This is a genomic window from Candidatus Flexicrinis affinis (assembly GCA_016716525.1).
Lineage (GTDB): Bacteria > Chloroflexota > Anaerolineae > Aggregatilineales > Phototrophicaceae > Flexicrinis > Flexicrinis affinis.
The window spans coordinates 461,374-518,136 of sequence record JADJWE010000004.1 but is presented as its reverse complement, the minus strand read 5'-3'; the positions used below and the strand labels follow the sequence as shown (position 1 = coordinate 518,136).

The following is a 56,763-nucleotide window of genomic DNA, read 5'->3' as shown; positions in this document are numbered from 1 at the left end:
TCGCTGTCTTGACGGCGTGTTCGCCGCGTCCGGCACCGGATGCCGGCACCGGCGTGCGGTTGCTGACCGACGTGACCCTTGCCCCGACCACGCCGCCGCCCACAGTGACGGCGAGCCATACCCCGCCGCCCGATGCGACCGCCGCCCCCACCGAAACGCCGACTCAGAACGTGGAACGCGTGTCGCCGCTGCAGATCGTGACTCAGCCCGCCGACGCCGTGCTAGTCACACCGACCCTGCCCCCCAGCAAAACCCCGTCGCAAACCCCGACCTCGACGACCACGCCGACCGTCAGCCCGACGCCGACGGTGACCGTCACCGCCACGGCGACCACCTTGCTTTTCCCGACGGTCGTGTTTACACCGATTCCCGCGGTCGTCATTCAGCCGGTCGACGAGCTGTGCCTGAATCAGTGGGCGTTCATTCAGCCGCCGCCGTCGGGTTGCCCGCTGGCGCCCGCGACAGTCGGACAAGGCGTCTATCAGACCTTCGAACGCGGCCACATGATCTGGGTCGGACAGCAGGATGCGATCTACGTCATGTTCTCGGACGGTCTTCAGCCGTACTGGCGGCGCTATGTCGACACGTTCGACGAGAACATTCACCCGTGGGACGACCCGGCCCGCAACAGCGATCCGGCGCGCCCGCCTAACACGTGGCAGCCGTGGCGCGGCTTCGGCAAACTGTGGCGCGAGGCTCCGCCGGAAGAAATCCTGAACCGGGTCGGATGGGCCACAATGGAGTGGGAAGAGCCGTACAGCGTCAAGATCGTGACGCGCAGCGACGGCACGATCTTCGTCAACGACAGCCTCGGCCGCGTGTTCATGCTGACGCCCGGCGCAGGCTGGACGTACTACGCCGGATTTGCGAACTAAAGCACCTCTAATCCACGGCGCCACAGTTTACATTCAATTTACAGGTTGCCAAAAAACAATCAAAACTGCGCGACTAGTGTAGTGGCAGTGCAAACGTGTAAAGGAGAGCACTACAGCCATGAAACGTATTCGCGTTCTACTGATTGTGGGGGCGATCGCCGCGGCCGCCCTCGGTGTGGCCGGCTTGGCCGCCGCTCAGGATGAAGAAGCGGCACCGACGCCATTCTTCGGCATCACCTTCGACGCGGCGGATGAGGGTGCCGTCGTGATCGACGTCGTATCCGACAGCCCGGCGGAAGCCGCTGGCATCCAATCGGGCGACATCATCACCGCGATCGGCGAGACAGCCATCACCGCCGAAACGCTGCGCGACACCGTCTTGGGCTACGCCGTGGGCGACACCGCCAGCGTCACCCTGCTGCGTGACGGCGAGGAACAGACCGTCGAAGTCACCTTCGCCGAGACTCCGGCCGACATCACCATCCGGCGCGGCCCGGGCTTCCAGTTCCGTGACGACCGCGGCGGACGTGGCCAGGGCGACCAGCCCCGCTTCGAATTCCGCTATGGCCCGGGCGACGGCCCGATGTTCGAGCTGTTCTCGGCGCAGCGCCCCATTCTGGGCGTGACTGTAACGGACGGCGAGGGCGGTGCGCTGGTGGCGGACGTCCTCGAAGGCAGCGCGGCTGAGGCCGCTGGCCTGCAGGCTGACGACGTCATCACTGCAATCAACGGTGAAGAGACGGCAGACGCCCGCGCAGTCATCGAAGCCGTGCGCAGCGCATGGCAGGATGCCGAAGTCGGCACCGTCGAAATCGCAGTCACGGTCACCCGTGCCGGCGAAACGGTCGAACTGACCGCCAGTGTCGAGAAGACCGAGGCTGTCATGGTCCCGAATCTGGAAGAACTGATGCCGATGATGCCCGAGATGTTCGGCCGGCGCGGGTTCGGGTTCGGCCACGGCATGATGATCGTCCCGAACGAAGCGGGTGACGGGTTCGAGTTCCGCGTGCCGTTCACCCCGGCCGACCCCGCCGCCCTGACCCCTGAGGCGACCGCAGCGCTCGAGGCGCTGGGCCTGCGCTTGGTCGAGCGCGAGGACGAACCGGGAGTATACGACCTGTTCGTCCCGACCGACGCCATCCAGCTTGACGGGTTCGACTTCACGATCCCCGGTATGGAAGGTACGCTGCCGGTTCCCGCCGAGCCAGCCACCGAGGACGCTTCGGCTTAGTTCCGGCCTGCGTCACGAATCAAAAGAGGGCGGCCCGATGGGTCGCCCTCTTTGCGTCTTTCGCACGTCGCTACGCGGGGTGCGCTTCGCTGTCCGTCTGCTTGACCGCGACCGTGCCGGACGTGTCGCGCGAGTAGAACCCGATCCGATCCTTGATCATCTCGAACCCGGGCTTGGGATTGTTGTACACCCACGCGATGTTCTGCGCCTTCGCTTCCGGGGTGTCGAGGTCGATCCAGAAGCACACGCCCTTGTAGGGGCAGGTGTACGTACGCTCGGTGACCTTGAGATGCGTCATATCGACCACAGACGGGTCGAAGTACCAATTGCCTTCGAACACTTGGGCGGTCTGATCGGCCGGGCTGCCCTCGGCGATTACGGCATCGCTGTTCTTCTCGCGGATGATAAGCGGCATTACGTTCAACTCTCCACACCAGATGGGTCAACAAACGGACACGCGTCCATCTCCCCTGACGGAGGGCCGAAACATCGTCTTACGGCTCAGCCGGTGAGTGCGTGCTGAGCGTTCGCGAACGGCGTTCTCAGAATATCTAGGTCCTTGTTCGTAAGTCGAGAGATTCAGCCTCTCATTTTGCTCAGCTAAACGAGCGATAGGGCATGGCGTCCTCTCAGCACTCAGCACTTTCAACTTCTCGCTTAGTCGGGGGCTGCGGTCTTGGCCGACTGGATTCGAAGTTGTTCGAGCAGGCGCTGGTACGTCTCGTGCTCCGGCACCCGCTCGACCAGCGTTTCGGTCAGCGCGATCGCGTCGTCATACTGGGTCAAGCAGGCGTGGCAAATCGCCAAGTTGTAGAGAGTCTCCGGCGCGTCGCCGTGAGTCTCGCGCGAGCGGTGGAAATACGGCAGCGCGTCCTCGTAGAAACCGGCGCCGCTCAGGAGCGACGCACACGCGAACGCCATGTCGTACGGTTCGCCGATTTCGTAGTAGTTCTCGTACGCCTTGTGCGCAATGATGCGCAGTTCGTCGCGCTGAACGTGCGTAGTCGACTCGAGCTGCGCGAACAACTCGGCGAAATGGTGCAGCATGACGTGCGGGTCGTAGCCGGAGAAGCGAATATGCGCGATGATCTCGTCCGGCTTGACACGCTCGGTCTGTCCCGGTCGAGCGTACACCTTCAGGTGGTAGAAGTCGTCAGGGCTGAGTTCCTCGGCGTATTCAACATACGCCTGCCGGGTCTCGACGTAGTCGTCGGGCGATACCGGACCGGTCAGCGCGCAGATGTCGATGGCGATGGTCGTGTGCGAATTTGTGATGATGTCACCGCCCCATCGGCGCATCATTTCGCCGAGCGCGTGGTAGTTCACCATCAACGAAAAGCTGCCGTGCAGGTTGAAGAACGGCTGATGGCGCTGCGACGCGTCTTCCCACCGGTGATACCCCTTGTCAGCGGTTAGCAGCAACAGCCTGCCGCCGGACAACGCGTTGAGGTGCCGCAGCACCTCGAAACCCGTAATCGGGAACAACACCCACGTGTCGTCGCCGATCTCGGCGTACGGCTTGAGAACGGCGTTGTAGTCCGGGTCGGAATAGTACGTATCGACATCGGCAGGGGCGAGTTCAAATCCGAGCTTGAGGTTGTCCAGCCCGGTTGACTGCTCGCCTTCCTTCACCACCCGGTTGACCTTGACACGCCCCTCGTAGAACGTGCCGCCCTTGAGCGCAAACGTATCCTGCGGCAGGGAGTCAAAGAAGTAGTTGGCGAGCACGACCAGCGGATTCGCCAGTTCTCCCGGGTTCAGCGTCTTGCCCGACGCGCGCAGGTGAATCGGCCCCGGCTGTGTCGCGTCGAATGTCGCGAAGTCGAGCTGTCCGGCGTCCACATACGGCTTTAACGTCGGGTGCTGCTGCCAGAAGCGGACGTTCTCCTCGGCGAAGTCGGTGATCACGTACGTGAGTTTGATGTCCCGCAGCGCCGACTGCGGGAAGAAGGTCAGCCACTTTCGCAAGAATCCGAACGCCAGCCGGCCCGTACCCGCGCCCAATTCGACGACATACACCGGCTCGGACCGGTCGATCTGGTGCTGCCAGTCGCGCAGGAAGCCGTATACGATTCGTGCGTACGCTTTTGCCAAGAACGCGTTGTTGGTGACGACGTGGGGAACGCGGTCGGTCTTCCACGCTTTGATTCCCTCCCCCGCGTAGTAGTCGCGCTGAAGCTGCCACAGGATCGACTCCGACAGTCGCCGAGCATCCTCGACCAAGATACGCTGTTCGCTCATTCCCCACCCCAAGTACTGCCGCGAATTTGCCGGCGCACAGTGTAGCGCATTTGGAGTGTTCAGGAGTCGGGGGCCAGATGTCAGGAATCAGGGGTCAGAAGGCAGCGGTCGCTTCGCCATCTATCACGCATCACAATAGAAAATGGGCGACCCGTGTCGAGCCGCCCGTCCGTGCGATTGAAGCTGAATGCGCGTGCTACTCGCTTAGGTGCGCCTCGAGGAACCACAGGCGCTTGTCGAGATCGCGGCTGACCTCGGTGAACAGGTCTGCCGTGTTCATGTCGCCGGCCTCGTCGGCAACGTCGATCGCCTTACGGACGAGGTTGGCGGCGGTGCCGTAACGGTCGGCTAACGCCTCCGTAAACGCCTTGGCACCGCTCAGGTTGAGCGGGAACTCGGCGAGGCGGCTGTTGGCAGCAGCCAAACGGGCAGTGCCGAGCGCCGTGCCACCCAGCGCGGTTACGCGTTCGGCGACCGTGTCGATGTGGCCGTCCAGCTCTTCGGCAAGTTCGTCGAACAGCTCGTGCAGCGCGATGAACTCCATGCCGCGGATGTTCCAGTGGGCCTGCTTCGCGTGGCTGTGCAGATCGCTCAGGTCGGCCAGTGTCTGGTTCAAGAGATCGATCATTGCTTCCCGCGTCGACTGAGCCAAGTCATTGCGGGTCTGATGAAGACGAACGTCATTTGCGATAGCCATGTTGTCCTCCAAATAGGTGGAACCCAATACTCATACTCTATAGACGCTTAGGGGCGGCAAGGACTTACACGGTGTGCCCTAGAGCATGACGAGGCCGAGCCTGCTGCCACGCACGACCGCTTCGGTACGGCTTTGCGCGCCCAGTTTGGACAGAATCGTGTTGACGTGATACTTCACCGTGTTGGCGCTGATCTCGAGCCGGAGGCCGATCGCCTTGTTGGTCAGGCCTGCGGCCATCAGCTGCAGCACTTCGACCTCGCGCGGGGTCAGCTTCTCGACCGGCGTATCGTCGTCTGCGCCGCTGGGCAGCAGCGTGTCGGCGAGGATCGGGTCGAGGATCGTCAGGCCGGCGCCAAGCGCGGACAGGGCGTGGGCGAGGCGGCGCGGGTCGCCGTCGCGCAGCAGAAGGGCGAGCGGAAGGCCGATCGGTACCGCCGCGGTGACGCTGTATGCGCTGGCGGTATCCGGCAGCAGAAGCAGCGCGGGCGCGGTCAACGTGGTAAGTGCCAGCGTCCAGCGCGCCGGATCGTAGCCGAGGTCGAACACCACGGCGTCGGGGTGATACAGGTCCAGATCGTCGATCAGGCTCTCGGCAGGCGAGGTCTGCCCTGCCACGTCAACATCGACGACGTCGGAAAGCAGGGCAGCAAGCCCCGCGCGGGCGAGGACGCCCTCAGCGATCACAAGTATGCGCATCGGCCGTTAGTGTCGCACACCTGTGTTAGAGGCGCGTTGGCAGCCTTGGTCAGGCGCGCCGTTCGACGATCAACTCGTCAGTCTCCGCCTTGCGGGCGTTGGCGAAGTTGCGCTCCTCCCCGATGATCTGGAACCCGCACTTTTCGAGGACGCGCCTCGAGCCGAGATTGTCCTTAGCGACACGGGCATAGATCGGGCGCGTCCTCTGTATGTCCAGAAAGGCAGTAAGGCCGGCGGTCGCTATGCCCTTGCCCCAAAACTCGCGGCCGAGCCAATAGGCAACCGAAAGACGGCCGAACAGCGTAAAGCTGAGGACGTATCCAGCCAGTTGCCCGCGCCATTCGATCGCGCGCAGCACGATGTCCTTATTCGTAAGGAGCGAGTTCCAGTGGGTCATGTAACCGGCCCGATCGGACGGATCCTCGAAGGTGAACGCCGACATCCAGTTCGCTTCGGCGTCCAACTGCTGCTCAAACAAGATCGGGAGATCATCGGCTGTCACGGGGCGAAGCACCACATCCGGCAGGTTCGACATCGTTCGTCTCCAAAATGCGAGCGATTGCCGCAAGTATATCGGACGGTCAGCGGCGCTCAGCCGGAGATGCTGCAAAATCCTTGCTTGTCTGCTACACTTGAAAGATTGTTCTATAAAGGAGGTTGATTGGCACGTCGTCGCAGCCGCAGTCAGAGCCGCAGCGCGCAGGGCAGCTACCCTCGCCGGAAGAGCCAAGCTGAGGCGCGCGTCGAACACATTACGTGGGCGCTGCTCGTCGTCGTATTCGCCATTCTCAGCCTGCTTCCCGACGGTCTCGATCTGCCCAACTGGGTAGCGCCGCTCGCTGGCGCGATCATCTTGTTTGGATCGGGAATCTACCAGTACACGCGGCGTTGGCGAGTATCACCGATCGTATGGGTCGGCGGCGCGTTGATGGCAGCGACCGTGTTCTATGGCTTGCAGATCAACCCCGAGCGTGATTTGATTGGATTTTCGTTGTTGGTGTTCGCGGCCGTGATCGCGTTCGGCGTGTTCACCGGCGAAGGCTGACATCGAGACCGCGGTGTTTATGGATAAACAACGAACTCCTTCCGATAGTTCAGACATCTTGGATACCGCAAACGACTCCAACCGTGTGTCCATCGAGGAATGCCGCAAGCTGGCGCTCCCGTTAGAAACGCGCGTGCTTGCCGGCGAGGGCTTGCTGAACCGGCCGGTGGTGTGGGCATCGGTGATCTACCCGCCCGACGACCCCGTACACAAACAGGTGCAGAACGGCGAACTCGTATTCGTCGCGCCGCTGGAAAGCAACACGATCCGCAAGACCACCGACATCGAACTGGTGCGCTGGGCGTCCGAGGCGAAAGTCTCGGCGCTCGTATTTCATGAGGCGGTGTCGCCGTCGGCGCTGGCCGAAGCCAAAGCCTACAGCATGCCGGTGCTGCTGCTGCCACCCAACAGCCGGCCCCGCATCGTCGAGAAGTCGGTCATTTCGCTGCTGGTCGACCGCAAGGGCCAACTCGAGCGGCGCGGGCAGCAGATCTTCCGCCAGCTCACCGAGATCACCGCGCGCAACGAGGGCTTGTCCGAGCTGATCGAGGCCATCGCGCGGCTGACCAACAAGGCGGTCGTTCTGCAAGACAAACGCCTGCAGACACTCGTCAGCAAGCCGCACCCGCAGTTGGTCGGCACGTGGGACTCGATCGAGAGCTTCATCTCCGAGCCAAAGCACGTCCCGGTCGAACTGCAGGATCGGCACCGCGTGACCGAGATCGACACGCCGACCGTCATGCAGGCGATGAGCCTGCCCGGCCTCGCCCGCCTCGTCGCGCCGGTGATTACCAATGACATCGGCCGCGGCTACTTGTCGATCATCGGCATCGAGACCGACCTCGACGAGATCGACGCGCTGGTGGTCGAGCATGGCGCGGCCGCCTGCGGCCTCGAAATGGCGAAGGCCAAGGCAATCAACGACACCGAAAAGCGCCTGCGCGGGACGTTCCTGGAACGCCTGCTCAACGGTGACGTCAGCCAGCAGGAAGCGGTCAAGCAGGGCGAACGCTTCGACCACGACATGCAGCTCCCGCACATCGCGATACTGCTGGCGTGGCAGGGCGACAAGGCGCCGTCTGCGCGCCGACTCGAAACGCTCGTCAACAGCGTGATCTCGGCCCAACGCTCCCCGGCGCTGGTGTGGCTGCGCGAGCCGGAGAATCAGGTGCTGGTGTTCCACGCGGTCAACGGCGATCATCCGATCGACTCCAGCCTCAAGTTGGCGCGGCAAGTGATCGACGAGATCCACCGCCAGTTCCCGCACAACAAGGTCGCGACCGGTCTCGGCCAGCTTGCCCGCGACGTCGGCTCGTGGCGCGTCAGCCACCGCGACGCGTCGCAGGCGCTCGAACTCGCCCGCCGCTTGCAGACCGAGACGCCGCTGTTCATCGGCGACCTCGGCGTGTATCAGCTCATCCTCAACCTGAGCGACCGCGAGATGCTGGCGCAGTTCTGCCAGACGACACTGGGCGCACTGCTCGACTACGATCAGCGCCAGAACGCCGACCTGATCAAGACGCTGGAGGCGTTCTTCAACTGCCACGGCAACCTGAGCCAGACGGCCGAGCAGTTGATCGTGCATCGCAACACGCTGCTGTACCGCATGAACCGCATCAACGAGATCGCCAGCATCGACCTCGACCGGCCCGAGACGCGGCTGGCCCTGCACCTCGCCCTCACGATCCGGCGGCTGTTGAGCCTGAGCTAGTTGCCAGGTAGCAGTCATCAGTATTCAGGATTCGGGCCTCAGTTGTCAGGTATCAGACGTTAGTCAGCGTTGAATCGGTTCCGACAACACGATTATCCCGCCGTGTGGTAGGGACGCGATACATCGCGTCCGCCGGTCCGCCCCGACGTCGTACAATGGACAGGACATATCCTGTAACGACACCTGGCGACTGCCCACAACCCAACCGCGAAATCGTACCGGTCGGCTGAATCGGCTAGAATGGCGCACGTGGCGTCGATTGTGGAAGTGAGGATGTATGCCGACGGATTACGAGGCGCTGTATCGAGCGCAGCGACACGCGTTGGGCCAACCGACCAAGGCGTTCGTCGAGTTCTTCAGGCGCTACGACAAGACCAGGGCCGACGTGCTGGATGTCGGCTGCGGTCAGGGGCGTGACGCGCTGTTCATCGGCCGCCTGGGCCATCACGTCGTGGGTGTCGATCTATCCGAAACGGGAGTCGCGCAGCTCCTCGAAGATGCCCGCGCTGAGGGACTGAATATCGAAGGGTTCGTCGCCGACCTCCGCGACTTCGCGCCGTCCGGAACCTTCGACGTGGCGGTCGTTGATCGCACGCTGCACATGCTTGAGGAATCGAGCCGTCTCAAGGTACTGGCCCGCGTCTGTAGCGCGGTGCGCAGCGGTGGTTACGTCCTGATCGCCGATGAGAAAATGAACATACCGTCTATGGTGCAGCTTCTCGAGTCCGATTCCGTACCGTGGTCTGTCGTGAAGCGGACGGGCGGCATCCTTTTCGCCCGGAAGAACGATCACCCGGAGCCGTAGCATGCGCCGACTGCTCATCCCCGCCTACCTCATCGCCTTGATGGCGTACACGCTGCTAGGCGCGCCGTCCGTGCCGTTCCATGGCGACGAGTCGACGCTGATCTTCACCACCCGTGACTACTTCGACCAGTTTGTCCGGCGCGACCTGTCGACCGAAGACCCGATGGTCGAGCGCCTGCGCCTGCTCGACGGGCGCGTGCAGAAGTACTTGGGCGGGTTCGCGCATCACCTGACCGGCGGCAGCGCCGAATCGCTCAACACGCCGTGGCTGTGGGGCGCGGACTACACGTACAACCGCGACAACGGCCACATCCCGGACGAGCGCCTGCTCACCACCCAGCGCATCGCCATCGCGCTCTTGCTCGCGCTCAGCGTCCCGGCGGCATACGGAGTCGGCGCGCAGGTCGGCGGACTGTGGGGCGGCGCGCTGATGGCCGCGCTGATCGCGTTCAGCCCGAATCTGCTGATCAACGGGCGGCGCGCCATGATGGAAGCGCCGCTGCTGTTGTTCTCCCTGCTGTCGGTGCTGGCCGGCCTGCGCTGGATCGCCGCGGAACGCCGCCGCTGGCTGTGGCTGATCCCGCTCGGCATCGGGGCCGGGATGGCGCTCGCCAGCAAGCACAGCGCCGTGCTGACGCTCGGCCCGCTGTTCGCCGGGCTGGGGCTGGCCGTCACGCTGCAAGGGCGTCAGCGCCGGCTGATCAGCCTCGCGGCCGGGGGCGTGATCGCACTGGCCGTGTTCTTCGCGTTCAATCCGGCGTGGTGGAGCGACCCGCTGGGCACGTTCGACGAGGTTATGCGCCTGCGCTCGGATTTGCTAGCCGAGCAAGTCGTCGCGTTCGGCGACTACGGCGATTTCGGCCTGCAAGTCAACGGCTATGTGACGTACGGGCTGCTCGATCAGCCTCAGTATTTCGAGGTCGCGGAATGGGGCACGTGGCCGCAGATCGTCGAGCAGATCGCGGCGTACGAGTCGTCGCCGTGGTCGCCACCGGCGTGGTTCAATGCAGTGCGCGCCGTGCTGACACTCGGGCTCGCGCTGGTCGGCGTCTTCGCGCTGATCCGCCGGCGGGATGGCATCTCGGTCACGGTCGGCGTGTGGGCTGCCGGGGCGATGCTCGCCGCGCTGATGATTACGCCGCTGGCGTGGGCGCGCTATTATCTGCCCGCGCTGCCGCCCTTGTTCGCACTGGCTGCGGCAGGGATCGGCTTGTTAGCCCGGAGGCGCACATTGACATGAACGACGACACGATCACGCGGCGCATCGCCGAGGGGCGCGCACTTGAGCAGGACGGCACCGAGCAGCAGGCGATCGACTACTTCCTTGCGCTGGCGGCCGAGTATCCCGACGACGCCATGGTGCAGTTCGAGACCGGCGGCGCGTACGACTTCGCGGGCTACGAGGCCGAGGCCGTGCCGTACTACCGGCGCGCGATCGCGCTCAGCCTGCCGGACGCCGTGCTGCCTCAGGTCGCCGTGCAGTTGGGCAGTTCGCTGCGCAACCTCGGCCAGCATGAGGCGGCGGTACAGACCTTGCGCGAAGGCGTCGAACGCTTCCCCGATCACCGCGCGCTTAAGGCGTTTCTGGCGCTGGCGCTGCACTCCGCCGGCAAGCCCGCCGAGGCGCTCGCGCTGATGATCCACATGACCGTCGATGCGCCAGAGTTCTACGAACGGTATCAACGCTCGCTGCGCCACTACGCGGACGCGCTGCTGGATTGAGCCACGAAAGGATCGCCTGCGCATTCCAATTCCCCCTCGATACGCCGAACGTCATTCGAAATTGATGACTGAAACCTGACGTCTGCCGGGTTCAATTGGCGGTTAACTCCGGGTAAACAGTACTTAAAGCCTTGGTGCCCCCGGTTGCGCTGAGGCGGAGGCTCTGCTACAATGCAAAAATCGTTTATGTAGCGGGCCTCATTTGCCTGAGGCCAATCATGTCGAGCCAACCGCCCGAACCCCTCCCCCGACGACGCTTAACTAGCGCCCTGCCTCCCCGCAGTCGCAAATCGTCATTCGCACGCCGCGCATCTCGCGGCTTTTTGCGTTTGGCGCCCGTCGCCGGCTAGCCAAGGATAATCCATTTGGACAGTGGCAGTACCATCCTACTCCTCATCCTCGCCCTGATGCTCCACGCCACCATCGTGCTGGCTAAGGGCGCGATTGCCAACGCAAGGCATAAGCGGATGCAGGAGCTTGCCGAAAACGGCAATTTGCGTGCTAAACGCGTGCTTCAACTCAACGCCCACCCCGAGCGCTTGCACCTGACGATGATGCTCAGCACCACCACGCTGCAGGTGATCATCGCCGGCCTCGCGTTGTCGCTGGTGGTCGGTCAGCCCGCCTCGATGCCGGAATGGCTTGCGCTTCTGCTGACCGGTGTCATCACCGTGCTGCTGACGCTCGCACTCGGCGATCTTGTGCCGGAAGCAGTCGCCACGCTGCACGCCGACCGCTTCGCGCTGTGGTTGGTAAACCCGCTTCGCGCACTGGTGATTGTGCTGGCGCCGGTAACCGGCGTCCTCGAGGCGCTCGGCACCGCGGTCTCCGGCTTGTTCGGCAGCGCCGAACTGGTCAACCGCGTAACCGAGGAAGAGATCATGACGCTGGTCGACGCCGGTCAGGCCGGCGGCGCGATTGGCGAGGGCGAAAAGGAGATGATCTACTCCGTCTTGACGCTGGACGAGACCAAGGCCAGCGAATTGATGGTGCCGCGCATCGACATCGCCGCGGTCGAAGCCAAGACGCCGGTGAGCGAACTGGGCCGCCGCTTCTATGAGTCGGGCTATTCGCGCATGCCGGTCTATGAAGAGAGCATCGACAACATCAAGGGTGTGATCATCGCCAAAGACCTGCTGATGGCGAGCCACAACGGCAACCGCGAGAAGTTCAAGGTTGCCGGCGATCTGCTGCGCCCGGCGGTGTTCGTCCCTGAGACGAAGGCCGCCAACGAACTGCTCAAAGACCTGCGCGCCAAACGCGTCCACATGGCGATCGTCGTGGACGAATACGGTGGCACGGCGGGGCTGGTCACGATCGAGGACCTACTCGAACAGATCGTGGGCGAGATTCACGACGAATACGACGAGGACGAAGAGGCCGAGGCGGTCCCGTTGGGCGAGAACGCTTGGCGCATGACCGCGACGATCGACGTCGACGACGTCAACGCGCTGCTCGATGTGCGCCTCGACACCGACGAAAGCGACACGCTCGGTGGCTTGATCTATTCGAACCTCGGCCGGGTTCCGCTGCTTGGCGAGTCGGTCGAGTTGACCAAGCACGTCTCGGTGATCGTCGACAAGGTGGACGGGCGGCGCATCCGATCCGTCATCGTGCGCCGGCTGTTCCCCGATGAGGAAGACACCGAATCCCGTGACGAGCTACCGGTCGACCGGCGAGACGGCACAACACCGCAGGCCGCCGTGGAAAGCTGACCCGCGCGCTAAAGGACAATCGTATGACCGACCCAGACCTCTCCGCGATGATCGAGCACGCGATCACCGTGGCCCAGAAGGCGTATGTTCCCTACTCTCACTACCACGTCGGCGCAGCGCTGCGCACCAACGACGGCACGGTATTTACCGGCTGTAATGTCGAGAACGCCGCGTATCCGTCCGGCATCTGCGCCGAACGCACCGCGCTGGTCAAGGCCGTCAGCGAAGGGTATCGCCTGTTCGACACCGTCGTCGTGGCGTCGGTCGCCGGCGGCAGCCCATGTGGGCAGTGCCGCCAGATGCTCTACGAGTTCGCGCCTGACCTGCGCGTCGTGCTGGTCGACTTCGACGGGACGATTCACCACGACCTGACGCTGAGTGCGCTGCTGCCGCTTGGATTCGGCCCCGACTCTCTGCCACGGCCCTGATCTCGCCTGCCGGTTCCCCCGCCAAGTCCGGTATAATGGAGTGATGCGGGGCGCTGCCCCGCACCCCGGCAGGAGACAGTGTCTCCTGCACCTCCACCATTGCGTTTTGATCCCGTCGACGGAATGAAAACGCAGATTCGGGAATCCAGAGGGCATCAGCCCTTGGGTGGTGGTATGGAGGCAAAGCCTCCGCGGTCGAGGTCCACAGCCGATCACAGTTACGGCAGGGAAGCACGATGGCACGCCCTGAACGTTCGTTTCGCACCCCAGCTCTGATTCTGCGTCGGCGTGATTTTGGCGAGGCGGATCGGCTCTTAACGGTGTTGACCCCCGGCCACGGCCGGCGCGACGTGATCGCCAAGGGCGCGCGACGGCCCGCCGGCAAGCGTACCGGCCACGTCGAGCTGTACACCGAGGCCGACATGCTGATTAACGTCGGGCGCGATCTGGACATCGCCGCACAGTCGACGTTGACTCAGCCGTGGCTCCCGCTGCGTGAGGACTTGCAGCGCGGCGCCTACGCGAGCTACGTGGCCGAGCTGGTGATCCGCTTCACCGGCGACAGCGGCGACGAGCCGCCCGCGCTGTTCCGGCTGTTGGGGCAAACCTTCGGCGCTCTCTCGAGCAGCCCCGACCCGCGCCTGCCAGTACGCTATTTCGAAGTGCATTTGCTCGACCTGTCGGGGTTCAAGCCGGAGTTGTCGACCTGTGTGATTAGCCGCGCAGCGATCACCCCGCGCGACCAGTATTTCAGCTACGCCGACGGCGGCGTGGTCAGCCCGGAGGCGGCGCAGCGCGGCGCGGGCGCGCTCGTCCCGCTGTCGCTCAACGCGCTCAAAGTGCTGCGCCATATGCAGCGCAGTTCCTACGACGACGTCGGCCAGCTCAAGCTGGCGACATCGCTCCATGCCGAACTTGAGCGCATTATGCAGGGATACATCATCTATCTGCTCGAACGACGCTTACAAAGCGTCGACTTCATCCGGCGCGTGCGAGAGTAGGTCACGGCCGCGCTCGCGCGTCGGAAAGGAGGCCACCGCCATGAAATACAGCGATCGACTTCACGAGAAGGCACTGGAACGCTACGCCAACGGCCTGAACAGCCGAGCACGCGCCGCAGGGTCGCCGGGTGCTGTCACGGCCGACGAACTGCGCGGCATTGTGCTCGACAGCGGCGGCAAGTGCAGTTGGTGCAGCGCGTCCGTCGTAGATGCCGAGTTCGAGATCGACCACATCCTCGGTGTGGTGCGCGGCGGGCCGAATGTACCGGCAAACCTCGCGCTGGCCTGCCCCGATTGCAACAAGCGCAAGGCGTTCAAGCATCCGGCGCGTTTTGCGGCCGAAGTGCTCGCACGCGGCGCGCCGCGCACGCCGTTTATCGACAGCGTGTTGGAGCGCTACGGCGGCGACGATCCGGGCATTCAGGGTGACATGTTTGTCGACGAACCACCCACAGATCGGATGATACGCGCCGACGACGACTCCGATGAAAGCCCGGCCCCGTACGTGTGGTAGCTGGTCGGCTCGAAATTCGCTCGCACGTTAGGAACTGCTCATGCCCACACTCTCCCGCTACTTCATCAAGACCGGGATGCTGTATCTGCTCGCCGGGCTGGCGATGACCGCCGCAATGCTTGCTCAGCCGGTGCTGGGATGGTCGCCCATGCTGCAAACCCTGCGCCCGGTCTATTTGCATTTCATCTTCGTGGGCTGGGTTACTCAGATCATCATGGGCGTGGCGTACTGGATGTTCCCGAAGAAGTCGAAGGAGGATCCGCGCGGCAACCCGCAGTTGGGCTGGGCGGTCTACGTCTGTCTCAACATCGGGCTGCTGCTGCGCGCATTCGGCGAGCCGGCCATGGCGATGAATCCCGGCTCAGGCTGGGGCTGGACGTTGACGTTCGCCGCGGCGTTTATGCTGGCGGCGGGCTGGATCTTCGTCTACATGACGTGGGATCGCGTCAAGGAGCGCTGACGGATGCCGAAATTGAGCGTTTGGTTGATCCGCGCTTCGCTGCTGCACTTGGGCGCCGGATTTCTGTTTGGCGCGCTGGTGCTGTTTCAGAAGGGCTACCCGGAAATCCCATGGGCCTGGACACTGCTGCTGCCGCATACCGAGGTGCTGGTGTTCGGATGGACGCTGCAGTTCATCATGGGAGTCGCATTCTACGCCCTGCCACGGTTCGCCGTCCCCGCCCCCGGCAAATACGGCGCGGTGCGTTTGGGCTGGTGGAGCCTTGCGCTCATCAACTCCGGCGTCGCCATCACGGCGGTCGGATACGTCGTCAGCGCACAGCCGGTCATTGCGGCCGGCCGGCTTATCGCGCTGGTGGCGATTGTGCTGTTCGTCAAACTGATGTGGCCGCGCGTAAAGCCGTTCGCGGACGGTAAAATCGAGTTCCCCGTCCGCCGCCCTACACAAGGAGAAACACAGCGTGAGTGAAACACCCTACACCCTGATCCCCGAGCTAGCCGCCCTAATCGAGTCGATCCCGACCGACAGCATCGTCAGCCGCACGTTCGTCCGCAGCGGCGGTGTGAAGGGAATCGTGTTTGGATTCGCCGTCGGCCAAGAGCTGTCCGAGCATACGTCAAGCCAAACGGCGATCATCCAGATCGTCAGCGGCGAGGCCGATGTCACGCTTGGCGGCGACGCACACACGATGCACGCGGGGAGCTGGGTGCTGATGCCGCCTAACCTGAAGCACAGCGTCGTCGCCAAGACCCCGTTAGTGATGCTGCTGACGATGTTCAGCACGCAGGAGGTCGCCTCGTGAACCCCGGCAGGATCGTTCCGCGCGTGGTGCTGCCTGCCCTGATCGTCGTGACGCTGCTGGCCGGGCTTGGCGCAGGGCTGTCGCGGCTTGGCTGGGACATGGACACGCTCAGCGAACGCGTGCGCGCGCTGCACGGCCCGCTGATGATCAGCGGGTTTCTCGGTACGCTGATCTGCCTCGAACGAGCGGTGGCGCTGGCGGGCCGCGTGCGCTGGGCACTAATCGTACCCGCGATCAACGCGGTTGGCGCTCTGGCGGTGCTGCTCTGGCCGGACGCCATCTACGCCAAGGGGCTATTCACCTCGGCGGGCATCGGCCTCACGATCCTGTACGTCTACATGCTGCGCATGCACCCCTCGCGCGATGTGGCGATCATGGGCGCCGGAACCGTGTGCTGGACGATCGGTAATGCGCTGTGGCTTTCCGGCCAGCCCATCGTGCTGACGGTCCATCTGTGGACGGCCTTCCTGATCCTGACGATTGTCGGCGAGCGCCTAGAGCTGTCACGGGTGCGGCGGCTGACGCCGTTGAGCGAACGCCTGCTGGTGGGCGTGGTGGGCGTATATATCGTCGGCGTGTTGATTTCGCCGGCGAACCTCGGGCTCGGTGTACGCGTGTTGGGCGCAGGCGCTGTTCTGGTCGCTGCGTGGCTGCTGCGCTACGACATCAGCCGGCGCACGGTGAAGCTGTCCGGCCTGCCCCGCTACATCGCAATCTGTCTGATCCTAGGGTATATGTGGTTGGCGTTCGGCGGCGCAGCGGCGATCTGGAAAGGCGCTATCTTCGCTGGCCCGGACTATGCCCTCGTTCTGCACGCGTTCCTATTGGGGTTCGTCTTTTCGATGATCTTCGGTCACATGCCGATCATCCTACCCGCCATCAGCGGTGTGAACTTCCAGTTTTCGCGCGTTCTGTACGTCCCGCTGGCCGTGCTGCACGTGTCGATGCTGCTGCGCACGGCCGCCAACTTGCAGATCGATCAGGCCGCCCGTCAGACGGCGGGGCTGCTCAATGTCATCGCGATCCTGCTCTTCCTTGCGACCACAGCCGCGATTGTCGTCCTATCGAACCGGGGCGGCAGGCAGCCGGCACCCGCATAGTCCGCATCAGGACGCGCACCCGAATCAAACCGGCCCCGCAATTCGCAGGGCCGGACTGATTCTCGCTTGTGGCCGCGCCTACCCCGGCTGAGCGACCGGCGCGGCATACGTGCTGCGCGCCGGGATCGGCAGGTCGTCCATCACCAGATTCTCGGCGATGATCGACGAACTCAGGACGCCCGGCAGGCCCGCGCCCGGGTGCGTCCCCGCGCCGACGAAGTACAGCCGGTCGATGTCCTCGCTGCGGTTGTGCGGGCGGAACCACGCCGACTGTGTCAGGACCGGCTGAATACTGAAGGCCGATCCGAGGTAGCTGTTGAGCGTGCCCTGAAAGTACAGCGGGTCGATGTGGTGCTCGACGGCGATGTTCTTCTGCAGGTCCGGCAGATAGTTCGCTTCGAGGAACGACATGATCGCGTCGCGGTACGGCTTGGCCTGCTTCGTCCAGTCGGTGCCGGACCCGAGGTTGGGGACCGGCGAGAGCACGTAGAACGTCTCGCCACCCTTCGGCGCCAGCGACGGATCGGTGATGCTCGGCATGTGCAGGTACAGCGAGAAGTCGTCGGACACGACCTGCTTGTTGAAGATGTCGTTGAGCAGGCCCTTGTAACGCTCGCTCAGGATGATGTTGTGATGCGCGAGCTTGGTGTCGTTGTAGCGGCGCTTGGTGCCAAAGTAGATGACGAACAGCGACATGCTGTGCTTCATCCGCTCGATCTTGCGGTCGGTGAACTTGCGCCGGTACTCGGACGGGATGAGGTTCTTGTAGGTCCACGCCACCTCGGCGTTCGCCACGACGGCGTCGGCCTTGTGGGTAGACCCGTCCCGAAGCCTCACACCGGTCGCTCGGCGTGAGGTCGGGTCGATCGTGATCTCAGCAACCTCGGCGTTGAGGTGGATTTTTCCGCCCAGCTCGGTAATCAGGCGTTCAAACCCGGCCACAATCGAGCCGGTACCCCCCATGGCGAACCACACGCCCCACTGCCGTTCGAGGTAGTGGATCATGGCGTAGATCGACGGCGAGTCGAACGGGTTGCCGCCGATCAGCAGGGGATGGAAGCTGAACACGCGCCGCAGGAATTCGTCTTTCACGAATTTGCTGGCGTATTGATATACGGACAGGTACGACTGCATCTTGATGAGATCGGGCGCAACTTTGAGCATATCGGTGAACTTCAGGAACGGTTTGTCGGCCAATTCGACAAAGCCCTTCTCGAAGATCGGTTTGGTGCTGGCGATAAACTTTTGATAGCCCTCGACATCCCCCGGGCTGCGCCGGCGGATTTGGCCGAGGATGAACTCCTCATCGTTGTTATAGTCAAACGCTTCGCCGTGGTGATCGAAGATGCGGTAGTACGGCTGACATTCGACCAGCTCAAAGTAGTCCTCACGCTTGCGACCCGCCAGCTGCCAGATGTCGTCAAACATGAACGGCGCGGTGATGACGGTCGGACCGCTGTCGAACGTGTACCCGTCGATGTTGTAGACGTACGCACGACCGCCGAGCTTGTCGCGCTTTTCGAACAGCTCGACCTCGTAGCCGCGGGCAGCCAACCGAACGGCCGCGCCCAACCCGCCGAATCCACTGCCGATGATGATGACTTTCTTGCTCATGGGTGCTGCCTTTACGGTGCGAGCAGTACTACTTTGTGCCAACTGTAACAAAGTCTACCGGCAGTGATGGAACGCCGGATTCACGGCGCATGAGCATTGGATGACTCACGTGCTGGCGAATCCACACCTCCTTGACTCTCAAGCCGCTTGAGACTGTACGCTAAGGACAGTGGAGAAACCACACCGCGCGGAAGGTTTAGCCCATGCTCAAGATCGGCCCGTTTTCCAAGCTCGCTCAAGTCCCGGTGTCGCTGCTGCGCTACTACGCCGATATCGGCCTGCTTGAGCCAGCCCACATCGACCGTTTCACCGGCTACCGCTACTACGACGTCGGCCAGCTTCCTCGCCTGAACCGCATTCTGGCGCTGCGCGATCTCGGCCTCAGCCTCGATCAGATCAAGTCGATGCTGAGCGACGGGGTAAGCGCCGACGAAATCCGCGCCATGCTGCGCTTGCAGCGGGCGAAGGCCGAGCAGGAGGTCGCGGAAGCGGAAGCCCGTCTGCGACAGGTCGCCGCACGTCTCAACCAGATCGAAAGAGAGGGAATCATGACCACATACGATGTCGTCACCAAGTCTGTTCCGGCGGTTACAATCGCCGGCATTCGCGCTACCGTCCCGACGCTCGCCCGCATGTCCGAGCACTATCAGGCCGTCTTCCCCGCGCTCGGCGGATGGATCGGGATAAATCAGGTTCAGATCGTCGGCCCGCCGTTCGCCATGTTCTATCAGGACGAATTCACCGATACGGATATCGACGTCGAGATCGCCTTCCCGGTCGCTCCCGGCACGAAGGAAGGCGAGTTCGAGGCGCAAGGCTATACCGTGACCGTACGCACGCTGCCGGCCGAGCAGACCGTCGTCAGCACGCTGCATCAAGGATCATACGACTCGATGACGGAGGCGTATCAGGCGGTGCTGGGCTGGGCGGCGGAGAACAACAAGCACGTCCGCATCCCCTCGCGTGAGATCTATCTCTCGATGGCCGAGGACGACAAGCAGGCCCTGACCGAGGTCCAGTACGCGGTGGATTAGCGACGACGCGGTGCCATGATGGCGCAGGGGGCGGGTCCGGCGATCCGCCCCTTCTGCGTCCTCTGCGTCCTTTGTGGTTCAATCTTTCACCCCATGGGGCTCGCCACGCAACGCGTGCACTGTCCCCTGACGCCTGACCACTGACTCCTGTCTACTATCCGCCAAGCATCGGCTGCTCATAGGGTGACAGGCCGCGCAGGCACCGCCTATAATCGCGCTATCGAAGGCGAGTGTAGGACATCACATTATGCGCCGAGCATTGTTCAGCCTGATCGCCGCCGCGCTGCTGTTGGCCCCTGCGGCCGCACAGCAGCCCCTTGCCCGTCCCCGGCACAGAACCGCGCGCTCCGCTCCCCACGTTCAGCGAAGAAATCTACGCGCAGGGGCTCTCGTCCCCAACGGCGATGGCATGGGCGCCGGATGGCCGGTTGTTCATCGCGCAGAAGGGCGGCACGGTGCGGGTCGTCTCCGCGGCCGGCGCGCTGCTGCCGACGCCGTTCGTCAGCATCACCGTCGACAGTGCCGGCGAGCGCGGATTGATCGGCATCGCGCTCGACCCGGACTTTGTCAGCAACGGTCATGTGTACGTGCACTACACCAGACCGGCTAAAAACAGCAACCCGCCGCGCGGGCGGATTGATCGCTACACCGCCGCGGGCGACATCGCTGCGCCGGGCAGCAAGCAGAACATCGTCAAGCTCGATTACTCCAGCGGCGCGACCAATCACAATGGCGGCGCGATTCACTTCGGCACGGATGGCAAGCTGTACATCGCCGTCGGCGACACGGCCGTCGCGTCCAACGCGCAGACCCTGAGCAACCGGCACGGCAAACTGCTGCGCTATAACCCGGATGGTACGATCCCGGCAGACAACCCGTTCTACGGCACGGCCAGCGGCGAGAACCGGTCGATCTGGGCGCTGGGCCTCCGCAACCCGTTCACGTTCGCTGTGCATCCCAATACGGGGCAAATCTTCATCAACGACGTCGGGCCGAGCAGCGGCAGCTTTGAGGAGGTCAACTTGGGCGCGGCAGGCGCCAATTATGGGTGGCCGGACTTCACAGGCGCAAATGGCAACCCATCATATACCGACCCGATCTACAGCTATCCACACGCGCCGTCCGGCTGCACGTCGATCGCAGGAGGGACGTTCTACGTGCCGAACACGCCGTATTATCCGGCAGAGTACACCAACGACTACTTCTTCAGCGACTACTGCTTCAACGACATCTGGGTGCGCGACAGCATCACGGGCAGCGTCACGACGTTCGTCGAAAACACGGAGGGTTCAGCGCCCGTCGACCTGAGCGTGGGGCCGGACGGCGCGCTGTATTACCTCGCTTTCGGCAGCGGGCGGGTCATCCGAATCGCGCACACGCCGCCGGTGTCCGAAGGCGAACTCGTCGGCAACGGCAGTTTCGAGGCGGACATCGACCCGGGTCCCAACTGGCCGTGGCAGGAGTGGAAGGTCAGCGATGGCGCCAAGCGGACGTGCAAGAACCCGATCGCCGGCGCATGCTCGCTGATGGTCAAGGGTGCGGTGGATGGCGCCAAAGCGTCGCAAAAGCTGTACACGTCCGGGCTCATCGCCGGCACGACGTTTGCTTTCAGCGCAACGGTTCGCGGCAAGAACCTCGCCACCGCCCCGAGCATCACACTCAAGCTGGTGACCGACGTCGAGAAGAAGAAGCTCGCGCTCGCGGTGCCGTCCGGCACGTTCGCAGCGACGCTGCTAAACCTGCCGGCGGAGGGCCTCGCCGGGGCGACTTTCCTCAAAGCCAACGTTCAGATCAAGGCGCCGGGCGGCACAGGCAAACTGTGGGTCGACGACGTGTCGGTGATCGCCGACGCGCCTGATCCGCGGGCGTCGACGTGGCGCGGCGGATAGTAGCCTGTCCGCTTGAACGATTGAACCACAATCGACACAGCGACGGTCTGCGGGGGCGCCCCGCCGGGTCGCCCGTGGCTGGTCCGTTATCCCGCGTCCCCGGACGGGGCGTGCCCCGTCCCTACCACACCGCGACGGCTCAAAACTGCTGCGCCTCACCGAATTGCGTGGGGACACGGCGGGGCCGTGTCCAGAAGACATAGACCCAAAGACGGTCTGTAGGGGCGACCCGGCGGGTCGCCCGCCGCCCGTTGAACCGGTTCATCCGCGCTGGACGCGATGCATCGCGTCCCTACCATACCGCGATGGTATGCGCCTTGCCCCTTGCCTTCGTAGGGACACGGCACTGCCGTGTCCAGGAAAGGACACGCCCTCACCCGGTCATTTTCTCAGCACTCCACCCGTGGTGGCTGCTAGACCTTGAGCCAGCCGCGGAATCCGCGCGCGGCGTAATACGACTCCGCGCCGTTATGATAGATGAACACCCGGCCGAAGCGGCGGTCGCCGAAGATCGCGCCGCCGTGTTTTCTCACATCCGCCGGCGTCTTCAGCCAGCTCGACGTCTTCAGATCGAACTCGCCAAGCTTCTGCAGTTCGAAATACTGCTCTTCCGTGAGCAGTTCGATTCCCATCGCTGCTGCGACGTCCATCGCGCTGTCGTCGGGTTTCGCCGTCTTCCGCGACTCCCACGCGTCACGGTCGTAACACAGACTCCTGCGCTCCTTGGGGCTTTCTGCAGAGCAGTCGTAGAAGATGAACTCGTCGGTCTTCTTGTCGTAGCTGACGACATCCGGCTCGCCGCCGGTGCGTTCCATTTCGTTGAGCGACCACAGCTTCTTGGGGCTGGCGTCCAGCTTTTCCAGCACATCGGCCCAGTTGAGACCCTTGTGGCGGGTCTTGTTGCGCTCGAAGCGCGTTTGCAGTGTCTTGAGCAGCGCGTCGCGTTCTTCTCCTGTCAGCGCCATACCGGATTCCCTTCTGTTGAGATGTCTGACGTGGAGCAAGGTTCGTAGAGAATGATGCACGATGCCAAGTATAGCACGCTTGATCTATAGATTTGTGCGGGCATGGATTTGTCTCTCTTCCCCCATTTCCCTTGTCCCTTACCCCTCTCCCTCGACCTGCTAGAATGAACGTGACGCGGGATGAGAATTCACTGCCCGCCGCCGCTGATCTCCGAGAGGTCGCTATGCTCTCCGAACTGCTCATTATCCTCGCGCTGACGCTTGCCAACGGCTTCTTCGCTGGATCGGAGCTGGCGATCGTTTCCGCCCGCGCGGGCCGTCTCGAGTCGATGGCGAATGCCGGCAGCCGGCCTGCCCGGCAGGCATTGAACCTCGCCGAAAACCCCGACCGCTTTCTGGCGACGGTCCAGGTCGGCATTACGCTCATCGGTACATTCTCCGCCGCGTTCGGCGGCGCGCGCATCGGCAGTATCCTCGCCGGTTGGATCGCGCAGATCCCGGCCCTCGAACCGCATGCCGAAACGCTCGGCCTACTGATCGTCGTCGTGGTCATCACCTATCTGTCGCTGGTGCTGGGCGAGCTTGTCCCGAAACGGTTGGCGATCCAGAACGCCGAACGCCTCGCGATCATCGCTGCGCCGGTGATGACGGTCCTCTCCGCGCTCACGCGGCCGATCGTCGCCCTCCTGACTCTGTCGGTCGCCGGAGTCATGCGGGTGATTGGTCAGCGCGCTACCGGTGAAGACGCCGTGACCGAAGAGGACATCGAGTATCTGGTGCGCGAGGGGACGGAGAGCGGCGTGGTCGAGCACGAGGAGGCGCGCATCATCGAGCGCGTTTTCCGTTTCACCGACCGCCCCGTCAGCGCGATCATGACGCCGCGTACGCAGTTCACCGCCGTCAGCGTCGATCAATCGCTGTCCGAGGTGATGGGCGTGTTTAACACCAGCGGATTCTCACGCCTGCCGCTGTACGAAGAGTCTGTAGACCACGTCGTCGGTGTCCTACACGTGAAAGACCTCGTGGGCGCATTCGCCAGCGGCGCAAACGTCGACCTCGAATCGATAGCACGCCCACCGCTGTTCGTCGTCGAAAGTCTGCATGGGGACGACGTACTGCTCCAGCTGCGCCAGCAGGGCGCGCAGATCGCCTTCGTCATCGACGAATACGGGCAGATCATGGGTCTGGTCACGATCGAAGACCTGATCGAGGAGCTAGTCGGCGAGATCCGGGACGAATACGACCACGCCGAAGAACCGCGTTACGTGAAGCGCGAGGACGGCAGTTGGCTGATCGACGGGCTTGAGCCGTACGAGAAGGTGGCGACTCGTGTCGGCCTGCCCCACGACGACGAACGCCGGCACACCTCGCTGGCCGGGGTCATCATGGATGAACTGGGCCGGGTGGCCAACGTGGGTGACAAGGTAACTCTCGCCGATCACGTGCTGGAGGTGGTCGACATGGACGGCCGGCGCATAGACAAAGTCCTGGTTACGCGAATACCGCCTTTGCCTGACGTAGAATAATCGAGTGCATGTACCAGCATGGCGCTATATCGTAACCTGTTGACGGCAGTACGATGAGTGTAGAGGGAAGCATTGGCGTCTCCTGTTTCGAGAGGGGTCAGCGATGTCCATCCACTACAAACGTTACCTTCTGCTGATCGTGCTGGCCGCCTTGATGGCTGCGCTGGTCATTCAAACTCATACCGTCGCCGCGGCGCCGGCGCCGCCCAATGACAACTTCGCGTATGCGCAGGTGCTCGTCCTCAACACCTCGGTCAAGACCAGGAATGTCGACCTCGCCACGACCGAGGCCAGTGAGCCCGTTTGTGGGGGCGCGGGCGCGCACAGTGTGTGGTACCGGATCGTGCCGCCGTTCAACATGACGATCGCGCTGTCGACCGCTGGGAGCTACGTCGAGCAGGGTTTCTTCGTCGACACTGTCATGTGCGTGTACACCGGAGCGACGCTCGGCACACTCACGCAGGTCGCCGCAAGTGACGACTACAGCATGTATTACGCGGAGATCCCGCAGCTCGCGGTGGCAGCGGGCGCGACGTATTACGTTAAGGTCGCGCAGTTTTCAGGCAGTGGCGAGTTCCCCGGTGCGTACTATCGCATGACCACCACTGTGCTGGGCGGTGGCACCCTGTTGCAAGACGGCAGCTTTGAGATCAACCCGCTCGGTTCGCCGTGGAAGATCAAGAACGCCTTGAACGGGGACGGACGCATCTGCGGGGATGGCAACGCACTATCTGGCACGTGCTCGATCAAGCTTGTCGGCGGCTTGAATGAGTCGACCAAGATTCAGCAGAAGATCGTGTGGCCGATCGACCAGATGAAGGCGAAGACTACGCATTATCTGGCTGCGATCATCTACACCAAGTCACTGTCCGGCCTCATAAAGTTCGATTTCGGCATCAAGATTTCGTACAGTGACGGCACACCGACGACAAAGTACTACTATTGGGTTTCGCACAACAACACGAACTATCTCAGCATGGCCGTACCCGTCATGTTCGCCAGCCCGAATGTGACCAAGGTCGTCTACTTCGTCACCAACCGATCGGAAAGCAGCACGCTGTTTGTCGACGACACGAGCCTCTTTTACGCTGGCGGCCTGCTCCGGGACATCCCGTCCGGCGTGCTGCCCGTACCGGTGCCGATAGAGTAGCGACTGGATGACTTGAGGACTCACTCCGCTGATCGACAGCGATTCATGCCATACTGGGAACCCGTGAGTCAGCCGAGACTGCCTCACGGGTTTATTGTGACAAGCCACTGCCTAGTCAGCCTAACGATACACACGTTCGATAACTGCTGCACGCAGCCAACTCGATGACGTTTCTGTTCACACGCGAAACACAAGATTGATGTATAAAGGAGCAATCGTCTGACAAGTAGTGAGTTATTAAACGACCACTTGCATTACCGGAGAATTGAGTATGCCCCGTCGACCTTTGCTTCCACTGTTGATCGCGCTCGCTTTCATCGCAGCGGCACTCACGGCAGCAGTAGCCCAGACTACGCCACGTGCAGCGCCAAACAACGACGATTTCGCAAATGCACAGACCATTGCACTGAACGGCAAGTACAAGATCGACGACGTTCACCTCGCCACAACCGACCTTAATGATGTGAAGTGCACACCGTGGAACCTGTACAGCGTGTGGTTCAAGTTCACGGCCCCGTTTTCCGGCGCGATCGCTCTCTCGGTCAATGGGAGCCGCTATGTCAGCCCTTCAGGCTCCGTGAGTGCGCTTGTCTATGTCAGCGCGTACACCGGAAACGATGTCGATTCGCTTTCTACGCTGACATGCGGCACCACCGACAGCGTGCCTCCGGGCTACATCCCGTCGCTCAACATCACTTCGGGGACGACCTATCACATACGCGTTGCCACCCACAGCGCGCCTGAGGCAGGATCGTATTACAAACTCAAGACACAGGTTCTCTGGACGTCATTTGCGCCGAACCAGCTAGATCAAGGATTCGAGAACGGACTTCCGATCTGGACGGTCAAGGACGCGACTAACGGTGACGGGATCATCTGTGGCTCCGGCGAGGTCATCGCAGGAAACTGCTCGTTCAAGTTCGTCGGTGGCCGGGGCGAGGCGACCAAACTACAGCAGACGATTCTGTGGCCCACGGCGATCGTCACCGGCGTAGTCGGTCAATCCCTGTATTCGGGGGCGCAAGTCACGTCCACCGGCCCCAGCACCGACCTAAAGATGATCGTCAAGCTGAACTACTCCGATGGAACCCCAACCACGAAGGCCACCGTCACACGGGTGACGGCGCCGGCTGGGATTGGCTCGCTTACATTGTCGGTCGAGATGGAGAGCGCCGCGCTGGTCAGCATCAAGCAGATCTTCAAGAATCGGTCTACCGGCGGGACCACAGTAATCGACAACGCAGGTGTGAGTTACGTCGGCGGCCTTGTGCTGCGCGACATGCCAGCTGGCGTCCTGCCTGTCCCAGCACCGGCGCAGTAAGCGTCCAGTTTCGGGTCGTCAGTAGTGAGTTCTCAGACGCGCTGGGCTGCGCTTCCAGCGTTCCACTCGCCATAAGTGAAAGCCCCTCTCCCTGAGGGAGAGGGGTTGGGGTGAGGGTTTCGTCTACGCGCCGACCGGCTCGCCCTGGAAGTAGTCGACGTCGTAGGCCGGCATCTCGCAGCGCAGCGGCTTGTCCTCGCGGAAGCCAAACGCGTAATCCGCCTGCATCAACTGGTGAATCTCGCTGGTGCCTTCGTAGATCACCGCGCCCTTGCTGTTGCGCAGATAGCGCTCGACCGGGTACTCGTCGCTGAAGCCGTACGCGCCGTGCACCTGTATCGCTTCCAGCGCAGCCTTCACACTGTGATCGGTGGCGTACCACTTCGCCATGCTGGTCTCGCGCGTGTTGCGCACGCCCTGATTCTTCAGCCAGCCCGCCTTCCACACCAGCAGCGACGCGTTGTCGTACCACTGCTGCATGAACGCGATCTTCTGCTTGACGAGCTGATGATGCGCGATCGGCTTGCCGAATGTCTCGCGCTCCATCGCGTACTTGATGCTGTCTTCGAGGCAGGCGCGAATAAGACCCGTTGCCCCTGCGGCCACCGTGTAGCGGCCGTTGTCGAGGCAGCTCATGGCGATCTTGAAGCCTTCGCCTTCTTCGCCGAGACGGTTCGCCGCCGGCACTTCCACGTCCTGCATGGCGACCCATCCGGTGCTGCCGGCGCGCACGCCCAGCTTGCCGTGGATATCGCCGGTCGTCACACCCGGCATGTCGCTGGTGACGATGAACGCGCTCATCCCGGCATGGCCCTTGGACGGGTCGGTCTTGGCGACGACGAGGAAGTTGTGCGCCTTGGTCGCAAGGCTAATCCACATCTTCTCGCCGTTGAGGATGTACGTATCGCCGACCCTGCGGGCGGTCGAGTTCATAGCGGCGACATCGCTGCCCGCACCGGGCTCGGTCAGGCAGAAGCCTGCGTACTGCTCGCCGCGCGCCTGCGGCACAAGGAAACGCTGCTTCTGCTCCTCGTTACCCCACTGCAGCAGGGCCTGGCTGTTCAGGCCGTGGTGCACCGACATCACGACACGCAGGTGCGTGTCGGCCCGCTCAAGTTCCTCGCACACCAAGGCAAGCGAGATGTAGTCGAAGCCCTGACCGCCGTAGCGCACTGGGATGCTGATGCCGAGGATGCCCAGCTCGGCCAAGCGCGGCAGGAACGCCGGGTTCATCTCCTGCTTGCGATCCCATTCGCCGATGACCGGAATAACTTCCTTCGCGGCCCAATCGCGCACCATTTTCTGTACTTGACGATGTTCCTCTGTAAGAGCGAAGTCCATGAGATCCTCTAGGGGGAATATGGAAGCGAACGTGATGCCGCGATTATATCAGCGGGGCCGAGGCCCGGGATAGGCCGCAACAGCCCATGCGCGGCATACTTGGCCCATGGCAGGTATGTCTTGAATCGGGCTACAGTGTACGCTTCGTTGTCCTGACATGGAGGGAATGGACTTGATGGACCCGCAACTCGAACGCGTGCGCAACCGGCACCTGCTCATGCTCGAACGCACGCTCAAGACGATCACCAGTGTCATCACGGCCGCCGACCCGGCCGATCTGCGCGCCAAACGGGACGGCCCGGACGGATGGACGCCGCTCGACATCGTGTGCCACCTGCGCGACCTCGAACCGCTGTTTATCAGCCGCGCGCAGTCGGTCATCGAGCAGGACAACCCGACGTTCGCGACGTATGACGTCAATCAGCTCGTGATCGACAACAATTATGCGGCGCAGGACCCGGCAGAAGCACTGGCTGAATTGAGCGCCAACCGCGCGCGAACCATTGTGCTGTTCCGCGCCGTTGCTGACGATCAATGGTCGCGCGGCGGCGTTCACCCCGCCTATGGCCCGCAGACCCTGCTCGACGTCCTGATGCACGTCGCCCATCACGACATGGACCACATCGAACAGATGACGCGCGTGCTGGCGCAGGAGTAACCGCATGACCGACCCGATCGTGCTTGATATGCTCGAACGCATCCAATGGCGTCACGTCCTGCTGATGCGCCGCAGCATGAAGTCGCTGGCGAGTATCGTCCACGCCGCCGACCCCGACGCGTTGCAGACAAAGCGCGACGGTCCCGAGGGCTGGACCCCGTTGGAAATCCTGTGCCATCTGCGCGACTTCAACGCCATCTTCCACCGCCGCGCCCGGCAGATCGTCGCTGAACACCGGCCGGTGCTCGTCCCGTACGACCACTTGCAGTTGGTGATCGACAACCACTATGCCGAACAGGACCCGTACGCGGTCATAGAGGACATGGCCGCCGAACGCGAACGGATGGCCGCGTTCTACGAATCGCTGACACCCGACCAGCTGCTGCGCGTGGCTATTCATCCCGAAGACGGCGACCGCCCGCTGTACGATTTCCTCATGCAGGTCGGCCACCACGACAACGACCACCTCGAACAGATCACGCGGGTGCTGGCTGGTTAGGAGTAAGGAATCAGTCGTCAGAGCGGGCTCTCCTGATCATGCTCTGTCAGACGTTCGATTCACGCTTCGCGTACGACACACTTCCGGGCGACGGCATCCGGTGCTACACTTCTGCGCGGTGTTCCGCCCCCTGCGCCGTGTGAGCCGCCCCCATGCCGAAACATAAGCACAACCCCGTTGACGACGCCCCGTTGACCGAGGCCGAGCGCGCCGCCGCGCGCGCCTACCTGCAGCGCTGCGAGGTGCGTCTCAGCACGCAGCACCGCGTGGCGACCGCCTTCATCGGCGGGGCGGGCCTGCTGCTGCTCATCCCGATCTTCCTGCGTGACATCGTCGACGGCGAGCTGTCCGTGCTGATCAACTACGTGCAGAACCTGTTCCCCCAGTTGGGTGATATCGCGGGCTGGTTGGTATCGGCTGTGCTGCAGTTTTCGCTCGCCTATCCGCTGGCCCTCTCGCTCATCATCCCGATCTACGGTGTGTATCTGCTGCTGAAAGACCTCGTCCACTTCTACTACACGCTGTACATGCCGGGCTCGGAGCGCGACCTGCTCAACCCGACGTTCGCGCTGGGCGGCGTCACGTTCAGCCCGGACGAGTCCGCGCGCATCAAGCACGGCGTGCTGGAATATCAGTACGCCGACGGCCATGCCGACTTCATGATGCCGTTCAGCCGCGGCAAGCGCGAAGCGTATTTCGATTCGATGGTCGAGGCGACGGACGGCGGCGTGATCCCCGAGGGCCGCGATTTCGACTCGCTGCGTAAAGCCGGCGTGCTCGCCGCCGACGCGGACCCGGCCACCGTGCAGCACATCGGCGTGGCGTTCGGGCTGGCACGTACCATCGACCGCTCGCTGATTCAAGAAATCGCCGTGACCGAAATGCAGCTCGTGCGCAACGTCATGTACCTGCGCCGCTTGATGCTGCGCTACGTAAAGACTCTGCTGCTGTTCATCTGGACTACAACCATCTCATTTATCCTGCTGCCAATGTTGAACGATGCGCGCTTCCCGGGGCTGCTGGTGATGGCGCTGGGGTATCTGGTGTGGTCGATCGCGGTCATCCCGTTGATGACCGTCCCCGTGCGTTGGATCTTCCGCCACCGGCACGACACGCCACGCGACGGACACATCGATGCCCAGCTCACGCAGCTTGAGGAGCACATGGCGCGTTGGTGTAAGCTCGCGATCGCCAGTTCGGTCATCGCCACGATCCTCGCAACCCTGTGGGCGGTCGCGGTGCCCTAGACCGGCCTGCGGGCTTTGAAAGGTCCATCGAATCATGACGAGAGTCGTCATTGCACTTGGCGTCGTTATCGCCATCGCCCTGCTTGGTATCGGCATGATCGAAGGCGCAGGCGGTGACGACGTCACAGCCCGTGCGCAGTTGATCGCGCCGCAGACCGACCTCACCGGTTATGCGCGCGCGATCGGCCCGTACGACTGGGACTTCCCGCGCGACTTCGGCGCGCACAACGATTTCCAGACCGAGTGGTGGTACTACACCGGCAATCTGGCGACCGACGACGGCCGCCGGTTCGGCTACCAGTTCACCATCTTCCGCCGCGCAATCACGCCGGACGCCAGCGCGTCGGACTCTGAGTTCCGCACCAATCAGATCTTCATGGCGCACTTCACCGTCAGCGATATCGCCGGCCAGCGCTTCTACCACGAGCAGCGCTTCAGCCGCGGCGCAGCGGGACTTGCCTTCGCCCTCCCCGACGACGATCAACCGGATGCACCGTATCACGTCGCGCTCGACAACTGGGAAATCCGCGCTGGCGACGCGCCCGACGTCACACGCATCACCGCGCAGGCGGACGGCTTCGCGATCGACTTCTCCCTGACCGACGTCAAAGGCGTGGCGCTGCAGGGACAGGGCGGCCTCAGCCCGAAGTCCAACGAGCCGGGAAACGCCAGCTACTACTACAGCCAACCGCGCCAAACCACCATCGGGACGATCACGCTCGGCAGCGAAGCGTTCGCGGTCGAGGGCGCGTCGTGGAAAGACCACGAGTTCAGCACCAGCGCGCTCGGCTCGGAGGCGCTGGGCTGGGACTGGTTCGGCTTGCAGTTCGACGACGGGCGCGAGCTGATGGTCGGGCAAATCCGGCAGGTCGACGGGGGCAAAGAGCCGGCGTTCGGCGGGCTGCTGATCGAAGCCGACGGCAGCACGCGCCACCTCGACGCCGAAGATTTCACGATCACGCCGACCGGCACGTGGCAAAGCCCGCACACCGGCGCGGCCTATCCCGCCGGATGGGACATCGCCATCGCGGGCCAAGACGGCTTTACGTTCGCCGTCACGCCGCTGCAGCCCGATCAGGAGCTGTACGACTCCGATCCGGCGTATTGGGAAGGCGCGGTCGCCCTCAGCGGCGGTGTCACCGGCTATGGCTACGCCGAATTGACTGGCTATGCCGACGCCATGACCGACCGCTTCTAACGGCGTGCGCGGAGGCTTCGCCTCCACACCTCCACAAGGGGTTTGGGACGCTGTCCCAAACCGGATGACTTTCTCCAAATATCTCCAGGTACGCACCGGTGGTATACTGGCGCATCTCGTCAACGACTGCGCAACGAAGGGGGCGCTGACGATGCTGCTTTCCGACTATCTGCGGGCGCTGGTCCGGCGTTGGTGGCTGATTCTGCTGCTGGCGGTGATCGCCGCCGCTGGCACCTACGTATTGTCCAGCCGCCAGCCCGCCGTGTACCGTTCGACTCAACTGGTGCTGATTCAGCCGTCGCGCGCCGACTTTGGCTTGACCGAAGCGGGCCGTCTGCTGCTCAACTCGATGGTGGTCTACCTCGACAGCTCGCTGATCGCGCAGCAGATCATCGACGAGCTGCAGCTCCCCACCAACGCGCAGACGTTGATGGACAACAAGACGATTGCGCCGGACACGCTGCGCCTCGTGATCCAGATCGACGTCGACAACGGCGACCCCGCCGCCGGCGAAGCCATCGCCACGGCGTGGGGGCAGGCGTTGATCGACTACCGCAACCGGCAGAACCAGACCGTCGCGCGCGAGGATCGCGTCTTGGCGCTGCTGCCCGACCGCCCGACGACCACGCAGGTCGCACCGCAGCCCGTGCTGCTGACCGCCGCCGCTGCCGTCCTCGGCTTGATCGTCGGCGTGGCGCTGGCGCTTGGGCTGGAGTTCATCGAGAGCGTCATCGTGCGCCGCCGCGAGGACTTCCGCGCCGATGGGATCAACCTGCTCGCCATCGTGCCGAAGTAGATCTGCCGAACTCGAGAATCGCATCCGAAACCTGTTTCGTAGGGGCGAGCCGCTGGCTCGCCCTTTTGCATGGCGTGCCAAATCTTCACGCTAGATCGTTGCGATGCTCCTTACAATGAGCGCGTGGAATTATCGTCATGGAGGCACCTCGTGCGCCCGACCCTCATGCGTCATCACACGGTCATTTGGCTTGTCTTCCTCGCCCTGATGACTGCGCTGCCTGCCGCGGCCGATCCCGTGCCGCGCGCCGCCCCGCCCAACGACAACTTCGCCGATGCCGTGCCGCTCGTCCTGAACACGCGCGTCACCGTTGAAGGCAACGTCGTCGAAGCGACGCTCGAGACGGCGGAAACCAACGATATCGACTTCCTCTCTTGTCCGATGTCATACACCGTGTGGTACTCGTTCACCCCAACGTTCTCCGGCACCGTGCTGCTCTCGACCGCAGGCAGCGAGGTGTACACCGAACCGTATCAAGCCAACATCCGCACGGTGCTGGGGATCTACACCGGGACTACGCTGGACGACTTGACCCAAACCGCATGTGCAGGCGCCAACCTCAGCGGATATGGCGAACTGCCGGCGTTTGGGGTCAGTCCCGGCACCACCTACTATGTGCGAGTCGGCTTAGCGGTCCCAAATGCCGCCAGTGCGACGCTCAAACTGCGCACGATGGTACACGGCGGCACGGACTGGGACCCGACCGGCATGCTCAACACCAGCTTCGAGACTCCGCTATCTGCCGCGGATTGGAAGGTCGAGAACGCCAGCAACGGCGACGGACAAGAGTGCGGAGTCGTCCCGGCTTATGATGGCGCGTGCGTGTTCAAGTTTGTCGGTGGCCCGAACGAGGCGACAAAGCTCAAACAGAAGCGCGATTGGCCGGTCGACCTCCTGCTGGGTTATGTTGGGCACCGCATCGAATTCAGTGGGCAAATGCAGTTTGCCGATCCGGCAAACCTCAAGTTCAAGATCATCCTGAAGTACAGCGATGGCACCCCATCGACAAAGGCGATCGCGGTCATCGACGGGACGTCCGTGCCGATCTGGAAGTTCTTCAAGGCGGTCGCCTTCTTCGCGAGTCCGAACGTCTCGGCGATCAAGCTGGTCATCCGCAATGCTACGCCGAGCGGCTCGGCGTACATCGACTTCATCCTGCTCGACTACGACGGCGGTTACGCGCGTACAGTCGATGGCGCGCCGCTGCCCGTACCCGCGCCGCCGCAGTAACGCGCCGCGATTTCGCCCCTAGTCGATCCCGAAGGCCACGACCTCCCACGGCAGGCCGTCGGGATCGCGGATGACGAACATCGCCGCGCCTTCGGTCCATTCCTTTGCGAATGTCACGCCGCGCGCCTTGAAATACGCGTACGCTGCGCCGAGGTCATCCGCCAGCAAATCCATCGAGAACTGCGGCACGCTGCCATACGGCGCGGGATTATCGACCCGTGCGGCAATCGGCAGCAGCAGGTATTGATTCCCGGCGAACTGCAGATGATAGAACCCTTCCGCGTCGGTGGTCGGCGTGAAGCCGAGGATATCGACATAGAAATGCAGGGACGCCTCGAGGTTTGAACACAAGATGTTGATCTCGCCGCGTCTGAACTTCATCCGGGCACCTCATACGTCGTGATCTCGAGCCGGTGGCCGTCCGGATCGCTGAAGTAGATCGAGTGTGAGATGTCGTGATCCTGAAACTCGAACGCGATCCCGAGCGCAGACAGATGGTCCTGCGCCTTGACAAACCCCGCGCGGTCCACCCGAAACGCCAGATGCATCATGGCGATCGTGTCGCTCGCCGGAGACGGCTTCGGGATTGCTGCCCGAACAGGGAACAGCGCGATTCCGGTGTCACCGGCAAACAGCATCGCCGGCACGCCGCCCCACAAGCCCGGATAGCGATGTTCGAAGCCGAGCACATCGCAGTACCAGCGCGTGGCGCGTTCGACATCCCTGACGGTCAGTGCGATATGGTCGATGTGTTGAATCGCGAACGGCATGGTGAGTCCTCCCACGGCAGGCGAACACAGCCTATGAACGCAGTGTAACGGCAACGGTGCGCCGGTGACAAGCAATCCGGCAGCAACCTAACAGACACCAAAAGGGCGAGCCGCCGGCTCGCCCCTACATTTCCCTCTGTGCACTCTGTGTCCGCTGTGGTTCAAGCGTTCCAGCGGACAGGGGCCACGTTCCTCCCCCCCCCCTCCGCCGGCGGGCGGCCGGCGGCCGCCCCTCTGTGCTCTCTGTGTCCTCTGTGGTTCAAGCATTCCAGCGGACACGGCGGTGCCGTGTCCCTACTGATGTCTGACTCCTGCCAGCTCCCCTAGTAGCTGGGCAGGCTGGGGTCGATCTCCTTGGCCCACGCGAGGATTCCGCCCTCGATGTTCGCCAGCTTCGAGCCGTCATACCCGACTTCAAGCAGGAACCCGATCGAGTCTGCGCTGCGCTTGCCGCTGCGGCACAACAGTGCGATTTCGCGGTCACGCGGAATCTGTGCCAGCACCGTGTCGGCTTCCTGCGCGCGGCCTTGCAGCACAGCGTCCTTCGCGGCCTGAATGTCCCCCTTGGGGATGCGCAGCGTGTTGTCCAACGACGCGATCTCCCACTCGTGCGGGTCGCGCACGTCGAGCACCACCAGTTCCGGCTCACGGTCGATCCGCGCCTTGAGCTGGCGCACGTTGATGACGCGCATGCCGTCGACCGTCTCGGTCGGCGTCGCGAACGCGCTGCGGTCGTGGGCGGGCATGCCGCAGAACTGCTCGTAGTCGATCAACTCGATCTGCTCGTGCGGGATACCGCACACCGGGCAGTTCGGGTTCTTGCGCACCTTGATCTTGGTGAAGCTCATCTCCAGCGCGTCATACAGAAGCATCTTGCCGACCAGCGGCTCGCCGATGCCGAGGATCAGCTTGATCGCCTCGGTCGCCTGCATGGTGCCCACGGTGCCGGGGAGGATTCCCAACACGCCGCCCTCGGCGCAGCTCGGGACGAGGCCGGGCGGCGGCGGCTCGGGGAACATGCAGCGATAGCACGGCCCGTCGGGATGCCCGAACACCGCCACCTGCCCCTCGAAGCGGAAGATCGAGCCGTAGACGTTCAGCTTGCCCAGCTTGACCGCCGCGTCGTTGACCAGATAGCGCGTCGGGAAATTGTCGGTGCCGTCGATCACGAGGTCGTACGGTTCGAGGATTTCGAGCGCGTTCTCGCTGGTGAACGGCACGTTGTACTTGACGATGTCGACGTACGGGTTGATGTCCTTGAGGCGGATCTCGGCGCTGTCGATCTTCGGGATACCCAGCGTGCTCTGGCCGTGGATCACCTGTCGGTGCAGGTTGCTCTCGTCGACCACGTCATAGTCGACCACGCCGAGCGTGCCGACGCCCGCTGCCGCGAGGTACAGGGCCGTCGGGCTACCGAGGCCACCGGTACCGATCAGCAGGACTTTGGCTTCCTTGAGCTTGCGCTGCCCCTCGATGCCGACCTCTGGCATGATGACGTGGCGGCTGTAGCGCCGGATCTCCTCGTGGCTGAGGTGGGTATGGGTGTCGAGATCTACGGCTGACATGACGTTCCTTTCACGATCGAACGGAGATGGCGGTGCTAGGCGGTCGCAAGTTGGCGCTTGAGCACCGCCCCGCTCACGACACCGTTATGGACATGCTTGGGCGTGCCGTCGGAATCCAGCACGAATAGGGTTGGGACGCTGAAGACGCCCCAGCGCGCTGCGGCCTCCGGCTCGGCGGTCGCGTCGACGCGCACGATGTGCAGCTGATCGCCCAACTCGCCTTGCAGCGCGTCCAGCGTCGGAGTCTGCTGGAACTTGCACGGCGCGCAGGTCGGGGTCGTGAAGTACACGATCACCGACGCACCGTGCGGCGCAGTCGCCAGCAGCGGATCGCGCACGCTCGCGGTACGGCGCGCGCGGGCCAGTTGGCGGCGCGTGACCGTCTGCCACGCGACGATTCCGAAACTCAACAAGGCGGCGGCAATCAGGATGCGGTCGATCATGGCGTGGCCTCCGTGCGCGGACGGGTGGACGAACGGGCTAACGCTGCGGGAGCGGGGCGCGGTCGAAACCGCGGATGCCGAGCTTGTTGAGCTGGTAATACATCCAGCAGCCGAGGCAGAAGTTGAGCCAGAAATTCAGGTTCGCGAGCACGATCACGACCCACACCAGCGCCCAACCGAGCACGGCCGCCCCGCCCAACAGCGCGAGGGTCGCGGTAAGGTTGAACACGGCGCCGACACCCATTGCGAAGCGGTGCGGCTCGGGGTTGTCGAGGATCACGTTCGGCTTGACGAGGCCGCGCGGCTTGAGCACGCGCTGGTAGAACAGGCGATACGGTCCGGCCTCCGATTCGACGGCACCGAGCAGCTGCGCGATACCGACGAACAGCACCAGAGGCCAGACGTTCAGCACAAACGCGACCAGCAGCAGCACGATCGTGGACGCTTGCCCGACCTTGAGGCCGGACTGATCCACGCGGCGCGGCGCGGGCGATGCGCCCCCGGCGATCGACGGGATGATGCGCAGCGCGTCTTCAGACTCGACCGGCGTGTCCAGCCCGTCGAGAAACCGCACGTCCTCGTCGCCGAGGAAGATATTGACGAACGTGCGCAGGCTGTCGCCGTTGAACAGGTGCGGCTTGAGGTCGGGATATTGGCTGACCAGATCGGCCAGCACCTCGCCGATGGTTTCGCCGCTGACGTCGACCTGCGCATTCTGGCCGGTATACGCCCGCAGGGGTGTCGGGATCTTGATGGACGGCATCGGTGGTGTTCTCCTCAGTTCTTGCTTACAGCGTCTTGCCCACTCAACAAAAAAGCCAACCGTGCGGACGGTTGGCCTTGGATTACCCAGTTCGGTTACGGGGTACGGTCACACGTCCAGCCGCGCAGATGACACACGACAACACATCGCCATGTGCATATACATCATGGTGGTGGCCATACGGCGGGTGGACGAGCGTGTGAATGCCATGCGTAAACGTTACTGATTCGGCTGGTTTTTTGCAAGAGTGCGGGTACAGCGTTCAGGACACTCTCAGGCGAAGCGCTCGTACGCGCGGCGGTCACGAACCGGTTACGGTCTCGCGCGCATGCGCGGACTTACGCGCCACCCGGCGGACATACGGATCGCCGCAGCGGTGTGCTACAGTCGGGGCCGTCGAGTCTCACCACGAAGTCGGGTTGTTATGCTGCGGAAATCCCTTGTCGCCTCCCTGTTCGCCCTGTACGCGCTTGCCCACCTTTCGGCCGCCCAGCAGCCCGTCACCGTGACGAACGTCGCTAGCGCGCTGCGCAACCCGCGCGGGGTCGCCGTTCTGCCCGATGGCCGGTTGATCGTCGCCGAGGCCGGCGCCGCCGCAGGCTACGACTTCTCGGACGGCCGGATCAGCGTCTTCGACGACCTCAATGGGGACGGCGACTACAACGACATCAACGAGCGCCGCACCGTGATGTGCTGCATCGGCGGCTACAACGCGCTGACCGAGTACGGCAGCGGACAGGACGAGGTCGGCGGCCTCGGCGACATTTTCGTGCTGGACGACGGTCGTATCTTCTTCACGCAGGACGATCCGCAGGCAGGCTATTTGCCCGATGGCGCGCCGCGCACCATCGGCGTGTTTAGCCTGTCACCTGAGCCGGAGTGGCGTCCGCGCCTTGTGCACTATGGCGGCGCCACGATCAACGCGATCGCCTACGACCCGGTTCGCGACGTGTTGTACATCGCCGAGAGCGGCATGAATCGCGTCAGCGCACTGACAGTGGACGGCAACCTGACGCCGATCGTCGTGTTCAAGAACCTCGCCGGCGGTCAGCAGGCCGTCCCAGCAGGGCTTGCGCTCGACCCGACGACCGGCGACCTGCTGGTGGCGCTGCTCTCCGGGCAGAACCGCGACTACTTCGGGACGGTCATCGCTTACATGCCGGAAGCCGCGAAAGTCGTCCGCCTCAATCCGGAGACCGGGGAATGGCGGGACGAGATCACCGGCCTGACGACGGCGGTGGATGTCGCCGTGGACGACGCCGGCAACATTTATGTCGCGGAGTTCGCGACAGGCTGGCCGACGACGCAGATGCCGCGCGATTTTCCGGTACATGACCGCAATGCCCCACCCGACGCCGGCGGCTACCCGCGCTTCAGCGGGCGCGTCACGATGTACCCGGTGGACGGTCGCACGCCGATCCGGCTTGCCGAAGGGTTGGACGAACCGACCAACCTGACCTATCACGACGGCGCGCTGTACGTGTCGGTCGGACAAGGCACGCCGGGCCGGCCTATCATCGGGCCGGACGGGCTCACGCGCATCACCGGATCGCTGCTGCGCATCACGGGGTTCGCGCCGTGATCCGGCGCGAGCCAAATTGACGTATTCCTAAACGAAGTTGTATCGGGGCTCCGCCCCAAACCCCGGCAAGAGTGCGCCCTCTGGTGGAGATGTGGAGGCGAAGACTCCACATTCTTCCCGGACAGCTTCTACCGGATAATCAGCGTGTCGGGGTCGAAGGCGGTGCGGTCGTCCTTGAGGCGCCACACACGCATGTCGATCGCCTCGCCGTCCTGAACCTGCGTGATGATGTAGGTGAAATTCGGCAGGGCGTGATCGCGGTCGAACACGGAGGGGATGGCCGGGCTGTCGGGATGGCTGTGATAGTAACCAACGAGGGTCAGGCCGCGCGACTCCGCCTCGTCCTCGAGGTGCATCCAGTCTTGCGGGGTCATGGCGTAGCGATGGTACTGCTCCTCGGCCTCGAACACGTTCTCGACCTGTGTGATGGCTTGCACGACGACGCCGTCAGGCTGCAGGGTGCCGAACAGGAAACCGCCGCCTTCGTTGGGATACGTGCCCCGCATTTGAGCGAAGATGTCCTGCTGCAGTGCGGCTGAAAGGTAGACGTCCATGGATGACTCCGGCAAGGGGTTGGTGGCGCTCAGGATAGCGCGCACATGAGTGTGTCGCAAGGTCAATGGGCCACGCGTACTGGTTGCGGATTTGAAGGACTTCGTTATTATGGAGGTGTGTGAGACTGCGACCACACGCCTGAATCTCCTGAAGATTTGGCAGGCGCCGACGTGAACGAAATATATGACATCGTGGTGGCGTACCGGCGTGGACCGCGCTGGGCTGCGGCGACGTTGACCCATCAGTCGCTCGTGCACCACAACCGTCGGGCGCTGATTGATCACATGAACTCCGGCCTGGGCCGTCCGCAGACCTTAGCGGCTGTTCGGGCGTGTCGAGTATTCGTGCTGGTGCTCGGCCCGGGCGACCTCGAGCGCTGCGCACAGACCGACGACGAACTGCGTGTGATGATCACCGTCGCGTTCTCTTCTAACTGCGTCGTGGTGCCGGTGCTGGTCGACCAGTTCACCTACGAACGCGACAAGGCGCATCTGGTCGGCTTGCTGCAGGAACTGCCCAAGCTGCAAGTCGTGCGGCTCGAACCCTATCAACCCTACCCGGCGCTGGAACGTCTGAATACCCTCGTCGAGAAGTACATCCCTACTGCCGACACCGAGGGCGACCTGTGGTCGCTGCCTGCTGGCGACACGTCCGACGCGCTCGGTCAGACGCGCATGGATACCGGCGAGATCGACGGGTTCTGCGACAACGCCGAGGCCTCGATCCTCGCGATGGACTGGACGCACGCCGCCGCGATGATCCGGCGCGCGCTCGAAGGTGGGCGCGACATGGCCCGCCCGCACCGCGTCATGGGCGATTTGTTCGCCGTGCGCGGGCTGCTGGACAAGGCTGCCGACGCGTATACGCAGGCGATCAACCTCGACCCGTTCGACTTGCGCTCGTATGAGCGGCGAATGGAAATGAACCTGCGCCGGGGCCGTGCCCACATGGCCTATGACGACGCGGCTGCCGCCGCATTGCGCGCGCAGGGCAACACGACGCAGCTCGCGGAGCACTACGCTTCGCGGTTTGGCAGCGACAAGGAACACGCGCTCAAGCGTATTCTCGAGGCTATCGCGCGCCGCAAGGGCGAAACCAGCGAATACCGGTAACTGGGAGCGCTCCCCATCCGTTTCACCGCCTGTGGCTGACTGAATGTAGCCAGCGCGCTAGAATACGCCTGTTCCGTTCTTCATTTCGGGTGACTCATGCGCCGTTGGACCCTCGTCTGCGTACTCCTCGTCGTACTGATCGCGCCCGCCTCCGGGCAAGCCGATCCGTTCCGCGCGTGGCTGCTGCATCCCGACCGAGGCGCGCTGACCGCCATCGACACCAGCGGGCCGCTGGGCACGATCGCGCTGCCGGTGCCGGACGGCTTCGCAACCGTGTCGCCGGACGAAGTCGCCATTGCGCCCGACGGGCAGACGGCCGCGTATGTCGTGTACCGGGCAGGCTACGTCCAGCCCGCCGTCGCCGTGCTGCGCCTCTCCGACCAGCAGTTGATCGCCAACTTCGCGCCGCAAGGCATGACGTTCACCAGCCTCGGCCTCGCCCCGCGTGCCGCCTTCAGCCCGGATTCGCGGCGGCTTGCGCTCGGGTACATGACCGACGAGGGTTGGGAGCTGGTGGTCATCGACATCGCGGCCTTCGCGATTGCCGCCCGCATCACCGATCGCGATCCGCAGCTCGGCTCGGTGCCGCGCACGCCGGACAGCCTGCCGGTGCCGGTCGACCATCGTCAGGGCGGCACGATCGGCTTCACCGTGTATGATTTGGCGGTCTCACGCGCCGCCTCGTACCCGGGCTTCACGTGGGACACGCTGACCGGGAACCTCGCCCCGTCGCCCGCCTACGCGACACCATTCGTCGACGTGTACCCCGGCTCGGGCGAGGTCATCCGCGCCGGAACCGACGAACGCCTCCCCCGCACTGAGGCCTTCCTGCCCGACGCCCACCATAATGTGCTCATGCGCGTCAATCCGCTGACCAGCGAAACGGCGCCGTTCTACCTCAGCCCGGAACACACACTGCTCGCGCCCCGCTTCGTGCGCGGCGGCGTGTGGATCGCGGTGGGCACAACCGACGGTTTCAGCGAGACGTGGACCTTGATCGACCGCGCCGGCCAACCTGTCGCCGGTATGCCTGAGAATCAGCGCATCTACGACGTTGCCGGCACCGCCAACGGACTGCTTTACGTCACGCTCAACAGCGACGCCGCGCCAATGGCCGTCAGCCTCGACCTCGCGGGAGAAGGCGCGCCCGCCGTGCTGTGGACAGGCACGCTTTCCGATCTACCGCCACGCATCTTGTGGGCCGGCAGTTCCGACCCAACCGTACTGTACTGGCCGGACACGCTCGGCGCGGCGGCATGGTCGCAGTTGGTCGAGCCGCTCGCGCCGCCGCCCACGCTGATCGCTGCCGGGTCGGTGCAGGATGATGCGCTGACAATCGGCGGCAAGGCGACCGTGGCGACGACCAACGGCGACTCGCTCAACGTGCGGTCGGACGCTGGTACCGTCTATCAGATCCGGGCGAAAGCGCGCCCCGGCGAGGTGGTCGACGTGCTGGACGGCCCGCGCGACGCCGACGGCTTCACGTGGTGGGAGATCCGGCTCACGGACGGGCGGCAGGGCTGGGCGGTCGAAGAGGCAGACGGGCGGCGCACGCTTGTCCCCGGCGTGGACAGCGCCCCGATCGAGGACGAATTTGCGCCAGCCAATCCGGTCGTCAGCACCGGCCTCGCGGTCGGGGATACGGCACTCGTCACCCTGCCCGACACGCTGGAGGCGCTTCGGCTGCGCAACGGCGCGGGGTTGGATTTCGACATTGTACTGCTGCTGCCGACGGGGACCGTCCTGCGCATTGTCGACGGCCCGGTCGAGGCCGACGACCTAACCTGGTGGCAGGTGCGAACGCCGGAGGGCAACGTCGGCTGGGCAGCTGAGGTAATCGGCAGCGCGCGCGTACTCACCAAGCAGTAGTCGCTGACGTGTACTTGAATCCAAACTAAACTATCACGACGCACGCACTCGTGTCATCATAAGTGATGTGCGCGACACGCGCGATACGGTAGGGGTGTCTCCCCATGTTCGGCAGCGTCAGGAGGTGGCTTGCGCCGCCTCGGTTTGAAGGGGATTTCGAGCGGACGAACGCGGCACGGGTGCTGCACTTCCTGCTCCTGATCATGCTGGTCATGCTGATTGCGACGCTGATCTTCTTTTCGTTCTTCGAAGGAGATCGGGCTAGAAACGTCCTCAGCATTGCAGCCCTAACGGCTTTCACCGTGTTTGCGTTGTGGCGGTTGCGCCTCGGCCATGTCGATCGCGTCGCCCGTTACTTCCTCATCATGGAGTGGATCGTTGCACTTGGCTACAGCTTGGTCACGCGCGGGATCCTCAGCCCGTACCCGGCGCTTCAAACGATCATCGTGCTGCTGGCCGGAATCCTGCTGCGGCCTATCTACAGCGCCTACTTCGCCGTCGCGAGCGTGATCAGCGTCACGATACTGTTCTTCATCAGCCCTCAACTACCGGGCGCCATGGAGTTCGTTTCACCCGAACTCTATTCAGCCTATGCGGCATCGAACTGGTTCGTCTACGCGGCCAGTTATATGATGACAGCCACGCTTGTACTGTACAGCGCGCGCAGCATCACCATGAACCTCGAACGCATCTTGCAGCGCGATCGCCAGCTAGCCGAACGTAATCGTGCACTCGAAGCGGAGGTCGCGGAACGGACGCGCTTCGAGGGCGAGCTGCGCCAGAGCGAGGCCAAGTTCCGCACGTTGATCGAAAGCGCGCAGTTCGGGATCTTCATCCTCAAGGACGCACAGCACGCCGATTTCGTCTACGTGAACCGCAGCTTTGCCCAGATGCTCGGCTATTCGCCGGAGGAAATGATCGACCGGATGAGCCCGGTCGACGTGTTGACCACGGACGACACCGACGATGCCTTCGGCCGCATTCAGCGGCGGTTTGAAGGCCGGCCCCCGGTGGGGACTGCGCCGTACCGGGCCATCCGCAAGGATGGCTCGCGCGTCGACGTGGTCGTCTCTGGCATGGTCATCGACTACGACGGCCAACCGGCGCTGCTCGGTACGATGATCGACGTCACGGCCGAACGGCTGGCGGAAGGGTCGCGGATCGAGCTCGAAGTGGAGCGCAAGCGCGTCGAGTTCTTGCGCGGGTTTGTGGACACGATGACGCACGATCTGAAGACACCGCTTTCCGTCATCGGGTCAAGCCTATATCTGATCGAGAAGTCCGCTGATCCGGCAGATCATCAGCGGCATCTGACAAAGATCGGCGATCAAGTTGGCCGGATGAGCCGAATGATCGAAGACATGCTGACCGTGGCGCGCCTCGACACCGTGCCCGATCTGAGTTTCGAAAACGTCGACGTCAATTCGCTGATTGCCGGCGTGTGCGACCAGCTCGAAGTTCAGTCGCAGCACAAGAAGCTGACCCTCGTCTATGTCTCGTCCCCCGAAGTCACGGCTGTTCGTGCCGACGGCGATCTGCTCAACCACGCCGTGATCAACCTGATCGAGAACGCCATCAATTACACACCCGCGGGCGGGACGGTCACCGTCCGAACCGTTGCCAGCGACGAGTACGTCACGATTGAAGTGAAGGACAGTGGAATCGGCATCAGCGAAACCGAACTACCGCGCGTGTTCGACCGGTTCTTCCGAGCACGCAATGCTGCGACTCAGTCGCCGGGTACCGGCCTCGGCCTCGCCATCACCAAGCGCATCGTCGATCTTCACGCCGGGGACATCTCCGTGACCAGTCAAGTTGGAGCGGGTTCGCTGTTCAAGGTGCGCCTACCCGCAGCGCGGGGCGCGGTGTCGGCCGTCTAGGCAGATCACAGGTAGAAAACGAAAGGGCCACGCGTGTTCGCATGGCCCTCACAATGGACTGCTTCGCCCGGTATCCGGGTCTAGTTTGCCATCAGCATATAGCCGACGCCCGCTTCGGTGACGATACACGATGTCCCGCGCCGACTGCTGTCGTCGAGCTTGGTGCGCAGGCGCGAGATATTGACGCGAAGGACGGAGAAGTCGCCGGCGTAGCTGTCGCCCCATACCGCCCGGATTAAGTCCTTGTACGTCACGCATTGGCCGGCGCTGCGCATCAGCGTATACAGCAAGTTGTACTCGATCGGCGTGAGATGGACGCGCCGCCCGCGAATGCTGGCTCGGCGCTGCGGGATATTCAGCTCGATGCGCCCGACCGCGATGGTCGATTCGTTGGTCGGAGTCGTCTGGATACGGCGCATCAACGCGTTGATGCGTGCGACGATCTCGGACCGGTTGAACGGCTTGCCGACAAAGTCGTCCGCGCCTGACTCGAGCGCGGCAACCCGATCCTTGTCCATGCCGGACACGACGATCAATGGCAGCATCGAGGCGGTGCGCAGCCGATTGAGGAAGGTCAGCCCGTGAATGTCAGGCAGGCCGAGGTCAAGCAGGATGAGGTCAGGATGGTGCGAATGAATGTACTCGAGTGCGGCGGTACCGCTTTCGGCGACTGCGCCGCGATGACCGGACCGCGCTAGCAGTTCGGTCAGGTCTCTTGCAGTGTCGGGGTCGTCCTCCACGACTAAGATATGCAGTTTTCGGGTAAAGGAGGAAGCCATACCGAATTCCCCAGCATGAAGAAACGCACTGATAATCCAACAGTATACAACATTTCAGGCGAAACTCACTCAATCTCCGGCCGGGTTAGAATTCTGATCACGCTGGATAAACTGCCCAATATAGGCATATTGCACAATCTTCCCGGCACGTTGACTCGAGCCTTTGGCGCGTTGTGCCATCGCTGCGCGCGAACGCGAGTCGAGCACGGGGTCTGGCGCTCGCCGATGCCGCCCGGTTGCGACCGGTATGAGTCGCGCGTGAAAACCTCATGAGTCGTCGAGAAATTATCGATAATTCAGCATTGCTCGCGCAGACCTCCGGCGATTTTGCCTTGCACGCCGGGTTTCAAATTTGTACACTCTCGCCAACATTGAGGCCGGGACAATCAACTACTTCTCTTAAGAGATATTTTCCGTCCCGGACCGATCGACCAACGCCCCGCTCGCTGCGGGGCGTTAGCTTTTTCTAGGCAGATTCTTGCTCGGCCGGCGGCGGTGACGAGAGCGCATCCTGCACATCGACAGCGAGCTTCTCGAGCAGTCCACGCGCAGCCTTCGGGCCGGCTGTCAGCGGGACAACGCGGCCGTCGCGCAGCACCAGCACCAGCGCAAGCGCCTGTACGTGCTCTTCGCCGGCCAACTGCACACTGCGTACGCTATACAAGCCGATTCGTTCGGTCAACATGCGAAATCCACGCGGCGAGATCAACGTCAGTTCGGCATTGATGCGGTCGATCAGCAGCGTGCTGCCACGGCTGAGGAGCAGGGCGTACATGCCGCCCGCGACGAACAGCACGGCCAGCACCAGATACAGCCCGAACACCAGCAACACGCGCCAGTCGCTCAACCGCTCCGACCCTGCCGCAGCGGCATCGGCGAACTGAAAGAGAACCAGTCCAAGCGCGATGGCGCTCACAACGGTGAACGCCATCGCCGCGAACCGCAGGCCAATCCGGCGGTCTTCGAATACGGTACGCGCGGGGCTGTCGAACGTCATCTTCAACATGCCCCAAGTATACCGCAGGCATGGCGCTGCCTACGGTCTGCAAGGCCAGTACTACTGCATCGCCGCTGGAACAGGCAGCGGACCAGCGCCGGTACTCCGCACCGCACCGGCGAGGTAGAAAGCGTCAAGCAGATCGACGACCACGGTGCCGTCGGTCGACTTGTTCTTCACCTGAAAGGTCGTCGTCGAAACGTTGCGGCTCGCCAATTCCACCTGCACGTTGATCTGCGAATAGCTTCCAGCCGTCGTGACCGACACCTTCGCTTTGCTGGTCGGCGTGCCGTCCGTGTACGCGACCTTGAGCGTGATCTTCACGTTGATCGCGGCCCCGGTGCGCTTGATATGGCCCTGACCGAGGACAAGCTGGTCCTTCAAGCCGACGAACTGCGCCGTAGGCCACAGGAAGGTCTGCTTGATCGACGTCGCCTCGTCTGCCCCGCCGACGAACTTGTAGGCGCACGAACCCACGTATTGGTCGCCCGTGCCACAGACCACCTGATCGCCGTTGTTGGCTTTCTTGGCGATCCACGGCGCCAATCCGGACTCGAAGGACTTGTTCGCCCCGCCTACCGATATGAAGCCCGATACCGAATCGACTCGGGTCCGCAGCACGTAGAATGATCCCGGCAGGGGCGTAACGATCGAGGTCACACGGATGAAATACCACGTGCCCTGATTGATCGACACGTCAGTAAGCTGTGCGGGCGTGCCACCCAGTGAGAAGGTGCAGTCCAGTTGATTCAGCGGATCGTTGGCGTACAAGCTCAAGCCCGTTGAAGTCGCAGCGCTGAACTCGCTTGTGTACAGCACAGACCCGAGCGTGGAAATGGAGATCGTGGCAGAAAACGGCGCCTGAAACCGATACCACACGCTTTTCGATCCGTTGGTGGCGATCAGTCCACAGTCGGTTTCGCCCAATTCGGTCGACGCAAGGTGGATGTCGTCTGCCCGATATTTGCCATTGAGGGCGATGTACTCCGACGCGCCGGAGTTGTCGTTGGATGGCGCGCGCGGTTCCTGCGCCTGCAATACGGACACGCTGAGAAATGCGCAAACGACGAGAGTCAGCACGATAACGTACTGGCGTTTCATAGGTTTTCGCTCCTAAGACAGGTCGCCGGTATCTGCATCACATCACCGCGCGAGTTGCGAAGTTATACCATGACTCTCAAGTACTACGACATTAGGATTTTGGCGCTCGCGAAGTCAAGGCGCGAGGCGTCCGCGCGAACGGTCCTCACGGTCTGCTAAGTTGGAGATGAGGACAGCCGCCAAATTGCAGCGCGAACCACCCGAACACAAAAGGGGACACGTGCGTCCCCTTCCGCAGTCATGTCTGACAATTGGCCCGTGACGACCGAGAACCTTCCCTAGAAGAATCCGCGGCGGCTGTAACGCTCTTCCTTGAACGGGTCGCCGTAGTTGTGATAGCCGTTGACCTCCCAGAAGCCCGGCTTGTCCTCGACGCTGAACTCCAGCGCGCGCACGAACTTGGCCGACTTCCAGAAGTACAGGTGCGGCACGAGCGTACGCACCGGCCCGCCGTGCTCAGGGTCGAGAGGCTGGCCGTCGTATCTGTAGGCCAGCAGCACGTTGTCGCGCATCATGTCCTCGATCGGCACGTTGGTCGTATAGCCGTAGTCGCAGTGGGCGATGATGTGCTTGGTCTCCGGCTTCATACCGGCTAGCTCGGCGATGTGCTTGAACTGCACGCCTTCCCACACCGTGTCGAACTTGCTCCAGCGCGTCACGCAGTGGATGTCGGTGGTGATCTGCACGGTCGGGAGCTGCTGGAAGGTCTCCCAGTTCCAGCGCAGCTCGTTGGCGATCGTCCCGAACAGCCGAAGATCCCACACCTCGGGGTTGAAGCGCGGAGTCGGGCCGTACGTGAGGACGGGAAACTCTTCGGTCAACGATTGACCGGCAGGGAGACGCCCCTGCTTGCGCAGTTCATCTTCGCGTTCGCGCCGGGTCCTGCGCGCGTCAAACAATCCCATGGGTCGTATGCCTCCAGATCGACTAACGGAATTATACCAGCGGCGCGCCGTGCCGCGATGAGTGGTGGGTGTGAGGTCTACAGGTCGAGCTGTTCGCGCAGCCAATCGGCCACCCGCCAGCCCAGATCGCCCGCCGCCGCCGGCGTGATGTGGATGCCGTCGAAGGAATACGTGTAGCCGCCGGCCGCACGCTCGGAGTCGAAGTCATTCCAGCCGGACTGGATGCGCTCGCCGATGCGAAACACGGTTTGCAGCGTGAGCGGCGGACGCTTGGGCACATGCGGCGGGTTGAGCGCAGCGGCGATATCCAGCACCGGCACGTTCAGCGACTCGGCGACTTCGCGCGTGTGCCGGTTGAACAACGCGGATGCCTCGACCGCTTCCGGACTGTATTCCATGGGCGGCAGGCCGACCAGCGCGTGAATGTGGTTGAGTGCAAGCTGGTTGAGCAGGTCGCGCAGGTACGCCGCATAGTCGTCCGGCTCAAGGTAGCCGTCCGGCAAGCCCTGCTGCGACTTGTAGTACGGGCGCGTTGCCGGGAACGCGTACGCCAGCGCGTCGTTGCTGCCGGCCAGCACGAAACACGCTTCGGCGTCGTCAGCCGCGACGTAGCCCACTCGTTCCACCAGCCGGTTGACCGTGTTGCCGGCCACCCCGTGATTGAGCAGTGTGTGCCCGGGCAGGTGCGGGCGCGCCGCGGCCACCCAGTCGCCGCCGTACTTGCCTTCGGTCAAGCTCGCGCCCAAAAATGCGATGCGCACGCTTACGCCCGTTGTGCGAGAAACGCCTGATAAGCGGCTTCGTCCACCAGTTCGCCGTCCTGCACACCGACCTTCACTTCGACACGGTTGGCGTTGAAGTCGATATGCAGCTCGGCCGGGAATGGGCAGCGCTCGCCGCGCGCCACCTTACGCGCAAAGTACGTCTTGCCGTCGTCGTTGAGGCTCAGGTCGTTGTAGCGGTCGACGCGAACGGCCAGCACCTCGCTGCATCGCTTGGGGCGCACGTAGTATGTGACGTACCGGTCGCCCGCGCGGCCACCACCACCGAAGAGCCGCCGAAAGAATCCCACTGGACTGCTCCCTGTCTTGCTTCGAGTTCGGCCGCTGATTATAGCATGCGCCCCTTCAGTAGATTTCTGCGATTCCCGCGGCCCGGTGTATAATGGCCGGCATCGCCTGTACAAAGCCTTTATTGAATGTCCGAACCTACCGATCCGACCGGAGCAGCGACCCGCAGACGACCGAGCAACGCGCTAGTGCGCCGCGTGATCGCCGGGTTAGAACAAGCCAACGCCGCCGATCGCGCACCGGAGCAGCCCGACGGCCCCAGCGGGCCGGTCACGCCGTGGCTGCTGCAGCGCTTCCTTGACGGGTTGGTCGACCTCGAAGCCGAATTGGCCGATCGCTACCCGCACCTGCCCCTGCTCTCCGTGTTCAAATCCCGCAGCTTGTACGAACGCAGTTCACATCAGGTCGCCACGCTGAGCGCGCCGGACGACGCGGCCTCCATGGTGGTCGACATCGACGCGCCAAAAGACCTCGCCCAATTCACCTTCGCCATCAGCGGCATGTTCAGCCGCACGTATACGCTCGACCGGCCCAGCTCGATCGACCGGCCGCGCTGGCTTGAGGCGATGGACCGTCGGCAGGGCGGCCTGACATTCCTTTGGGGCGTGTCGCGCTGGGAAGGCGACTACCTGATCTGCGTTCTAAAGCGGTATCAGACCAATGTGTATGCATTCAGCCCCGCGGGTGTGGCTGCCAGCGTCCGGCTGACGCCTGACGTCACGCGCGACCTGCTGGCATGGATGCGCAAACTGTGGACGACCAAATGACCGACGTTCTCATCATCGGCGCCGGGATGTCCGGCCTGATGGCCGCTCACGCTCTGGCGCGGGCCGGCCGCTCTGTGACCCTCCTCGACAAAGGCCGCAGCGTCGGCGGCAGGCTAGCGACCCGGCGCATCGGCGGCGGGCTGGCCGACCACGGCGCGCAGTTCTTCACCGTTCGCGACCCGGTTTTCGAATCCTTCGTCAACGGCTGGCGCGAAAGCGGCCTCGCCTATGTCTGGGCGCACGGCTGGAGCCGTGGCAGCCTCGACAGCACCCGCGCCGACGGCTACCCGCGCTACGCCTTCAAAGGCGGCATGAACAAGATCGCCGCGACGATCGCCGAAAACCTCGCGGCGGACATTCGCGTCAACGTGCAGGTTGCATCGGTCACCGCCGGCAAAGACGGATGGCGCGTGGTCGACACATCCGGCGCGCAGTACGACGCGCGCGCGCTGATCATGACACCGCCCGTACCGCAGTCGCTCAAACTGCTTCAAGATGGTGGCACGTTGCTCAACGGCACAACGATCGACGTTCTCACCCACATCATGTATGCGCCCTGCCTGTGCGGTCTGATCCTGCTCGACAAGCCAGCGCAAATCCCCGAGCCGGGAGCGATACAACGGCCCGGCCATTGGGTCAACTGGATCGCCGACAACCGCCGCAAAGGGGTCAGCACGCAGACTGTGCTCACGCTCCACACCGACGAGGCGTTCAGCCGCGAGCACTACGACACGCCCGACGCCGACGTCCTCGCCATGCTCGAACAAGAGTGGCGGCCGTATGCCCACGGATGCGAGGTCGTCGAAGCGCAGGTGAAACGCTGGCGCTACAGCTTCCCGACGGCCGGCCACCACGAGCGATCGCTTGCGGCCGACACATCGTTCCCGCTGGTGTTCGCCGGTGACGCGTTCGGAAGCCCGCGCGTCGAAGGCGCCGCACTGAGCGGGTTGGATGCCGGACAGCGCATCATCGACGCGCTGCGGTAAGCCGCATAACACAGGAGTCCCCATGTACCCGATGCTGCTGACGCCCGCGATGCATACCCGTGTGTGGGGCGGGCGCAGGCTCGAAACGAGCCTGAACAAATCGCTGCCAAGCGATGAACCGTACGGCGAGTCGTGGGAGATGCACGACACGGCGACCGTCGCCAACGGCGCGTATGCCGGTCAGACCTTGGGCGCGCTGCTGGCCGAGCACGGCGCAGCGTTGATCGGCGATGCCAGCGACCCGAAAGAGGGCTTTCCGCTGCTGCTCAAGTTCCTCGACGCCAACGCATGGCTGTCGGTGCAGGTGCATCCGGATGACGCGCTGGCGGAAAAGCTCGAGGGTGAGCCTCGCGGCAAGACCGAGGCGTGGATCGTGCTGGCCGCCGACGCGGGCGCAAAACTGGCGCTGGGCGTCAAGGACGGCGTGACACGCGAGCAGATGGCTGCGGCGATCACCGGCAATACGCTGCAAGACCTGATGCGCTATGTCGAAGTGCAAGCCGGCGATGTGGTGTATCTGGACGCCGGGACGGTGCACGCGCTCGGCCCCGGCGTTCTGGTCTACGAGATTCAACAATCGAGCGACCAGACCTACCGGCTGTACGACTGGGGCCGGATGGGGCTGGACGGCAAGCCGCGCGCCCTGCATATCGACAAAGGATTACAGGCGTCAAAGCTTGACTTGCGCCCCGACGTTCGGCGCATGTCGGACAGGGAACCAGTGTTCGTCGGGCCGTATTTCGAAACGCGCTTGCACCGCCTGTTGGGCGAGACCATTGCGCTCAACACCGGCGGCAGCCGCTTTCACGTGTTGAGCGTCATTCGCGGCGCGGCGACGGTCAGCACCGACGGCGATCAGCTTCAGGTCGGTGTCGGGCAGTCGGTGTTGATCCCGGCGGCAGTCGGGGCGTACAAGCTGGCCGGCACGGCGGAAGTCCTGCGCTCGAACCAGCCGGGGTGAGGTTCAGCCGGACAGGCGTTCGTAGAACGTGATGCACACGCCGGCGAGGTCGCGCACGGCGAATTCCCGCGTACCCCATGGAGTCGACTGTATCGAAGTCATGCTGGCACCTTCGGGCTGCTCAAACGGGGGGATCGCCTGCGCCTTGTACTCGTGATGAAGCGCATCGATCCCAGACAGTTCAATCCGGAAAGCGGTCTGCGAGGCCGTGTGCGGGTCATTGTAGTTCTGGAGCATGATTTCGACCCCGCTGCGCTGGAGTATAGCCATGCTCAAGTCATCCGCCTTGTAGGTCGCCGCAAATCCCAATTTCTGCTCATAGAACGCGAGCGCCGCGTTCATGTCTTTGCCGGCGGGAATCATCGGGGTCAGTTTACCGAGAACGGGCGCTGAATCGGGCATCGTGGTTGTCATCCATCAGTTTTGTAGATCAGGCGTTCTAATTCTATCGGCTCTGCATTCGTCAGGCAAGGCGCAGGCCGGCGCACGCTTTCGGGCAAACCATCGCGTCCGGCGCGCAGGGCCCGGTGAACCGCACGGTGGGACGACCCAGCGGGTCGCCCCTACAGACACTCTGTGTTCTTTGTGGCCTCTATGGGTCAGTCTTCGCGCTGGACAAGGCGGTGCCGTGTCCCTACGAAATGGGCGGGGTCACAGGTGGCGTTCTCCCCTCTCCCTGAGGGAGAGGGGCTGGGGGTGAGGGTCAGCGACGCGAGGTGAGGTTGTCCCTACGAAACAGGCCGTGTTTTTGTCTGACTCCTGACGACTGACTCCTGACTTCTCTTCCTCATCACTCGGCACTCATCACTCTCAAACAGGGCTGGGGAGCGGCGCGTCGTGCTGTAGACCGATGTCGGCGAGGCTGCGGAACGCCAGATCGCGCACGGCAGGCTGACCGTCCAGCAGCGCCCGATACAACATCCCGGCGCGGTCAAGCATGCCGAGCTGTCCGAGCGCCTGCACGGCGACGGGCTGCATCGTAGCGTCGGGCATGGTCGCCATGCGTCCCAGCACATCGGCCTCGACGCCTTCGCTCTTGATCCCGACCTGCCGCGCCCACTGACCAAGCCAGTTGATCGCCGGTGGTTCGGGATACGGCGCGAGGGCTTTGGCGGCAGCATGGGTCTGGAAGTCGATAATTGCTTCCTGCGCGGCGAGGCGCACGTACCACTGCTGGTCTTCGAGGAACAGCCGGTACAGCTCGATCAGCGCCCAGCCGACACGCATCCGGCGCAAACCGAACACGGCCGCGCGGCGATACTCGAGCGTCTCGTGACGTGTGGCTTCATACAGCGTTTCGAACCCGACATCGGGCAAAATGGCGAACGTCTCCGCGGCCATTTGCTTGACATCCTCGGTACCGAAGGCAAATGCGCGTGCCAGTTCCTCGTACGAGTCGTCGCTGCCGATCGCGCCAAGGGCGGTAGTCGCCGCAAGCTGCACGTTCGGATCAACGTCCTTGACCAACCCGGCGAGGGTCGAAACGGTCTGATTCGAGCGCAGCACGCCCAACGCCAATGCGGACAAGCGCCGTACGTCCGAGTCGGGGGATTTGAGCGAACGCTCAAAAATGGACGTCGCTTCGGCGTCGCGGCTGGCGGCCAACGCGGCAGCGAGGCGCTCGCGCACAAGCGGATACTGCCCCGGCTGAACGAACAGGTTGCCGATCTGGCGCAGCACATTGGCGCGCCATGCCGGTTTGCTGTCGAGGTACGCCAACCATCGTGTCAGGCCGGTCAGCGTGCTGACGAGTACGTTCGGCGGCGCTTCGAGGCGCGCTGCCGCAGCGGCGTCGACGGGCCGGATGCCGGCGGCATAACCCAACGCCAGTTCCCAGCGCGGATCGATGGCGATCTCGCGCAGGCGGGCGTGGTCGACGTCTTTGAGCGAGAGTGCAGCGAGATATGCGCCAACCGCACGGTGCCGGAACTGGAATTCGCCGCGCCCGATCTCAACCAGCAAGCCGCGCCGGAACAGGTCGAGCAGCAGCTTGCCCTGATCCCCCGCCGCGTCTGCGTTGCCAGCGGCCGCGGCGACCACGTCCGACGTAATGCGGTTGCGCTCGATCTCGACGCGCGCAGCCCGTACGGCCGCAGCCCGTACGTCGTCGGGCAGTGCAAGGTTGGCGAGGTACGACTCGACCCATACGCCGGGCGCGCGGCTGGTTTCACCGTGGAACGCGGCGAGAATCTTGAGGGTCGTCTCCGTCGCAGACAGGCCGCGCGCGCCGTTCAACGCCGCCTTGATCGCCGCGCTGTCCGGCGTGTTTTCGCGGTTCGGGCGGGCGCGCTTTCCCGGTCCGGCCAGATAGGCAGGCCATGCCTCCGCCCACTTCTGCACGGCCGTCTCGATGTCGTTGTCATCCCACGGACGCATGAACAGCGGCGCCAAGCCGGCCTCGATCAGCGGCGCATAACCGTGATCCGGCCCGGCGACCAGTACGTGATTGCCGGGATGCGCGGCGAGCAGTTCCGGTAGCCATGCGGCGATCTCGGCCTGATGGTCGGGGGTCAAGTCGTCGTAACCGTCGAGCAGCAGAACGCATCCGCCGGCCTCGATGCGCGGGTACAGCCGCCTCGGCAGCGCCTTGGATGTCGTGCTGCCCACCTGCGCCTGTAAGCCGCGCACGAGCGGTTCGGCCGGATCGGTCTTGCCGCGGAAATGCCCGGGACGCACGTCGGCCAGATGGACGTAGACCGGGAACTTGTTGTTGTAAGGGACCAGCTCCATGTCGGCTTGCCGCCGGCTCCCGGCCCGCAGTCCGGTATCGCGCGTTTCTTTGGCGAGCTGGTCGAAGGCCTCCTGCTCGATCGTCAGGCGCCGCTTGAGCAATTCGGCACGCTGCGCCGGGTCGAGCCTGTCCTCTTCGGCGCGGAGGCGGGCCGTCACCTTGTCTTCAGGCGGCGCGAACCGGATCTCGCCCAGCGCGACCAGCCCGGTCAGCACCAGCGCGGTGCTGCGACCGCTGCCCGGCGCACCCAGCAGCGCATAGGCGCCGGGGCCGTGGTACAGGTCGTCAAGCGTGACCGTCTCGATATTGTAGGGCTGCGCGAGGTACGGCAGATCGGGCAGGCGCGGCACGACGCGGAACACGTCGCGGCGGATGTCGTCGTCGGGCGGCTCGGCAAAGCGGGCGGGCGGGATGAAGCGGGGTTCGATGGCGATCCGCTCCAACGGGATGCGTTCGCCGGCAAGGTGCGAGGCACGTGCTTCACGCGTAAATTCGCGGACAAAGCGGCCCTCGGCACTCAGCGTGGCGTACGCCTGCGCGCGTTCCAGCCGCTGGCCGACACCCCGGCGTGCGTCGCCGAGCGCGTCGCGCATGGCATACAACACATAGGCAGTCGCCCAACCCACCCCAACGCCAATGGCAAAGTCGCGCCAGTTGAAGTTTTCCGCCATCGCCCACCTCGCATGGTCTCGACTACGACTATAACGCGAAACGCGCCGCGGCGGGCATAAAGGGAGTGATGAGTATCGAGAGTGTGCGTGCTAGGTCAGGCGTGCGCAAGCAGGTGTTTCAGACTTCCACAATACCTCACCGCTTCGCACCGCCTAAGCGACCACAGGACAGCACCGAAGGTCAAGGGCGTGAGAGGCCGCACAGAAGGGCGTCTTCATTTGCAGCACATCCCGCCACACCCTATAATGCACATACGCATCGTGCGTCGGAACGGGCCGCCTGTGGTGTCCCGCATTTGCCGGGCATGCCGCTTTCGAGGGCCGCTATGAATGACTTCCAAGACATCGCCTCACGGCTGAAGAAGAGCAAGGACACGCCCGCTGCTGCCGATCAGCCCGCCGCGGCGTACGACTTCGAAGAAAGCTACCGTCTGCGTGGGCGTATGCTCGGCGTGCTGCTGCGTGATGCGCGCCTCGGCGCCCAGCGCAGCATCGACGATGTCGCTCAATACCTGCACGTCGACCCGATCATGGTCGAAGGGTGGGAGGTCGGCGACGCCGCGCCCAGCCTGCCGCAGCTCGAACTGCTCGCCTACTTCTTCGACGTGCCGGTGAGTCACTTCTGGGGTACTAAAACCCTCGAGACCGAGCGCACCCGGCCGATCAGCGCACAAGAGGCGTTCGTCACGATCCGCACGCACATGATCGGCGCCCTACTGCGACAGAGCCGCGAGGAAGCCAAGCTCGACCTCGACTCGCTGTCCGATAGAACGGCTATCCCTGCCTCGACGCTGTTGGCCTACGAGCTGGGCGAAGAGCCGGTGCCGATGCACGAGTTGGCCGTGCTTGCGAGTGCGCTGGACAAGAACATCGCGTACTTCCTCGAGACGTATTCGCAGTTGGGCGATCTGCTGTCGATGCGCGAGAAGTGGAAGCACTTCAACGCCCTACCGGATGAACTGCGCGAGTTCGCCGCCAACCCGCAGAACATCGGCTTCATCGAAATCGCGTTGAACTTCAGCCGGATGAACAGCGACGTGCTGCGACGAATCGCCGTCAGCATGCTCGACATTACGGGCTACTAGAGCCACTGGAAAGGACTCGTCCGATGCGCCGTTCGCCGTTCGCGCTGTTGTACAACCTCATCTCGCTGCTGTTCTTTCTGATGTCGATCGGCGTCATCGTGCTGGTGATCTTGAAGATGGCAGGCCGGATCTGAGTCAATGCGCGCCGGTCTGTTCAATGCCGTCAGCGTATTGTTCTTTATCGCGACGCTCGCCGTCGTGACCGGCGTCATCTATCTGCTCGTCGCGCCGCCGCCGGTATCGGATATCGCCGCGATGCCGACCCGCGTGCCCGATCCGCCCACCGCGACCCCGACTGATACGCCGACCGAAACACCGCTTCCGCCGCCGACACTGCCTCCGACGTTCACAGCTGCGCCGGCTACAGCAACCCCGACCAGCCGGCCTACCGAGACGGCCGAACCCAGCGCCACCCTGACGCCGTCGATTACGTTCACACCGTCCAGCACGCCGACACCAACATCGACGGTCATCCCGTTCGTCTATTACGCTCCAGATCCGCCGGTGCTGCGCGAGAACTTCGCCAACAGCCTCGGCTGCGCGTGGCAGGGTGTCGGCGGCCGAGTCCTCGATGCCGCTCAGCTCGAGCTGAACGAAGCCGTCGCGGCGGACTTGCGCGTGCATGTCTTCAGCGACAGTGTGGACGAGACGGTGCCGGTC

Annotated in this window: 57 protein-coding genes (2 of these 57 cut by a window edge); 35 read left to right on the top strand and 22 right to left on the bottom strand. The window is 63.5% G+C overall.

From position 1 onward, the window contains the following. Positions 1 to 875 carry the 3' portion of a hypothetical protein gene (locus IPM16_14680; protein ID MBK9124348.1) on the top strand. It extends 37 nt beyond the left edge of the window, so only the last 875 of its 912 coding nucleotides appear in the window; its start codon lies off the left edge, out of view; its stop codon occupies positions 873 to 875. Positions 876 to 993: 118 nt separating this feature from the next. Continuing rightward, positions 994 to 2,106, top strand: coding sequence for a PDZ domain-containing protein (locus tag IPM16_14675; GenBank protein MBK9124347.1), 1,113 nt, complete (start codon positions 994 to 996; stop codon positions 2,104 to 2,106). Positions 2,107 to 2,176: 70 nt separating this feature from the next. Here IPM16_14675 and IPM16_14670 read toward each other — a convergent pair whose 3' ends face one another. The 5 genes from IPM16_14670 to IPM16_14650 all read right to left on the bottom strand — a co-directional run bounded on the left by IPM16_14670 (position 2,177) and on the right by IPM16_14650 (position 6,275). Beyond that, on the bottom strand, positions 2,177 to 2,521 hold the full coding sequence (locus IPM16_14670) for a DUF427 domain-containing protein (GenBank protein ID MBK9124346.1): 345 nt from the start codon (positions 2,519 to 2,521) through the stop codon (positions 2,177 to 2,179). A gap of 242 nt (positions 2,522 to 2,763) precedes the next feature. Further along, positions 2,764 to 4,347 (bottom strand): SAM-dependent methyltransferase, encoded by a 1,584-nt coding sequence (locus IPM16_14665; GenBank protein ID MBK9124345.1) that lies wholly within the window; start codon positions 4,345 to 4,347, stop codon positions 2,764 to 2,766. Between the two features lie 196 nt (positions 4,348 to 4,543). Further along, positions 4,544 to 5,044 carry a DNA starvation/stationary phase protection protein Dps gene (gene dps / locus IPM16_14660; protein ID MBK9124344.1) on the bottom strand — a complete coding sequence of 167 codons (501 nt, stop codon included), beginning with the start codon at positions 5,042 to 5,044 and terminating at the stop codon, positions 4,544 to 4,546. A gap of 78 nt (positions 5,045 to 5,122) precedes the next feature. Further along, the gene (locus tag IPM16_14655; protein ID MBK9124343.1) at positions 5,123 to 5,740 is read right to left on the bottom strand and encodes a response regulator transcription factor; all 618 of its coding nucleotides are present in this window, start codon (positions 5,738 to 5,740) and stop codon (positions 5,123 to 5,125) included. Positions 5,741 to 5,789: 49 nt separating this feature from the next. Continuing rightward, the gene (locus tag IPM16_14650) at positions 5,790 to 6,275 is read right to left on the bottom strand and encodes a GNAT family N-acetyltransferase (GenBank protein ID MBK9124342.1); all 486 of its coding nucleotides are present in this window, start codon (positions 6,273 to 6,275) and stop codon (positions 5,790 to 5,792) included. Positions 6,276 to 6,401: 126 nt separating this feature from the next. Here IPM16_14650 and IPM16_14645 point away from each other — a divergent pair, with 126 nt between their 5' ends. The 13 genes from IPM16_14645 to IPM16_14585 all read left to right on the top strand — a co-directional run bounded on the left by IPM16_14645 (position 6,402) and on the right by IPM16_14585 (position 17,043). Then, entirely contained in the window at positions 6,402 to 6,785 is a 384-nt protein-coding gene (locus IPM16_14645) for a hypothetical protein (protein MBK9124341.1), read from the top strand. Positions 6,786 to 6,870: 85 nt separating this feature from the next. Continuing rightward, complete coding sequence (locus IPM16_14640; GenBank protein MBK9124340.1) at positions 6,871 to 8,496, top strand: helix-turn-helix domain-containing protein; 1,626 nt, start codon at positions 6,871 to 6,873, stop codon at positions 8,494 to 8,496. A 277-nt stretch (positions 8,497 to 8,773) separates the two neighbouring features. Next, positions 8,774 to 9,301 (top strand): class I SAM-dependent methyltransferase, encoded by a 528-nt coding sequence (locus IPM16_14635; protein MBK9124339.1) that lies wholly within the window; start codon positions 8,774 to 8,776, stop codon positions 9,299 to 9,301. 1 nt (position 9,302) lies between these two features. Then, a complete protein-coding gene (locus IPM16_14630; GenBank protein ID MBK9124338.1) occupies positions 9,303 to 10,541 on the top strand; it encodes a phospholipid carrier-dependent glycosyltransferase in 1,239 nt (412 codons plus the stop codon). Continuing rightward, a complete protein-coding gene (locus IPM16_14625; GenBank protein MBK9124337.1) occupies positions 10,538 to 11,023 on the top strand; it encodes a tetratricopeptide repeat protein in 486 nt (161 codons plus the stop codon). The genes IPM16_14630 and IPM16_14625 overlap by 4 nt, the downstream gene beginning before the upstream one ends. Positions 11,024 to 11,388: 365 nt before the next feature. Continuing rightward, positions 11,389 to 12,738 carry an HlyC/CorC family transporter gene (locus IPM16_14620; GenBank protein MBK9124336.1) on the top strand — a complete coding sequence of 450 codons (1,350 nt, stop codon included), beginning with the start codon at positions 11,389 to 11,391 and terminating at the stop codon, positions 12,736 to 12,738. 23 nt (positions 12,739 to 12,761) lie between these two features. Then, positions 12,762 to 13,166 (top strand): cytidine deaminase, encoded by a 405-nt coding sequence (cdd, locus tag IPM16_14615; GenBank protein MBK9124335.1) that lies wholly within the window; start codon positions 12,762 to 12,764, stop codon positions 13,164 to 13,166. A 236-nt stretch (positions 13,167 to 13,402) separates the two neighbouring features. Then, entirely contained in the window at positions 13,403 to 14,167 is a 765-nt protein-coding gene (recO, locus tag IPM16_14610; GenBank protein ID MBK9124334.1) for a DNA repair protein RecO, read from the top strand. A 40-nt stretch (positions 14,168 to 14,207) separates the two neighbouring features. Continuing rightward, complete coding sequence (locus tag IPM16_14605) at positions 14,208 to 14,681, top strand: HNH endonuclease (protein MBK9124333.1); 474 nt, start codon at positions 14,208 to 14,210, stop codon at positions 14,679 to 14,681. A 40-nt stretch (positions 14,682 to 14,721) separates the two neighbouring features. Next, on the top strand, positions 14,722 to 15,141 hold the full coding sequence (locus IPM16_14600; protein ID MBK9124332.1) for a hypothetical protein: 420 nt from the start codon (positions 14,722 to 14,724) through the stop codon (positions 15,139 to 15,141). Positions 15,142 to 15,144: 3 nt separating this feature from the next. Continuing rightward, the gene (locus tag IPM16_14595) at positions 15,145 to 15,609 is read left to right on the top strand and encodes a hypothetical protein (protein MBK9124331.1); all 465 of its coding nucleotides are present in this window, start codon (positions 15,145 to 15,147) and stop codon (positions 15,607 to 15,609) included. 13 nt (positions 15,610 to 15,622) lie between these two features. After that, entirely contained in the window at positions 15,623 to 15,943 is a 321-nt protein-coding gene (locus IPM16_14590) for a cupin domain-containing protein (GenBank protein MBK9124330.1), read from the top strand. Further along, positions 15,940 to 17,043, top strand: a complete 1,104-nt coding sequence (locus IPM16_14585) for a hypothetical protein (protein ID MBK9124329.1) — start codon at positions 15,940 to 15,942, stop codon at positions 17,041 to 17,043. Before IPM16_14590 ends, IPM16_14585 begins: the two co-directional genes overlap by 4 nt. A gap of 78 nt (positions 17,044 to 17,121) precedes the next feature. On the opposite strand, the gene IPM16_14580 is transcribed toward IPM16_14585, so the two are convergent. Next, entirely contained in the window at positions 17,122 to 18,657 is a 1,536-nt protein-coding gene (locus tag IPM16_14580; protein ID MBK9124328.1) for a phytoene desaturase, read from the bottom strand. A gap of 203 nt (positions 18,658 to 18,860) precedes the next feature. Between IPM16_14580 and IPM16_14575 the strand changes: the two genes are divergently transcribed. Together IPM16_14575 and IPM16_14570 are read left to right on the top strand one after the other, a co-directional pair. Beyond that, a complete protein-coding gene (locus tag IPM16_14575) occupies positions 18,861 to 19,691 on the top strand; it encodes a MerR family transcriptional regulator (protein MBK9124327.1) in 831 nt (276 codons plus the stop codon). Positions 19,692 to 20,008: 317 nt separating this feature from the next. Then, complete coding sequence (locus IPM16_14570) at positions 20,009 to 21,580, top strand: PQQ-dependent sugar dehydrogenase (protein ID MBK9124326.1); 1,572 nt, start codon at positions 20,009 to 20,011, stop codon at positions 21,578 to 21,580. A 413-nt stretch (positions 21,581 to 21,993) separates the two neighbouring features. Here the strand turns inward: IPM16_14570 and IPM16_14565 are convergent, their stop codons facing one another. Further along, positions 21,994 to 22,545, bottom strand: coding sequence for a DUF4256 domain-containing protein (locus IPM16_14565; GenBank protein MBK9124325.1), 552 nt, complete (start codon positions 22,543 to 22,545; stop codon positions 21,994 to 21,996). A 224-nt stretch (positions 22,546 to 22,769) separates the two neighbouring features. Here IPM16_14565 and IPM16_14560 point away from each other — a divergent pair, with 224 nt between their 5' ends. From IPM16_14560 to IPM16_14550, 3 genes are all read left to right on the top strand, one after another. Further along, positions 22,770 to 24,071, top strand: a complete 1,302-nt coding sequence (locus IPM16_14560; GenBank protein ID MBK9124324.1) for an HlyC/CorC family transporter — start codon at positions 22,770 to 22,772, stop codon at positions 24,069 to 24,071. A 103-nt stretch (positions 24,072 to 24,174) separates the two neighbouring features. Continuing rightward, a complete protein-coding gene (locus tag IPM16_14555; GenBank protein ID MBK9124323.1) occupies positions 24,175 to 25,221 on the top strand; it encodes a hypothetical protein in 1,047 nt (348 codons plus the stop codon). 271 nt (positions 25,222 to 25,492) lie between these two features. Then, positions 25,493 to 26,542 (top strand): hypothetical protein, encoded by a 1,050-nt coding sequence (locus IPM16_14550; GenBank protein ID MBK9124322.1) that lies wholly within the window; start codon positions 25,493 to 25,495, stop codon positions 26,540 to 26,542. A 123-nt stretch (positions 26,543 to 26,665) separates the two neighbouring features. On the opposite strand, the gene IPM16_14545 is transcribed toward IPM16_14550, so the two are convergent. Next, entirely contained in the window at positions 26,666 to 27,883 is a 1,218-nt protein-coding gene (locus IPM16_14545; protein MBK9124321.1) for an acyl-CoA dehydrogenase family protein, read from the bottom strand. A gap of 175 nt (positions 27,884 to 28,058) precedes the next feature. Here IPM16_14545 and IPM16_14540 point away from each other — a divergent pair, with 175 nt between their 5' ends. From IPM16_14540 to IPM16_14515, 6 genes are all read left to right on the top strand, one after another. Continuing rightward, positions 28,059 to 28,541: a DinB family protein gene (locus IPM16_14540; GenBank protein MBK9124320.1), complete on the top strand. Its 483-nt coding sequence runs from the start codon at positions 28,059 to 28,061 to the stop codon at positions 28,539 to 28,541. 4 nt (positions 28,542 to 28,545) lie between these two features. Beyond that, positions 28,546 to 29,040: a DinB family protein gene (locus IPM16_14535; GenBank protein MBK9124319.1), complete on the top strand. Its 495-nt coding sequence runs from the start codon at positions 28,546 to 28,548 to the stop codon at positions 29,038 to 29,040. Between the two features lie 152 nt (positions 29,041 to 29,192). Further along, positions 29,193 to 30,287, top strand: coding sequence for a hypothetical protein (locus tag IPM16_14530; protein MBK9124318.1), 1,095 nt, complete (start codon positions 29,193 to 29,195; stop codon positions 30,285 to 30,287). A 34-nt stretch (positions 30,288 to 30,321) separates the two neighbouring features. Continuing rightward, positions 30,322 to 31,485, top strand: a complete 1,164-nt coding sequence (locus tag IPM16_14525; protein MBK9124317.1) for a hypothetical protein — start codon at positions 30,322 to 30,324, stop codon at positions 31,483 to 31,485. 151 nt (positions 31,486 to 31,636) lie between these two features. Further along, positions 31,637 to 32,281, top strand: a complete 645-nt coding sequence (locus IPM16_14520; protein MBK9124316.1) for a hypothetical protein — start codon at positions 31,637 to 31,639, stop codon at positions 32,279 to 32,281. 150 nt (positions 32,282 to 32,431) lie between these two features. After that, positions 32,432 to 33,511, top strand: a complete 1,080-nt coding sequence (locus IPM16_14515; GenBank protein MBK9124315.1) for a hypothetical protein — start codon at positions 32,432 to 32,434, stop codon at positions 33,509 to 33,511. Positions 33,512 to 33,529: 18 nt separating this feature from the next. On the opposite strand, the gene IPM16_14510 is transcribed toward IPM16_14515, so the two are convergent. The 5 genes from IPM16_14510 to IPM16_14490 all read right to left on the bottom strand — a co-directional run bounded on the left by IPM16_14510 (position 33,530) and on the right by IPM16_14490 (position 37,052). Then, on the bottom strand, positions 33,530 to 33,892 hold the full coding sequence (locus IPM16_14510) for a VOC family protein (protein ID MBK9124314.1): 363 nt from the start codon (positions 33,890 to 33,892) through the stop codon (positions 33,530 to 33,532). Next, positions 33,889 to 34,281, bottom strand: coding sequence for a VOC family protein (locus tag IPM16_14505; protein MBK9124313.1), 393 nt, complete (start codon positions 34,279 to 34,281; stop codon positions 33,889 to 33,891). Before IPM16_14505 ends, IPM16_14510 begins: the two co-directional genes overlap by 4 nt. Before the next feature lie 323 nt (positions 34,282 to 34,604). Next, positions 34,605 to 35,846 (bottom strand): molybdopterin-synthase adenylyltransferase MoeB, encoded by a 1,242-nt coding sequence (gene moeB / locus IPM16_14500; protein ID MBK9124312.1) that lies wholly within the window; start codon positions 35,844 to 35,846, stop codon positions 34,605 to 34,607. Between the two features lie 35 nt (positions 35,847 to 35,881). Continuing rightward, the gene (locus tag IPM16_14495; GenBank protein ID MBK9124311.1) at positions 35,882 to 36,289 is read right to left on the bottom strand and encodes a thioredoxin family protein; all 408 of its coding nucleotides are present in this window, start codon (positions 36,287 to 36,289) and stop codon (positions 35,882 to 35,884) included. A gap of 37 nt (positions 36,290 to 36,326) precedes the next feature. Continuing rightward, positions 36,327 to 37,052 carry a DUF4395 family protein gene (locus tag IPM16_14490; protein MBK9124310.1) on the bottom strand — a complete coding sequence of 242 codons (726 nt, stop codon included), beginning with the start codon at positions 37,050 to 37,052 and terminating at the stop codon, positions 36,327 to 36,329. A gap of 424 nt (positions 37,053 to 37,476) precedes the next feature. On the opposite strand from IPM16_14490, the gene IPM16_14485 reads away from it, so the two are divergent. Continuing rightward, positions 37,477 to 38,634 (top strand): SMP-30/gluconolactonase/LRE family protein, encoded by a 1,158-nt coding sequence (locus IPM16_14485; GenBank protein MBK9124309.1) that lies wholly within the window; start codon positions 37,477 to 37,479, stop codon positions 38,632 to 38,634. Positions 38,635 to 38,762: 128 nt separating this feature from the next. Here IPM16_14485 and IPM16_14480 read toward each other — a convergent pair whose 3' ends face one another. After that, positions 38,763 to 39,188, bottom strand: coding sequence for a M67 family metallopeptidase (locus tag IPM16_14480; protein MBK9124308.1), 426 nt, complete (start codon positions 39,186 to 39,188; stop codon positions 38,763 to 38,765). Between the two features lie 171 nt (positions 39,189 to 39,359). On the opposite strand from IPM16_14480, the gene IPM16_14475 reads away from it, so the two are divergent. The 3 genes from IPM16_14475 to IPM16_14465 all read left to right on the top strand — a co-directional run bounded on the left by IPM16_14475 (position 39,360) and on the right by IPM16_14465 (position 44,050). Next, the gene (locus IPM16_14475) at positions 39,360 to 40,301 is read left to right on the top strand and encodes a hypothetical protein (protein MBK9124307.1); all 942 of its coding nucleotides are present in this window, start codon (positions 39,360 to 39,362) and stop codon (positions 40,299 to 40,301) included. Positions 40,302 to 40,397: 96 nt separating this feature from the next. Further along, a complete protein-coding gene (locus IPM16_14470; protein MBK9124306.1) occupies positions 40,398 to 42,170 on the top strand; it encodes an SH3 domain-containing protein in 1,773 nt (590 codons plus the stop codon). 104 nt (positions 42,171 to 42,274) lie between these two features. Further along, entirely contained in the window at positions 42,275 to 44,050 is a 1,776-nt protein-coding gene (locus tag IPM16_14465; GenBank protein MBK9124305.1) for a PAS domain S-box protein, read from the top strand. A gap of 80 nt (positions 44,051 to 44,130) precedes the next feature. On the opposite strand, the gene IPM16_14460 is transcribed toward IPM16_14465, so the two are convergent. From IPM16_14460 to IPM16_14435, 6 genes are all read right to left on the bottom strand, one after another. Beyond that, a complete protein-coding gene (locus tag IPM16_14460; protein MBK9124304.1) occupies positions 44,131 to 44,829 on the bottom strand; it encodes a response regulator transcription factor in 699 nt (232 codons plus the stop codon). 466 nt (positions 44,830 to 45,295) lie between these two features. Beyond that, positions 45,296 to 45,835: a hypothetical protein gene (locus IPM16_14455; GenBank protein ID MBK9124303.1), complete on the bottom strand. Its 540-nt coding sequence runs from the start codon at positions 45,833 to 45,835 to the stop codon at positions 45,296 to 45,298. 51 nt (positions 45,836 to 45,886) lie between these two features. Then, on the bottom strand, positions 45,887 to 46,927 hold the full coding sequence (locus IPM16_14450; protein MBK9124302.1) for a hypothetical protein: 1,041 nt from the start codon (positions 46,925 to 46,927) through the stop codon (positions 45,887 to 45,889). A gap of 278 nt (positions 46,928 to 47,205) precedes the next feature. Next, complete coding sequence (locus IPM16_14445) at positions 47,206 to 47,832, bottom strand: sulfite oxidase-like oxidoreductase (protein MBK9124301.1); 627 nt, start codon at positions 47,830 to 47,832, stop codon at positions 47,206 to 47,208. A gap of 77 nt (positions 47,833 to 47,909) precedes the next feature. Beyond that, on the bottom strand, positions 47,910 to 48,593 hold the full coding sequence (locus IPM16_14440; protein MBK9124300.1) for an SGNH/GDSL hydrolase family protein: 684 nt from the start codon (positions 48,591 to 48,593) through the stop codon (positions 47,910 to 47,912). A 2-nt stretch (positions 48,594 to 48,595) separates the two neighbouring features. Continuing rightward, positions 48,596 to 48,904, bottom strand: a complete 309-nt coding sequence (locus IPM16_14435) for a hypothetical protein (GenBank protein ID MBK9124299.1) — start codon at positions 48,902 to 48,904, stop codon at positions 48,596 to 48,598. A 126-nt stretch (positions 48,905 to 49,030) separates the two neighbouring features. Between IPM16_14435 and IPM16_14430 the strand changes: the two genes are divergently transcribed. Genes IPM16_14430 through IPM16_14420 form a run of 3 tightly spaced genes read left to right on the top strand, consistent with a single transcriptional unit; the run spans position 49,031 to position 51,616 of the window. Beyond that, the gene (locus IPM16_14430) at positions 49,031 to 49,669 is read left to right on the top strand and encodes a hypothetical protein (protein ID MBK9124298.1); all 639 of its coding nucleotides are present in this window, start codon (positions 49,031 to 49,033) and stop codon (positions 49,667 to 49,669) included. After that, entirely contained in the window at positions 49,666 to 50,655 is a 990-nt protein-coding gene (locus IPM16_14425) for an FAD-dependent oxidoreductase (GenBank protein ID MBK9124297.1), read from the top strand. The genes IPM16_14430 and IPM16_14425 overlap by 4 nt, the downstream gene beginning before the upstream one ends. 22 nt (positions 50,656 to 50,677) lie before the next feature. Beyond that, positions 50,678 to 51,616, top strand: coding sequence for a class I mannose-6-phosphate isomerase (locus IPM16_14420; GenBank protein ID MBK9124296.1), 939 nt, complete (start codon positions 50,678 to 50,680; stop codon positions 51,614 to 51,616). A 3-nt stretch (positions 51,617 to 51,619) separates the two neighbouring features. Here IPM16_14420 and IPM16_14415 read toward each other — a convergent pair whose 3' ends face one another. Together IPM16_14415 and IPM16_14410 are read right to left on the bottom strand one after the other, a co-directional pair. Next, positions 51,620 to 52,018, bottom strand: coding sequence for a VOC family protein (locus tag IPM16_14415; GenBank protein ID MBK9124295.1), 399 nt, complete (start codon positions 52,016 to 52,018; stop codon positions 51,620 to 51,622). Between the two features lie 408 nt (positions 52,019 to 52,426). After that, positions 52,427 to 55,018, bottom strand: a complete 2,592-nt coding sequence (locus IPM16_14410; GenBank protein MBK9124294.1) for a HEAT repeat domain-containing protein — start codon at positions 55,016 to 55,018, stop codon at positions 52,427 to 52,429. Positions 55,019 to 55,344: 326 nt separating this feature from the next. Here IPM16_14410 and IPM16_14405 point away from each other — a divergent pair, with 326 nt between their 5' ends. Further along, positions 55,345 to 56,103, top strand: coding sequence for a hypothetical protein (locus tag IPM16_14405; protein MBK9124293.1), 759 nt, complete (start codon positions 55,345 to 55,347; stop codon positions 56,101 to 56,103). 138 nt (positions 56,104 to 56,241) lie between these two features. Beyond that, on the top strand, positions 56,242 to 56,763 hold the 5' portion of the coding sequence (locus IPM16_14400) for a hypothetical protein (protein MBK9124292.1). 201 nt of this gene lie beyond the right edge of the window; the window shows 522 of its 723 coding nt (coding positions 1-522); it begins with the start codon at positions 56,242 to 56,244; its stop codon lies off the right edge, out of view.

What these genes read in the sequence shown, in the direction of transcription:
- IPM16_14675 (MBK9124347.1), top strand. Translation starts at nt 994, where the DNA reads ATGAAACGTATTCGCGTTCTACTGATTGTGGGGGCGATCGCCGCGGCC.
- IPM16_14670 (MBK9124346.1), bottom strand. Translation starts at nt 2,521, where the DNA reads ATGCCGCTTATCATCCGCGAGAAGAACAGCGATGCCGTAATCGCCGAG.
- IPM16_14665 (MBK9124345.1), bottom strand. Translation starts at nt 4,347, where the DNA reads ATGAGCGAACAGCGTATCTTGGTCGAGGATGCTCGGCGACTGTCGGAG.
- dps (MBK9124344.1), bottom strand. Translation starts at nt 5,044, where the DNA reads ATGGCTATCGCAAATGACGTTCGTCTTCATCAGACCCGCAATGACTTG.
- IPM16_14655 (MBK9124343.1), bottom strand. Translation starts at nt 5,740, where the DNA reads ATGCGCATACTTGTGATCGCTGAGGGCGTCCTCGCCCGCGCGGGGCTT.
- IPM16_14650 (MBK9124342.1), bottom strand. Translation starts at nt 6,275, where the DNA reads ATGTCGAACCTGCCGGATGTGGTGCTTCGCCCCGTGACAGCCGATGAT.
- IPM16_14635 (MBK9124339.1), top strand. Translation starts at nt 8,774, where the DNA reads ATGCCGACGGATTACGAGGCGCTGTATCGAGCGCAGCGACACGCGTTG.
- IPM16_14630 (MBK9124338.1), top strand. Translation starts at nt 9,303, where the DNA reads ATGCGCCGACTGCTCATCCCCGCCTACCTCATCGCCTTGATGGCGTAC.
- IPM16_14625 (MBK9124337.1), top strand. Translation starts at nt 10,538, where the DNA reads ATGAACGACGACACGATCACGCGGCGCATCGCCGAGGGGCGCGCACTT.
- cdd (MBK9124335.1), top strand. Translation starts at nt 12,762, where the DNA reads ATGACCGACCCAGACCTCTCCGCGATGATCGAGCACGCGATCACCGTG.
- recO (MBK9124334.1), top strand. Translation starts at nt 13,403, where the DNA reads ATGGCACGCCCTGAACGTTCGTTTCGCACCCCAGCTCTGATTCTGCGT.
- IPM16_14605 (MBK9124333.1), top strand. Translation starts at nt 14,208, where the DNA reads ATGAAATACAGCGATCGACTTCACGAGAAGGCACTGGAACGCTACGCC.
- IPM16_14600 (MBK9124332.1), top strand. Translation starts at nt 14,722, where the DNA reads ATGCCCACACTCTCCCGCTACTTCATCAAGACCGGGATGCTGTATCTG.
- IPM16_14595 (MBK9124331.1), top strand. Translation starts at nt 15,145, where the DNA reads ATGCCGAAATTGAGCGTTTGGTTGATCCGCGCTTCGCTGCTGCACTTG.
- IPM16_14580 (MBK9124328.1), bottom strand. Translation starts at nt 18,657, where the DNA reads ATGAGCAAGAAAGTCATCATCATCGGCAGTGGATTCGGCGGGTTGGGC.
- IPM16_14575 (MBK9124327.1), top strand. Translation starts at nt 18,861, where the DNA reads ATGCTCAAGATCGGCCCGTTTTCCAAGCTCGCTCAAGTCCCGGTGTCG.
- IPM16_14565 (MBK9124325.1), bottom strand. Translation starts at nt 22,545, where the DNA reads ATGGCGCTGACAGGAGAAGAACGCGACGCGCTGCTCAAGACACTGCAA.
- IPM16_14560 (MBK9124324.1), top strand. Translation starts at nt 22,770, where the DNA reads ATGCTCTCCGAACTGCTCATTATCCTCGCGCTGACGCTTGCCAACGGC.
- IPM16_14555 (MBK9124323.1), top strand. Translation starts at nt 24,175, where the DNA reads ATGTCCATCCACTACAAACGTTACCTTCTGCTGATCGTGCTGGCCGCC.
- IPM16_14550 (MBK9124322.1), top strand. Translation starts at nt 25,493, where the DNA reads ATGCCCCGTCGACCTTTGCTTCCACTGTTGATCGCGCTCGCTTTCATC.
- IPM16_14545 (MBK9124321.1), bottom strand. Translation starts at nt 27,883, where the DNA reads ATGGACTTCGCTCTTACAGAGGAACATCGTCAAGTACAGAAAATGGTG.
- IPM16_14540 (MBK9124320.1), top strand. Translation starts at nt 28,059, where the DNA reads ATGGACCCGCAACTCGAACGCGTGCGCAACCGGCACCTGCTCATGCTC.
- IPM16_14535 (MBK9124319.1), top strand. Translation starts at nt 28,546, where the DNA reads ATGACCGACCCGATCGTGCTTGATATGCTCGAACGCATCCAATGGCGT.
- IPM16_14530 (MBK9124318.1), top strand. Translation starts at nt 29,193, where the DNA reads ATGCCGAAACATAAGCACAACCCCGTTGACGACGCCCCGTTGACCGAG.
- IPM16_14525 (MBK9124317.1), top strand. Translation starts at nt 30,322, where the DNA reads ATGACGAGAGTCGTCATTGCACTTGGCGTCGTTATCGCCATCGCCCTG.
- IPM16_14520 (MBK9124316.1), top strand. Translation starts at nt 31,637, where the DNA reads ATGCTGCTTTCCGACTATCTGCGGGCGCTGGTCCGGCGTTGGTGGCTG.
- IPM16_14510 (MBK9124314.1), bottom strand. Translation starts at nt 33,892, where the DNA reads ATGAAGTTCAGACGCGGCGAGATCAACATCTTGTGTTCAAACCTCGAG.
- IPM16_14505 (MBK9124313.1), bottom strand. Translation starts at nt 34,281, where the DNA reads ATGCCGTTCGCGATTCAACACATCGACCATATCGCACTGACCGTCAGG.
- moeB (MBK9124312.1), bottom strand. Translation starts at nt 35,846, where the DNA reads ATGTCAGCCGTAGATCTCGACACCCATACCCACCTCAGCCACGAGGAG.
- IPM16_14495 (MBK9124311.1), bottom strand. Translation starts at nt 36,289, where the DNA reads ATGATCGACCGCATCCTGATTGCCGCCGCCTTGTTGAGTTTCGGAATC.
- IPM16_14490 (MBK9124310.1), bottom strand. Translation starts at nt 37,052, where the DNA reads ATGCCGTCCATCAAGATCCCGACACCCCTGCGGGCGTATACCGGCCAG.
- IPM16_14485 (MBK9124309.1), top strand. Translation starts at nt 37,477, where the DNA reads ATGCTGCGGAAATCCCTTGTCGCCTCCCTGTTCGCCCTGTACGCGCTT.
- IPM16_14480 (MBK9124308.1), bottom strand. Translation starts at nt 39,188, where the DNA reads ATGGACGTCTACCTTTCAGCCGCACTGCAGCAGGACATCTTCGCTCAA.
- IPM16_14470 (MBK9124306.1), top strand. Translation starts at nt 40,398, where the DNA reads ATGCGCCGTTGGACCCTCGTCTGCGTACTCCTCGTCGTACTGATCGCG.
- IPM16_14465 (MBK9124305.1), top strand. Translation starts at nt 42,275, where the DNA reads ATGTTCGGCAGCGTCAGGAGGTGGCTTGCGCCGCCTCGGTTTGAAGGG.
- IPM16_14460 (MBK9124304.1), bottom strand. Translation starts at nt 44,829, where the DNA reads ATGGCTTCCTCCTTTACCCGAAAACTGCATATCTTAGTCGTGGAGGAC.
- IPM16_14455 (MBK9124303.1), bottom strand. Translation starts at nt 45,835, where the DNA reads ATGTTGAAGATGACGTTCGACAGCCCCGCGCGTACCGTATTCGAAGAC.
- IPM16_14450 (MBK9124302.1), bottom strand. Translation starts at nt 46,927, where the DNA reads ATGAAACGCCAGTACGTTATCGTGCTGACTCTCGTCGTTTGCGCATTT.
- IPM16_14445 (MBK9124301.1), bottom strand. Translation starts at nt 47,832, where the DNA reads ATGGGATTGTTTGACGCGCGCAGGACCCGGCGCGAACGCGAAGATGAA.
- IPM16_14430 (MBK9124298.1), top strand. Translation starts at nt 49,031, where the DNA reads ATGTCCGAACCTACCGATCCGACCGGAGCAGCGACCCGCAGACGACCG.
- IPM16_14425 (MBK9124297.1), top strand. Translation starts at nt 49,666, where the DNA reads ATGACCGACGTTCTCATCATCGGCGCCGGGATGTCCGGCCTGATGGCC.
- IPM16_14420 (MBK9124296.1), top strand. Translation starts at nt 50,678, where the DNA reads ATGTACCCGATGCTGCTGACGCCCGCGATGCATACCCGTGTGTGGGGC.
- IPM16_14415 (MBK9124295.1), bottom strand. Translation starts at nt 52,018, where the DNA reads ATGCCCGATTCAGCGCCCGTTCTCGGTAAACTGACCCCGATGATTCCC.
- IPM16_14410 (MBK9124294.1), bottom strand. Translation starts at nt 55,018, where the DNA reads ATGGCGGAAAACTTCAACTGGCGCGACTTTGCCATTGGCGTTGGGGTG.
- IPM16_14405 (MBK9124293.1), top strand. Translation starts at nt 55,345, where the DNA reads ATGAATGACTTCCAAGACATCGCCTCACGGCTGAAGAAGAGCAAGGAC.